Source organism: Streptomyces sp. NRRL F-5126 (genome assembly GCF_000721265.1).
Taxonomy (GTDB): Bacteria; Actinomycetota; Actinomycetes; order Streptomycetales; family Streptomycetaceae; genus Streptomyces.
Genome location: NZ_JOFZ01000016.1, coordinates 57672 through 115203, shown reverse-complemented (window position 1 = coordinate 115203; position 57532 = coordinate 57672). Strand labels below are relative to the sequence as shown.

Annotated in this window: 45 protein-coding genes, 2 pseudogenes and 1 riboswitch (1 of these 48 running past the window's edge); of the genes and pseudogenes, 18 read left to right on the top strand and 29 right to left on the bottom strand. The window is 71.9% G+C overall.

Features of this window, described 5'->3' with window-relative positions:
• Positions 1-564, bottom strand: the 5' portion of a protein-coding gene (locus IH48_RS0131030) for a GNAT family N-acetyltransferase (protein ID WP_030912220.1). It extends 201 nt beyond the left edge of the window; the window shows 564 of its 765 coding nt (coding positions 1-564); its start codon is at positions 562-564; the stop codon falls past the left edge of the window.
• Positions 565-810: 246 nt separating this feature from the next.
• On the opposite strand from IH48_RS0131030, the gene IH48_RS0131025 reads away from it, so the two are divergent.
• A complete protein-coding gene (locus tag IH48_RS0131025) occupies positions 811-1959 on the top strand; it encodes a hypothetical protein (protein ID WP_051840914.1) in 1149 nt (382 codons plus the stop codon).
• Positions 1960-2021: 62 nt separating this feature from the next.
• Positions 2022-3596 (top strand): annotated as a pseudogene (locus IH48_RS33775) (IS1182 family transposase).
• A 272-nt stretch (positions 3597-3868) separates the two neighbouring features.
• On the opposite strand, the pseudogene IH48_RS0131015 reads toward IH48_RS33775, so the two are convergent.
• Positions 3869-4906, bottom strand: a pseudogene (locus tag IH48_RS0131015) (MBL fold metallo-hydrolase); the annotation flags it as partial.
• A gap of 202 nt (positions 4907-5108) precedes the next feature.
• On the opposite strand from IH48_RS0131015, the gene IH48_RS0131010 reads away from it, so the two are divergent.
• Positions 5109-6038 (top strand): carbohydrate kinase family protein, encoded by a 930-nt coding sequence (locus IH48_RS0131010; protein ID WP_030912211.1) that lies wholly within the window; start codon positions 5109-5111, stop codon positions 6036-6038.
• A gap of 26 nt (positions 6039-6064) precedes the next feature.
• Here IH48_RS0131010 and IH48_RS0131005 read toward each other — a convergent pair whose 3' ends face one another.
• Positions 6065-6868 carry a M23 family metallopeptidase gene (locus IH48_RS0131005; RefSeq protein ID WP_030912207.1) on the bottom strand — a complete coding sequence of 268 codons (804 nt, stop codon included), beginning with the start codon at positions 6866-6868 and terminating at the stop codon, positions 6065-6067.
• A gap of 4 nt (positions 6869-6872) precedes the next feature.
• A riboswitch (cyclic di-AMP (ydaO/yuaA leader) is annotated at positions 6873-7050 on the bottom strand.
• Positions 7051-7503: 453 nt separating this feature from the next.
• Here IH48_RS0131005 and IH48_RS0131000 point away from each other — a divergent pair.
• Positions 7504-8271, top strand: coding sequence for a tyrosine-protein phosphatase (locus IH48_RS0131000; protein ID WP_030912204.1), 768 nt, complete (start codon positions 7504-7506; stop codon positions 8269-8271).
• A gap of 269 nt (positions 8272-8540) precedes the next feature.
• Here the strand turns inward: IH48_RS0131000 and IH48_RS0130995 are convergent, their stop codons facing one another.
• The 15 genes from IH48_RS0130995 to IH48_RS0130925 all read right to left on the bottom strand — a co-directional run bounded on the left by IH48_RS0130995 (position 8541) and on the right by IH48_RS0130925 (position 26990).
• Entirely contained in the window at positions 8541-9986 is a 1446-nt protein-coding gene (locus IH48_RS0130995; RefSeq protein WP_051840912.1) for an aspartate aminotransferase family protein, read from the bottom strand.
• A complete protein-coding gene (gene dxs / locus IH48_RS0130990; protein WP_030912198.1) occupies positions 9983-11860 on the bottom strand; it encodes a 1-deoxy-D-xylulose-5-phosphate synthase in 1878 nt (625 codons plus the stop codon). Before dxs ends, IH48_RS0130995 begins: the two co-directional genes overlap by 4 nt.
• A gap of 153 nt (positions 11861-12013) precedes the next feature.
• Positions 12014-13033 (bottom strand): adenosyl-hopene transferase HpnH, encoded by a 1020-nt coding sequence (gene hpnH, locus IH48_RS0130985; RefSeq protein ID WP_030912195.1) that lies wholly within the window; start codon positions 13031-13033, stop codon positions 12014-12016.
• 5 nt (positions 13034-13038) lie between these two features.
• A complete protein-coding gene (locus IH48_RS0130980) occupies positions 13039-13695 on the bottom strand; it encodes a hypothetical protein (protein ID WP_030912192.1) in 657 nt (218 codons plus the stop codon).
• A complete protein-coding gene (shc, locus tag IH48_RS0130975) occupies positions 13695-15686 on the bottom strand; it encodes a squalene--hopene cyclase (protein ID WP_030912189.1) in 1992 nt (663 codons plus the stop codon). Before shc ends, IH48_RS0130980 begins: the two co-directional genes overlap by 1 nt.
• 128 nt (positions 15687-15814) lie before the next feature.
• Positions 15815-16858 carry a polyprenyl synthetase family protein gene (locus tag IH48_RS0130970; RefSeq protein ID WP_030912186.1) on the bottom strand — a complete coding sequence of 348 codons (1044 nt, stop codon included), beginning with the start codon at positions 16856-16858 and terminating at the stop codon, positions 15815-15817.
• Between the two features lie 68 nt (positions 16859-16926).
• Complete coding sequence (gene hpnE, locus IH48_RS0130965; protein ID WP_030912183.1) at positions 16927-18312, bottom strand: hydroxysqualene dehydroxylase HpnE; 1386 nt, start codon at positions 18310-18312, stop codon at positions 16927-16929.
• A 112-nt stretch (positions 18313-18424) separates the two neighbouring features.
• Positions 18425-19342 (bottom strand): presqualene diphosphate synthase HpnD, encoded by a 918-nt coding sequence (hpnD, locus tag IH48_RS0130960; RefSeq protein ID WP_199810039.1) that lies wholly within the window; start codon positions 19340-19342, stop codon positions 18425-18427.
• A 26-nt stretch (positions 19343-19368) separates the two neighbouring features.
• Positions 19369-20286, bottom strand: a complete 918-nt coding sequence (gene hpnC / locus IH48_RS0130955; protein ID WP_030912176.1) for a squalene synthase HpnC — start codon at positions 20284-20286, stop codon at positions 19369-19371.
• 411 nt (positions 20287-20697) lie between these two features.
• Entirely contained in the window at positions 20698-21498 is an 801-nt protein-coding gene (locus IH48_RS0130950) for an ABC transporter ATP-binding protein (protein WP_078850164.1), read from the bottom strand.
• Positions 21491-22390: an ABC transporter permease gene (locus tag IH48_RS0130945; protein ID WP_030912169.1), complete on the bottom strand. Its 900-nt coding sequence runs from the start codon at positions 22388-22390 to the stop codon at positions 21491-21493. Before IH48_RS0130945 ends, IH48_RS0130950 begins: the two co-directional genes overlap by 8 nt.
• 155 nt (positions 22391-22545) lie before the next feature.
• Positions 22546-23340, bottom strand: coding sequence for a CDP-alcohol phosphatidyltransferase family protein (locus IH48_RS0130940; protein ID WP_078850163.1), 795 nt, complete (start codon positions 23338-23340; stop codon positions 22546-22548).
• On the bottom strand, positions 23318-24379 hold the full coding sequence (locus IH48_RS0130935) for an iron-containing alcohol dehydrogenase family protein (protein ID WP_030912163.1): 1062 nt from the start codon (positions 24377-24379) through the stop codon (positions 23318-23320). Before IH48_RS0130935 ends, IH48_RS0130940 begins: the two co-directional genes overlap by 23 nt.
• Positions 24367-25119, bottom strand: coding sequence for a sugar phosphate nucleotidyltransferase (locus IH48_RS0130930; RefSeq protein ID WP_030912160.1), 753 nt, complete (start codon positions 25117-25119; stop codon positions 24367-24369). Before IH48_RS0130930 ends, IH48_RS0130935 begins: the two co-directional genes overlap by 13 nt.
• Entirely contained in the window at positions 25116-26990 is a 1875-nt protein-coding gene (locus IH48_RS0130925) for a DUF5941 domain-containing protein (RefSeq protein ID WP_030912157.1), read from the bottom strand. The genes IH48_RS0130930 and IH48_RS0130925 overlap by 4 nt, the downstream gene beginning before the upstream one ends.
• 188 nt (positions 26991-27178) lie before the next feature.
• On the opposite strand from IH48_RS0130925, the gene galE reads away from it, so the two are divergent.
• From galE to idi, 3 genes are all read left to right on the top strand, one after another.
• Positions 27179-28159, top strand: coding sequence for a UDP-glucose 4-epimerase GalE (gene galE, locus IH48_RS0130920; RefSeq protein ID WP_030912154.1), 981 nt, complete (start codon positions 27179-27181; stop codon positions 28157-28159).
• A 141-nt stretch (positions 28160-28300) separates the two neighbouring features.
• Positions 28301-29236, top strand: a complete 936-nt coding sequence (locus IH48_RS0130915) for a cation diffusion facilitator family transporter (RefSeq protein ID WP_030912150.1) — start codon at positions 28301-28303, stop codon at positions 29234-29236.
• 258 nt (positions 29237-29494) lie between these two features.
• Positions 29495-30088 (top strand): isopentenyl-diphosphate Delta-isomerase, encoded by a 594-nt coding sequence (gene idi, locus IH48_RS0130910; RefSeq protein WP_030912148.1) that lies wholly within the window; start codon positions 29495-29497, stop codon positions 30086-30088.
• On the opposite strand, the gene IH48_RS0130905 is transcribed toward idi, so the two are convergent.
• The gene (locus IH48_RS0130905; protein ID WP_030912144.1) at positions 30054-30527 is read right to left on the bottom strand and encodes an ATP-binding protein; all 474 of its coding nucleotides are present in this window, start codon (positions 30525-30527) and stop codon (positions 30054-30056) included. The two genes, idi and IH48_RS0130905, sit on opposite strands and share 35 nt — an antisense overlap.
• 375 nt (positions 30528-30902) lie before the next feature.
• On the opposite strand from IH48_RS0130905, the gene IH48_RS0130900 reads away from it, so the two are divergent.
• Complete coding sequence (locus IH48_RS0130900) at positions 30903-33311, top strand: Tex family protein (protein WP_037843796.1); 2409 nt, start codon at positions 30903-30905, stop codon at positions 33309-33311.
• Between the two features lie 61 nt (positions 33312-33372).
• Here the strand turns inward: IH48_RS0130900 and IH48_RS0130895 are convergent, their stop codons facing one another.
• Positions 33373-35010: an ABC-F family ATP-binding cassette domain-containing protein gene (locus IH48_RS0130895; RefSeq protein WP_030912139.1), complete on the bottom strand. Its 1638-nt coding sequence runs from the start codon at positions 35008-35010 to the stop codon at positions 33373-33375.
• Positions 35011-35144: 134 nt separating this feature from the next.
• Between IH48_RS0130895 and IH48_RS0130890 the strand changes: the two genes are divergently transcribed.
• Complete coding sequence (locus IH48_RS0130890; RefSeq protein ID WP_051840910.1) at positions 35145-36251, top strand: LacI family DNA-binding transcriptional regulator; 1107 nt, start codon at positions 35145-35147, stop codon at positions 36249-36251.
• A 389-nt stretch (positions 36252-36640) separates the two neighbouring features.
• Here IH48_RS0130890 and IH48_RS0130885 read toward each other — a convergent pair whose 3' ends face one another.
• The 3 genes from IH48_RS0130885 to IH48_RS0130875 all read right to left on the bottom strand — a co-directional run bounded on the left by IH48_RS0130885 (position 36641) and on the right by IH48_RS0130875 (position 41214).
• A complete protein-coding gene (locus tag IH48_RS0130885; RefSeq protein WP_030912132.1) occupies positions 36641-38815 on the bottom strand; it encodes a 3-hydroxyacyl-CoA dehydrogenase NAD-binding domain-containing protein in 2175 nt (724 codons plus the stop codon).
• 84 nt (positions 38816-38899) lie between these two features.
• Positions 38900-40114: an acetyl-CoA C-acetyltransferase gene (locus IH48_RS0130880; RefSeq protein ID WP_030912129.1), complete on the bottom strand. Its 1215-nt coding sequence runs from the start codon at positions 40112-40114 to the stop codon at positions 38900-38902.
• Positions 40115-40185: 71 nt separating this feature from the next.
• Entirely contained in the window at positions 40186-41214 is a 1029-nt protein-coding gene (locus IH48_RS0130875; protein ID WP_030912126.1) for an LLM class F420-dependent oxidoreductase, read from the bottom strand.
• A gap of 354 nt (positions 41215-41568) precedes the next feature.
• Between IH48_RS0130875 and IH48_RS0130870 the strand changes: the two genes are divergently transcribed.
• From IH48_RS0130870 to IH48_RS0130860, 3 genes are all read left to right on the top strand, one after another.
• Entirely contained in the window at positions 41569-41985 is a 417-nt protein-coding gene (locus IH48_RS0130870; RefSeq protein WP_030912123.1) for an SsgA family sporulation/cell division regulator, read from the top strand.
• Between the two features lie 93 nt (positions 41986-42078).
• Complete coding sequence (ddaH, locus tag IH48_RS0130865; RefSeq protein WP_030912120.1) at positions 42079-42855, top strand: dimethylargininase; 777 nt, start codon at positions 42079-42081, stop codon at positions 42853-42855.
• A gap of 301 nt (positions 42856-43156) precedes the next feature.
• Complete coding sequence (locus IH48_RS0130860; RefSeq protein WP_030912117.1) at positions 43157-44128, top strand: acyl-ACP desaturase; 972 nt, start codon at positions 43157-43159, stop codon at positions 44126-44128.
• An 85-nt stretch (positions 44129-44213) separates the two neighbouring features.
• On the opposite strand, the gene IH48_RS0130855 is transcribed toward IH48_RS0130860, so the two are convergent.
• The 3 genes from IH48_RS0130855 to ligD all read right to left on the bottom strand — a co-directional run bounded on the left by IH48_RS0130855 (position 44214) and on the right by ligD (position 48442).
• Positions 44214-46208 (bottom strand): M4 family metallopeptidase, encoded by a 1995-nt coding sequence (locus IH48_RS0130855; RefSeq protein ID WP_234434451.1) that lies wholly within the window; start codon positions 46206-46208, stop codon positions 44214-44216.
• 754 nt (positions 46209-46962) lie between these two features.
• On the bottom strand, positions 46963-47238 hold the full coding sequence (locus tag IH48_RS0130850) for a WhiB family transcriptional regulator (RefSeq protein ID WP_030912111.1): 276 nt from the start codon (positions 47236-47238) through the stop codon (positions 46963-46965).
• A gap of 193 nt (positions 47239-47431) precedes the next feature.
• Positions 47432-48442: a non-homologous end-joining DNA ligase gene (gene ligD, locus IH48_RS0130845; RefSeq protein ID WP_030912108.1), complete on the bottom strand. Its 1011-nt coding sequence runs from the start codon at positions 48440-48442 to the stop codon at positions 47432-47434.
• A gap of 75 nt (positions 48443-48517) precedes the next feature.
• On the opposite strand from ligD, the gene IH48_RS0130840 reads away from it, so the two are divergent.
• Complete coding sequence (locus IH48_RS0130840; protein ID WP_030912105.1) at positions 48518-49579, top strand: ATP-dependent DNA ligase; 1062 nt, start codon at positions 48518-48520, stop codon at positions 49577-49579.
• 106 nt (positions 49580-49685) lie between these two features.
• Complete coding sequence (locus tag IH48_RS0130835; RefSeq protein WP_030912102.1) at positions 49686-51797, top strand: MDR family MFS transporter; 2112 nt, start codon at positions 49686-49688, stop codon at positions 51795-51797.
• Positions 51798-51848: 51 nt separating this feature from the next.
• On the opposite strand, the gene IH48_RS0130830 is transcribed toward IH48_RS0130835, so the two are convergent.
• On the bottom strand, positions 51849-52283 hold the full coding sequence (locus IH48_RS0130830) for a YchJ family protein (protein ID WP_030912098.1): 435 nt from the start codon (positions 52281-52283) through the stop codon (positions 51849-51851).
• Positions 52284-52420: 137 nt separating this feature from the next.
• On the opposite strand from IH48_RS0130830, the gene IH48_RS0130825 reads away from it, so the two are divergent.
• Positions 52421-53776 (top strand): 6-phospho-beta-glucosidase, encoded by a 1356-nt coding sequence (locus IH48_RS0130825; RefSeq protein WP_030912095.1) that lies wholly within the window; start codon positions 52421-52423, stop codon positions 53774-53776.
• A gap of 148 nt (positions 53777-53924) precedes the next feature.
• On the opposite strand, the gene IH48_RS0130820 is transcribed toward IH48_RS0130825, so the two are convergent.
• Positions 53925-54161, bottom strand: a complete 237-nt coding sequence (locus tag IH48_RS0130820) for a DUF397 domain-containing protein (protein WP_030912091.1) — start codon at positions 54159-54161, stop codon at positions 53925-53927.
• Complete coding sequence (locus IH48_RS0130815) at positions 54162-55025, bottom strand: helix-turn-helix domain-containing protein (protein ID WP_030912088.1); 864 nt, start codon at positions 55023-55025, stop codon at positions 54162-54164. It lies immediately after the preceding gene.
• Positions 55026-55236: 211 nt separating this feature from the next.
• Between IH48_RS0130815 and IH48_RS0130810 the strand changes: the two genes are divergently transcribed.
• From IH48_RS0130810 to IH48_RS0130800, 3 genes are all read left to right on the top strand, one after another.
• Entirely contained in the window at positions 55237-55698 is a 462-nt protein-coding gene (locus IH48_RS0130810; protein WP_030912085.1) for an ATP-binding protein, read from the top strand.
• Complete coding sequence (locus IH48_RS0130805; protein WP_420705559.1) at positions 55692-56153, top strand: hypothetical protein; 462 nt, start codon at positions 55692-55694, stop codon at positions 56151-56153. The genes IH48_RS0130810 and IH48_RS0130805 overlap by 7 nt, the downstream gene beginning before the upstream one ends.
• 88 nt (positions 56154-56241) lie before the next feature.
• Positions 56242-57483: an ROK family transcriptional regulator gene (locus IH48_RS0130800; RefSeq protein ID WP_030912081.1), complete on the top strand. Its 1242-nt coding sequence runs from the start codon at positions 56242-56244 to the stop codon at positions 57481-57483.
• The last annotated feature ends 49 nt before the right edge of the window (positions 57484-57532 follow it).

The following is a 57532-nucleotide window of genomic DNA, read 5'->3' as shown; positions in this document are numbered from 1 at the left end:
GGCGACTCCCGCGTGGTGGAACACCTCGGCAGAGCAGACCGGACGGTTCTCCACGTAGCCCACCAGGTACCGGGCCGGGCAGGTCGCGGCCAGCGCCTGGGAAGCAGCCCTGGCGAAGAAATCACGGACCGTTTCGGCGGGTGGGTTCCAGTTCGCGGCGAGGACCGTGGCGTAGTCGGCGAGCTGCTCGGGCGTGTTCACCGTTCGGATGTCCAGACCCGGGACAGAAGGAACCGGCAGGGTGACGTCCAGCTCGGCCCACATCGCCGTCTCACTCTCGGACACCGGCAGACCGACCGCGGTCAGGCGGGTGGTGAGGTCTGTCGGTGTCGAGGCAGGTCCCACCCACCAGGAGAAACCGCGGCCGGTACCGGCCAGCGATTTGACGATCTCGGAGATGCGGGCCGCGGCGTCGCCGGCGGTGAAGCGGGCCGCGGCGACGATGTTGAACGTGTCGTCGTTCAAGCCGCTGTCCGCGACCAGGAGGTCATCAGTCTCCGTGACGGTCGCACCGGACATGCTCCGGTGCAGATGGCAGGCGTGTTCCGCCAGATTCCGCTCCATCCTGTCCGTCAAGTCGGCTTCATCGAGAAAATGATCATTCATAGGGGTTGATCCCAGCACGACCGGGGGAAGGCTGCATGTCATTTTAGGCGGTGCCACGCCGACGACCAGCAATTTCGATACACGCCCTAGAAGATCACTGAAAATCAGCGGTGCTGGCCCTGTGCCACTCGGTGCGGAGCCAGCCTGTTGGTGCGTACCAGTGCCTGCGCACCTCCCCCTGAGAGCTTCTGCCATCATGGCGCGATGAGGAGCGCCGAATCCGTCCCCCTGTCGCTCACCGGACCCGCGAGCCACACGATCGTCCGAGAACCGGGCGTCGGCAGCCTGACGATCGGACCGGCCGACGCCGGCGGCCCGCGACCCGACCTCGTCGTCGGGGCCGACGACACGATCAACTGGTCCGCGTTCGACGGGAACACCTTCTGGCCGCGCTACCTGACCTACCGGGGGAACGACATCGGCTTCTTCGCCTGGTCGATGAAACGCCCCGTCGAGGGCGTGACATGGATACCGCAGGCCGCCGCAGAAGTGGACGCCAGCCAGGCCCGGATCAGGGAACTGAGCGTCCACCTGCACGCGGTCGGCCTGGACATCGTCCTGCCGAACGACTGCTCCAGCTTCGTGGCAGTCGGCGACCTCTCACAGCTCAAATCGAAGCCGGCCGCAGACGCGCTCTGCCCACGGCTGGTATTCCGCCCCACGACCAAGCCATCACGGCGAGCCGATCCGCTCAGCTTGCCGAACTTCCCCGCCCTGGCCGCCGCCACCTCGGTCAGTGTCACTGTCGACCCGTTGCGGCAGGCATTCGACTGCACCAGCCTGCTGCAATTTCCCCGAACACGGCATGTTTCACTGCGGGGCCGACTCACCGGCTTGGAGGCGCTGGCACGCTTCAACGATCTGGTGGGACTGGAACTGCGGTACTGCCCCGATCTGTCCACCCTGCCACCCCTGGACACCTGGCCGGACCTCACCACCTTCATCGGCTGGAACATCGACGAAGCCACCGGCAAGCGGCTGCGCACCGAGATCCGTAGCCTCACCCGGACGGCGGGGCGGCAGTGGGAGTTCGCCTCCGCGAAGCAGCTGCGATCGCCGGAGTGGTTCGCCACGGAATACGGCCTTCCGTTCTCTGGGTGGCCGGCGAAGGCTGCACGCGTCGCTGTTAAGGAATACCGTGCCGCCGAAGCCGGCATGGTCGCCTCGCCTTCCCTCCGTGGCGCCGAGGCGGCAATCCGCGCCTTCGTCCGAGCGGTCAACGTGCTGCCGGCTGTCGAGACGACAGAACGCGAGGATGCCGCTGAGGCGGTCGTACAACTCGCCGCGAGCGCACCGGTGGACATCGCGGTGGACCTCGCCCTGTCCTGGTTCGAGTCGGAGCGGGACTTCTAGAACGCTCCTGAAAATTATGGGTTCTGACCCTGCTCCGGGTGGAGTGGGGCCAGTCTTGTGTCATGCAGGGGGAATGGGGCGGGGAGAGCGTCGGCGAGGACGTGTGGGAGACCTGCCGGGAACTGATCCCGGCCGGGGGCGTGTTCGCGTTCCTGGCCGAGCACCGCGAGATGCTGTTCCCGAAGTCGATGTTCGCGGACATGTATCCCTCGACCAACGGGCGGCCCTCGATGCCGCCGCAGGTCCTGGCCGCGACGGTGGTGTGCAGAGCCTGCACGGCTTGTCGGACTTCGAGACGGTGCAGGAACTGCGGTGCGACCTGCGGTGGAAGGCGGCGTGCGGGCTCGGGCTGCACGACACCGCGTTCGACCCCTCGCTGCTGACCTACTTCCGCCGCCTGCAGCGTTCCGGCGACCCGAACCGGCTGTTCCACAAGGTCAGGGAGGTCGTGGCGGCGACCGGTGTCCTCAAGGGCCGGCAGCGGCGGGCGCTGGACTCCACCGTGCTGGACGACGCGGTCTCCACCCAGGACACCGTCACCCAACTGGTCGCCGCGATCCGCCGGGTCATCCGCGAGGTCCCCCACGCCGAGCAGACCGCCGCGACCTGGTGCACCGCCCACGACTACACCGACCCCGGCAAGCCGAAGATCGCCTGGAACGACGAGGCCGCCCGCGCCGACCTGGTCGACGCCCTGGTCACCGACGCGCTCCCCCTGCTGGGCCGGCTGCCCGAGCAGCAGGCGGGCGAGGCCGCGGCGAACGCGCTCGGGCTGCTGGCCCTGGTCGCGGGCCAGGACGTGGAACCCGCTGACGACTCCGACGGCCGCGACGGACGCTGGCGCATCGCCCAGGGCACGGTCCGCGACCGCACGGTGTCCACCGTCGACCCCGAGACGCGGCACATCCACAAGAACCGGACCCGTCACCAGGAGGGCTTCCGCGCCCACGTGGCCTTCGAACCCGAGGCCGGGGTGTTCACCGACGTCACCCTGACCACGGGCAGCGGCGCGGACAACCACGAGGCCGCCGTCGCCAAGGATCTCCTCGCCGAGGAGGACGCGCCGGTCACCGCCCTGGGCGACGCCGCCTACGGCACCGGACTTACGCGAACATCTCCAGGGGCAGGGGCACAGCCTGGTCCTGAAGCCGCCGCCGCTCAACCCGGCGATCCCCAGCGGGTTCACCGCCGACGACTTCACCATCGACACCGAGCAGGGCCAGGCGACCTGCCCCGCCGGACACACCGTCGCGCTCGGCCGGCCCTCGGCGAACGGCTCCCGCCAGGCCCAGTTCAAGAAGCTGTGCGCCACCTGCCCGCTCAAGGACCGCTGCACCCGCTCCAAGACCGGCCGCGTCTTCAGCGTCCACGCCCAGTACGACCTGCTCAAAGCCACCCGCGACCAGGCCGCCGCCGACCCCGAATGGCAGGCCGAGTACCGCCGCTGGCGACCACCGGTCGAACGCGCCATCGCCTGGCTCGTCGCCAAGGGCAACCGCCGCGTCCCCTACCGAGGCGTCATCAAGAACGACACCTGGCTCGACAACCGCGCCGCCGCCCTCAACCTCCGCCGCCCCATCAACCTCGGACTCACCCGCGCAGGCGGCACCTGGACGATCGCCACGACCACCGCATGACACGAGGGGCCACCCGGCCCTCGACCGGACGACCCCTCGGACAAGATCTTCAGGAGCGTTCCAGACGCTGCCACCGACATCGGCCGGGCGCTGACCGGCCTGCCCTCTCCTGCAAGCTCAGCGCCACACGATACGCGTTCGGACGACCAGCCGAGACGAGCCCTCCAGGGACGGCAAGGGAATGAAGCGCTGAGCCGTCGCTTCACGCTGCCGTTCGTCAGCAGGGGGACGCTCCAGCATCCGCACCATCTCCCCCATCTTGTCCCCGACCTGGCCACCGCCTGGCCGGCGTCCACGGCCGCGTCCTTCGTCCACTCCCCCGGCTCCGCCCATGCGTGCGGCGCGAGGTTGAACGTCCCCCAGTGGATCGGCATCAGCACGCCACGCGGCACGCCGCCCTGCAGGTCGAGGTGGGCGCGCAGTGCCTCGGCGGGCGTCATGTGGATGTCGGGCCAGTACTCCGAGTACGCGCCAAGCTGGATCATCGTGGCGTCGAACGGTCCGTGTGCCGCGCCGATGTCGCCGAAGCCGGTGAAGTAGCCGGTGTCGCCGCTGTGGTAGATCCGGTGCTCGGGGCCCGCGACGGCCCACGACGCCCACAGGGTGTGCTGCTTGTTGCGGATCCCCCTGCCGCAGAAATGGCGGGCGGGTGTGGCCGTCAGCCGTACGCCCGCTACCTCGGTGGACTCGTGCCAGTCGAGCTCGCGCAGCCTGGACGGTGCGACACCCCAGTGCTCCAGGTGGGCGCCCACCCCGAGGGGCACGGCGAAGACGGTGTCCGTGGCCGCGAGCGCCTTGATGGTGCCCATGTCCAGGTGGTCGTAGTGGTCGTGCGAGATCACCACCACGTCCACGGGCCCGAGCGAGGCGAGCGGCACCGGCACCGGGTGGAGCCGCTTCGGGCCCGCGAACGCGAACGGCGAACACCGCTCGCCCCACACCGGGTCGAACAGGACCCGCGCGCCGTCGATCTCGGCAAGCACGCTGGAGTGCCCCATCCAGGTCAGCCGGAGCCCGCCGGCCGGCGGTTTCGCGATGTCGGCGAGCGTCGTGGCGTGGACGGGCACGGTGCCGTTCGGCGCGCGCCTGGCCCGCGCCTCCTTCTCGAAGTAGGCCCTCGCGTACTCGAGCGGTGACCCCGAGGGCCTGGTGCGCGCCGTTCCGTCCGGGTTCTTGAACGTGCCGTCGGCGAAGTTCGGCGAGCGGCGGATGCGAGCGAGGCGCTCCCCCGTCGAATCCGCGCCGAAGGCGCCGGGGCGGTAGCCGCGCAGTCGCGCACGGAGGGAGCGGGGCGAGCCGGTGGCCGGCAGGGCACTTGCTGGGCTTACGGAGTTCTCCACAGCCGCAGAACGTCTGCGGGGCCCGTGGGATTCCCGGGCCGGACGGTACGCGCCGGAACTCCTCGGGCGGGGGTGAGTAGGGTGTCGGGATTCGCCGTTCAGACGACGTCGTCCGCGGGTTCACCGCGGCGCGTCAGCATACCGGGACGGGTACCGACGCGAAGGGGAGACTGTGGCGGACCAGCGGAGCGACGACGGACCCGGCCGGGCGGCGCACGACGTCCTTGTCGTCGGCGGCAGCGGCGTGGACACGGTGGTCCGGGTCGACTCGCTGCCCGTGCCGCTGGCCGACTCGGTCGACGTGAGCGCGATACACGAGTGGCCGGGGCACACCGGGGGCAACGTCGCCCTCGGCTGCCGGGCGCTCGGTCTCGCCGTCAAGTTCCTCGACTTCGTCGGCGACGACTGGACGGGCGAGCAGGTGCGCCTGCGGCTCGCCGAGGGGGACGTGGACTTCGAGGCGCTGATCTCCCCCGCGGGCACGCGGCGTGCGGTGAACCTGGTGGAGCGCACGGGGCGGCGCATGTCGTTCCGCGACAGCCGCGACCCGGCGGACCTGCGGATGCCGCCGTCCTTCTACCGTCCGCACCTGCGTGCGGCCCGCCACGTGCACCTGTCGGTCGTGGACTTCGCCCGCCATCTCTTCGACGACATCGAGGAGTCGGGCGTCCCCGTCTCCACCGATCTGCACGGCTGGGACGGACTGACCGAGCCGCAGCGCGAGTTCGCCCTCCGCGCCGACCTGGTGTTCCTGAGCGCCACGGGGGCGGGCGGACGGATCGCGTCGGTGATGAAGGAGATCCTGCGGGAGGGCCGCGCGGAGGCGGTCGTGGCGACGGCAGGCGCCGGCGGCTCGTACCTGATGACCCGCGAGGGCAGCCGCACGCCACGGCCCATCGCCGCGACGGTACCGCCGGGCCCCGTGGTGGACTCCAACGGCGCGGGCGACGCGTATGTCTGCGGTTTCCTCTACGGCCGGCTCGCCGGCCGGAGCCTTGAGGAGAGCGCGGCGCTCGGCGCGCGGGCCGGCGCCTACGCCTGCACGGGCCAGGGGCCTTCGGCCCTGATCGGCCGCGACGACCTGCTGGCCGGCGCGCGCTGAGCTGCCGCGCGCCGGGGCAGGCCGCGTCAGATCGTCACGCCGTGGGACTGCAGGAACGCCATCGGGTCGATGTCCGAGCCGTAGTCGGGGCCGGTGCGGATCTCGAAGTGGAGGTGCGGCCCCGTCACGTTGCCGGTGGCGCCGGACAGGCCGATCTGCTCGCCCTCGGTGACACTCTGGCCCGCGGACACGGACAGGGACGACAGGTGGCCGTACTGCGAGTAGTGGCCGTCGTCGTGCCGGATGACGACCTGGTTGCCGTACGAGCCGCCCCAGCCCGCCGTGACGACGGTACCGGCGGCGACGGCGTGCACCGGTGTGCCGCTGTCGACGAGGAAGTCCGTGCCGGTGTGGTATCCGCTCGACCACATGGAGCCCGCGGCGTGGTACGGGGTGCCGATGGGCGCCTTGCCCGCCGGGAGCATCCAGCCGGTGCCGGTCGTCGCGGAGGCCTGGTGCGCGGAGTTCCCCGTGGCGGCGGTCCCCGCCGGGGTGGCGGCGGAGCCGAGGCGGAGCTTCTCGCCCGGGCGGATCAGCGACGGGTCGGCGCCGACCACGTCCTTGTTGGCCCGGTAGAGGGCCTTCCAGCCGCCGCTGACGTGGTGGTGTACGGCGATCGAGGCCAGTGTGTCGCCCTTGGCGACGGTGTAGGTGGACGTGGCCGCCGCGGTGGTCCCGGCCTTGGCCGCGGGCGCGGTGTGTTCCGCCGCGCCGGCGCTCGCGGCTCCGAGCAGTGGCAGGACGACGGCGGCCCCGCCCGTGCCGACGGCCGTGAGGCCGCGGGTCAGTGAGCGGTTCCTGGGACGGCGGTGCTTACCCCGTGCGGGCATGGCGCTTTCCTCTCCGGCGCCTGCGAGGTGAGCTGTCGGGTTCGGGCTGGAGTTGCCCGGCCGCGCCGTGGCGCGGCTTCACCCCGAGCCGTCCGTGCGGTCGCGTGCGGACACACGTGCGCGCCGGTGGCGGCGTACTGCCTGGGTCCCCCGCTCCTGCCTGGCGTGGGTGATGTGAGGTGTGTTCGCCGGGCGGTGGCAGGACTCGGCGTCCCGCCCGGACTGCCGCGACGGTAGGGCGGGCGGCGCACACCGGACAAGGCCCGCGTGCCACTGGTCCTCCCGTGACACCACCGGCGCCCACCGCGCTCAGTGACTCTGCGTCGCAGGCTCTCCGCGTTTCCCCCGTGGCCCGCGGACAGTCGGGACGGCGCTCGGCCACGGTGTGTCACGGTTATGATCCTGCTCACGGACGGCCGCACCATCATCCGCCCACCCAGGGCACGTTGGGGCAATAGTCTCATAGCGGGCAACTCGCGCACGGCGCCGATGGCCTAGGGTGCGTGAGGAGGAGCCGTACCGGCGTCCCCACCGGTACCGACGACGAAGGAGTACCCGTGACGCAGGAGTCGCAGCACGTCCCTTCGACCGAGCCCGGGAGCGCGGCCGGGAACGCGGGCGAGCCGGAGCCCGAGCTGACCGGCGTGCGCAACTTCCGCGACGTCGGGGGTCTCCCGGCCGCGGACGGCAGGCGGGTGCGGCGGGGAGTCCTCTTCCGCAGCGGGCACCTGGCGGGCGCCACCGCGCAGGACGCGGTCTTCCTCTCGTCGCTCGGCCTGCACACCGTCTTCGACTTCCGCAACGCGGCCGACCGCAAGCTCGACGGTCCCGACATCGAGCTGCCGGGCGTGCGCAATGTGAACATCCCTCTCAACGACCCCGCGGAAGGCGCCGAGTTCTGGAAACTCGTCCGCCACGGCGACGTGGACCAGCTGCGTTCGATCCTCGCGGACGGCAAGGCCGGCGACCGCATGGCCGACTCGTACCGCAGGATCGTCGTCGAGCGGAGCGCGGAGATGGGCCGCGTGCTGCGCACCGTCGCGGACGGCAGCGTGCCGGTACTGGTGCACTGCGCCGCCGGCAAGGACAGGGCCGGTGTCACGACGGCGGTCATCCTGCTGGCGCTCGGCGTGGGGCACGAGGCGATCGAGGAGGACTACCTCAAGTCGAACGCGGCACACCGGCGCTACCGGGTGCGGCGCGACGAGAACGCGGACGGCGGCCGCTCCGCCGAGGTGCTCGAACTGCTCGGCCCGCTGTTCGGCGCACACGCCGAGTACCTGCGGACGGCCTTCACGGCGATCGAGGAGCACTGGGGCGGCACCGACCGCTACCTCTCCGAGGGCCTCGGCCTCACGCCCGGCGCGCGCGAGAGCATGCGCGCGCGGCTACTGACCGTGTGAGCCGATCGTGAAGAGCACCTGGAGGAAGGCCGCTCGGCAGGACACCCTCTTTGTGTCCCGGCTTCCGGCTGTCCAGCGGGTCGTGTGACATGGCGGCACCGGGGGGCAGCACAGCGCGCTGGGCGGCGGCCTCCGGGGTGAGCCGTCGGCTGCGGCGCATTGCTCATGCCTTCATCGGGCCAAAGCACTGCCCCTGAGGCGGACAACGTGCCTCAGGGGCAGAACACACTTCTCGAGCCGCGCCGGGGCGGGCGGCGCGGGCCCCGAGGTCAGCGGTTCGCGACCGCCTGCTTCACCAGGGTCTTGCCGAAGTCCCACATCAGCCCGCCGCCGCCGTGCGCGTCGTCCATGACGGCGGTGAAGGCGTCCACGAACCTGTCGACCTCGCGCTCGCCGATGGTCAGCGGCGGGATCAGCTTGATCACTTCGAGGAAGTCGCCGGAGACCTGCGTGAGAATCCGGTGCTTCTGCAGCAGGGGCACGACCACCATCTGCGCGAACAGGCCCTTGCGTGCCGCCTGGAGCATCGTCCAGCGGCTGCGCAGCTTGAGCGAGCTCGGCCTGCCGAACTCGATGCCGATCATCAGGCCGCGGCCGCGCACGTCGTGCAGCAGCTCGTACTTCGGGATCAGGTCCGCCAGGCGCTGCCTGAGCAGGTCGCCCGTGGTGCGGGCGTTCTCGACGATCTTGTCGTCCTCCATCACGGAGAGGACGGCGAGCCCTGCCGCCATGGCCTGCGCGTTGGACCCGAAGCTCGCCGAGTGGACCAGCACACGGTCCATCGACGAATAGACCTTCTTGAAGATCCAGTCCTTGCCGAGGGTCGCGCTCACCGGCACGTACCCGCCGGACAGCGCCTTGGCCACGCAGACGAGGTCGGGCTCGACGCCCGCCTCGTGCTGGTACGCGTAGAAGGTGCCGGTCCTGCCCATCCCGGTCTGCACCTCGTCGGCGATCAGCAGGGCCTTGTGCCGGTGCAGCAGGTCCTGGGCCGCGCGCAGGAAGCCTGGCGGTGTCTCGTGGACGCCCTTGCCCTGGATCGGCTCCACGACGAAGCCGGCGACGTCGCCCTTCTTGAGCTCCCTCTCCAGCGCGTCGAGGTCGCCGAGCGGGATGGCGGTGTCAGGCAGCAGCGGTGCGAAGCCGTCACGGAAGCTGTCCTCGCCGTTGACGGAGAGCGAGCCTGTCGTCAGGCCGTGGAAGGCGTGCGACGCGTACAGGACGCGCTTCCTGCCGGTGGCGTACCGGGCGAACTTGAGCGCGGTCTCCACCGCCTCGGTGCCGCTGTTGCCGAAGAACACGCGGTCGAGGTGGGGGCTGTGGGTCAGCAGCTTCTCGGCGAGCAGGCCCGGCAGCGGCTGGCAGTCGAAGCGGGTGAGGTCGGCGAGGGAAGCGTCGAGGACGTCGTGCAGTGCCTTGCGCACCACGGTGTGGTGGCGGCCGAGGCCCATGACTCCGAAGCCGGCCAGCATGTCCAGGTAGTCGTTGCCGTCCGCGTCCCAGAAGTAGGCGCCCTCGGCGCGCTCGTAGAACTTGTCGAAGCCGATGGTGTGCAGCATGCGGGGCAGCTGCGGATTGACGTACTTCGCGTGCAGTTCGTAGCGCTCCGCGCCCCGCTCGGCGAGCAGCCCCGCCAGGTCGAAGCCCTTGGGCTCCCTGAGCTCCTTCGGCTCGTTCAGCTCGGCGAGCCCCTCGGCGCCGGTGGGGTGGGTCATTGCGCATTCTCCTTGCGTGCCAGGGCGGCACTGATACGTCCCGCGATCTCTACCGGGGTGAGGCCGATGTCGGCGAGCAGCTCAGAGCGTTTCGCGTGGGCGAGGAACTGCTCGGGGATGCCGAAGGTGCGCACCGGCACATCGATCCCGGCGTCGCGCAGCGACTGCGCGACGGCCCAGCCGACACCGCCCGTGCGGCTGTTGTCCTCCACGACGGCGACCAGCCGGTGGCGCGAGGCGAGCGGCGCCAGGTGCTCGTCCAGCGGCTTGACCCAGCGCGGGTCCACGACGGTGCAGCGGATGCCGCGTGCTTCGAGCAGCTCCGCGGTGTGCAGGCAGACGGGTGCGAGCACCCCGGCCGACACGAGCAGCACCTCGGTGTCATCGCCACCGTGCAGGACATCCATCCCGCCGATGCGGGCGAGGGCGGGGACGGGTTCGCCCACCGATTCCTTCGGGAAGCGCACCACGGTGGGTGCGTCGTCGACGTCGACGGCCTCGCGCAGCTGTGCGCGCAGCTGGTCGGCGTCGCGTGGGGCCGCGAGCCTGAGGCCCGGCACGACCTGCAGCATCGACATGTCCCACATGCCGTTGTGCGAGGGGCCGTCGCTGCCGGTGACACCGGCGCGGTCGAGGACGAACGTGACACCGCAGCGGTGCAGTGCCACGTCCATCAGCACCTGGTCGAAGGCACGGTTCAGGAACGTCGCGTACACGGCGACGACCGGGTGCAGGCCCGCGGTGGCGAGGCCGGCCGCCGAGGTGGCGGCGTGCTGCTCGGCGATGCCGACGTCCCAGACGCGGTCGGGGAAGCGCTCGGCGAACTTCGTGAGGCCGACGGGGTGCAGCATGGCCGCGGTGATGGCGACGACGTCGGGGCGCTCCTCGCCGATGTCGACGATCTCCTCGGCGAACACCGATGTCCACGAAGGCAGGCTGGGCGCGAGCGGCTCGCAGGTGAGGGGGTCCATCGCGCCGACGGTGTGGAAGTGGTCCGCCTCGTCCTGGAGGGCCGGCGGGTAGCCGCGGCCCTTCTCGGTCAGGCAGTGCACGAGGACGGGGCCCGTGAAGCGCTTGGCGCGCTGCAGTGCGGCCTCGACGGCGGGCTCGTCGTGCCCGTCGATGGGCCCGAGGTACTTGATGCCGAGGTCTTCGAACATGCCCTGCGGCTGGAAGGCGTCCTTGAACCCCTTCTTGGCGCCGTGCAGCGATTCGTACAGCGGCCTGCCGACGACCGGTGTGCCCTGCAGGACGCCCTTGCCCCAGGCGAGGGCGCGCTCGTAGCCGTCGGTGATGCGCAGGGTGGCGAGGTGCGCGGCCATGCCGCCGATGGTGGGGCCGTAGCTGCGCTCGTTGTCGTTGACGACGATGATGAGCGGCCTGTCCTTGGCCGCGGCGATGTTGTTGAGCGCCTCCCAGGCCATGCCGCCGGTCAGCGCCCCGTCGCCGATGACGGCGACGACGTGGGCGTCGCTGCGCCGTACCCGGCCCGCCTTGGCGAGGCCGTCCGCCCAGCCGAGGACGGTGGAGGCGTGCGAGTTCTCGATGACGTCGTGTTCGGACTCGGCGCGCGACGGGTAGCCGGAGAGGCCGCCCTTGCCACGCAGTTTCGAGAAGTCCTGCCGCCCGGTGAGGAGTTTGTGCACGTAGCTCTGGTGCCCGGTGTCCCAAAGGATGCGGTCGACGGGCGAGTCGAAGACCCGGTGCAGGGCGATGGCCAGCTCGACCACGCCCAGGTTGGGTCCGAGGTGGCCGCCGGTTCTGGCCACCGCCTGGATGAGGAACTCCCTGATGTCCTCGGCGAGTTCGTCGAGCTCGTGCTCGCTCAGCGCCTTGAGATCGCGTGGTCCCCGGATGTTCTCAAGGATCGACACGCTCGGCCCCCTCTCGGATCGTTCCACCGTCGCACGGGCGACGGGTGCCCCGGAAGGCACCCGGTATTCGGCCGGGCGATGTCTCAGAAGCTGTTGTCCTGCCCCCTGCGGGGCCGGGAGCACCACGGTGTGCGGTGCCCCCGGCGGCCGGTGTCATCGGGTTCCGGCGACCGTCTCACGCGCCGCGCGGATGGTCTCCTTGAGGGAGCCCATGGTGGCGAGGACGGCGGTCGGCTCGTAGCCGCAGTGCGCCATGCAGTTGTCGCACCGCGCGTCCTTGCCGCGCCCGTACTTGCTCCAGTCGGTCTCCTCGATGAGCTGCTTGTACGTCGGCACGTAGCCGTCGCTCATCAGGTAGCACGGCCGCTGCCAGCCGAACAGGGAGTAGTTGGGGATGGCCCACGCCGTGCAGGGGAAGTCGGCCTTGCCTTCGAGGAAGTCCAGGAAGAGCGGGGAGTGGTTGAGCCTCCAGCGGGCCCGGTTGCCGCCGCCGAACGCCTTCTTGAACAGCTCGCGCGTCTGCGTCACACCGAGGAAGTGGTCCTGGTCGGGGGCCTTCTCGTAAGCGTAGGCGGGCGAGATCATCATCTCGTCGACCTTGAGGTCGTCGTTGAGGTAGTTGAGCACCTCGATGATGTTCTGCGGGGTGTCCGTGTTGAAGAACGTGGAATTGGTGGTCACCCGGAAGCCGCGCCGCTTGGCCTCCTTGATGGCCTCCACGGCCTCGTCGAACACGCCCTCCTTCGCCACCGACTCGTCGTGGCGCTCGCGCATGCCGTCGATGTGGACGGTGAAGGCGAAGTAGGGCGACGGGGTGAACTTGTCCATCTTCTTGCGCAGCAGCATGGCGTTGGTGCACAGGAAGACGTACTTGCGCCTGGCGACGAGCTGGCGCACGATCTCGTCGATCTGCGGGTGCATCAGCGGCTCGCCGCCCGCGATGGAGACCATCGGCGCGCCGGACTCCAGCACGGCGCCGACCGCCTGGGCGACCGGCATGCGCTGCTTGAGCACGCCCGCGGGGTGCTGGATCTTGCCGCAGCCCTCACATTTCAGATTGCACGCGAACAGCGGCTCCAACTCGACGATGAGCGGGAACTTCTCCCGCTTGCGGAGCTTCTGTTCGGCAAGGTACGTCCCGACCCTGATGGTCTGTCGGAGCGGCATAGCCATCTGGCTCACCTCCTGGGGAGCAGCAAAGAACGGTGCCATTCATAGAAAACCGGAAGGACGGCACGAAGGACGCGGAAGGCTGATATTCCTCCGCGTACCGTGCCGATCCGGACGAGCTCGTGCTCGGGAGCGTCCACGACCACACGTACGGCCGCAACCGGGCGCGGCCCGGTCTCCAGAGCGGTTCGGAGTGTCGTGGCGGACTCCATGTCCACCCCGACGGCCCCAGTGGTGCGCAGTTCGGCCCGTTCCTGGCCGCGTACCACATGGTCGGAACCGGTCAGCGGACCGGTGTGGACCGTGTGTCCGGGCAGTGCCCGCGACAACGCCTCGGAGAGTTCCGCGGAGCCGGTGCAGGGCGTGATGCCCTGCTGGTCCCTGGTCTCGTCGGCGACGATCAGGTCGCCCGGGCTCATGCCCGGGACGAGACCGGCGCAGAAGCCGGACGCGATGACCGCCGCGTCCCTGTGCCGGTCGTCGCCGAGCGCGTCCCTCACGGCGCGCTCGGCGTTGGCCGGGCCCATGCCCGTGCGCAGCACGGTCACGGGTCCTGCGGGCTCGCCGCGCCTGCCGCGCAGCGCGAACCGCTCGATGCCGAGCGCGCAGGCGATCAGCAGCGAGGGGTGCGTTCCACGGGGCTCGGCCCCGGCGCCGTCTGCCATCAACTGCCCTGGAGCGCTCGGCCGGCGAACGGCTCCCCGTGCACGTAGCGGCCGAGGGCCGTCAGCGGGAAGACCTGCCGGTAGAGGTGGTAGTTGATGGAGAAGTCCCACGGGAAGCCGGTGCCGGTGAAGAACGGCTCGTCCCACGATCCGTCCTCGCGCTGCGTCGCGGCGAGGAAGCCGATGCCGCGCTCGACGGCCGCACCGTCCCGCTCCCCCGCGGCGAGCAGCGCGAGCAGTGCCCACCCGGTCTGGGACGCGGTGGAGTCGCCCTGCCCGATCCACTTCTCGTCGGTGTAGGAGCGCTGGTCCTCGCCCCAGCCGCCGTCCTCGTTCTGCACGGACTCCAGCCAGGTCACCGCGCGCCGCACGGCCGGGTGCGTGGTGGGCAGCCCGGCGGCGGTCAGCGCGGGCACCACGCTCCCCGTGCCGTACAGGTAGTTGGTGCCCCAGCGGCCGAACCAGCCGCCGAACGTCTCCTGTTCGGCCAGCAGCCACTCCACTCCGCGCCGCGTGGCGGGGTGGTGCGTCCTGCCCTCGTAGGCCAGCATCTCCACGACGTGCGCGGTGACGTCGGCCGAAGGCGGGTCGATGACCTCGCCGAAGTCGCAGAACGGCAGCCTGTTGGGGAACGGGCTCATGTTGTCGGCGTCGAACGCGGCCCAGGCCCCGTTCTTCGACTGCATGCCCAGCGTCCAGCGGGCGCCGCGGGAGACGGCGTCCTCGATCCTGGCCGCGTCGGGGTGGTTGACCCGGCGCAGCGCCAGGATGACCTCGGCGGTGTCGTCGATGTCCGGGTAGTTGTCGTTGTGGAATTCGAACGCCCAGCCGCCGGGGGCAAGCGACGGCCTGCGCACGGCCCAGTCGCCCGGGCGGGCGATCTCCTCACGCACCATCCAGTCGGCCGCCTTGACGAGCGCGGGGTGGTCGGCGTCCAGGCCGGCGTCGGCGAGCGCGACGGTGGCGAGGCAGGTGTCCCACACCGGGGACTGGCACGCCTCGATCATGCGGGCGCCGTCCTCGCGCCACACGGCGAACCGGTCGAGCGAGGCGAGGCCCGCGCTCATGACGGGGTGCTCCAGGTCGTAGCCGAGCAGGTGGAGTGCCATCAGCGAGTAGACGGCGGGCGGCTGGATGCCTCCCCAGCAGCCGTCGTTCTCCTGGCGCTCGATGATCCAGCGGGACGCGGCGCGCATGGCGGCGCGGCGCAGCTTGCGCGGCGCCACCTTGCGGTAGGCGTGCAGTCCCTTGTCGAGGCGCTGGAAGAAACCGTCCCAACTGGCGGCCGCCGCAAGGGGCTTGGCTGGGTTGGGATCGGCGGCGTCGGTGTGCAGCTCGTCCAGCGGGAAGGGTGCGGGACGTACCGGGCGGAACGCGCCCACCACCGTCAGCGGCACGATGGTCTGGCGGGCCCAGCACCCGAAGTCGTAGACGTTGAGCGGCAGCCACTTGGGGAAGAAGATGACCTCGGGCGGCATCTCCGGCAGGTCCTCCCACTTCCACCAGCCGAAGAGGGCCAGCCAGATGCGGGTGAAGACGCGGCTCTCGGCGATGCCGCCGTGTTCGCGCACCCACTGCGCGGCGCGCGCCATGTGTTCCGCGTCCGGTCTGTCGCCCGCGAGCCGCAGCGCGACGTACGCCTCGATGGTGGCGGAGAGTTCACCGGGGCCGCCGTGGAACGTGGCCCAGGTGCCGTCGGCCCGCTGCTCGCCGCGGATGAAGAGCGCGGCGGCCTCGGTGGTGTGCGCGTCGCGGATGCCGAGGAACTGACGCAGCAGCAGGTCCTCGGCGTCCATCGTCACATTGGTCTCGAGGTCGCCCTTCCACCAGCCGGCCTCGTCCTGGCGGCCGAGCAGGTGCTCGATGCCGAGCCGGGTGGCGCGCTCGGCGGCCTCTCGTACATCTCCGGCCGTGGCGGTGCCGGCCGGTACGCCCGCCGAAACGGCCTGGGGCCTCATCGCCCCGGCGCTTCCGTCGGTCGTCGCTGTCATAACTTCCCCTCCGTGCAGTGGTGCATCTGCTGTGCTGGGGTCTTTGCCGCCCGTGTCCGCGCCTGTGGCGGGCACGGGCGGCGACTGCTCAGGTCAACCCCCAGAAAGGGCAGGTATGCGAATCGTGATCATCTCTCTCGTACGACGACGAAGTCGGCGAGCGCCACGAACTGCGCCCGGACTTCTTCCGGCATGTCCACTCCCGCCAGGGCCTCCACCGCGACGGCGTGCTGCCGACGAGCCTCCTGGGAGGTCCACTCCCGGCCGCCGGACTCTTCGATCAGCGCTGCGCGGGTGGCGAATTCTTCCTCGGAGAAGGTCTCGAAATCATTGCTTTTCGCGTCGGCGGCGAGGAGTTCGCCCAACCGGCGCGACGGGGCGTTGTCCGCCGCGAGTGCGGCGACGACCGGCAGGGACTTCTTGCGCTGCCTGAGGTCGCTCCAGGTCTGCTTCCCGGTGGAGCCGGGATCGCCCCAGATGCCGAGCAGGTCGTCCACGGCTTGGAAGGCCAGGCCCAGGTGATGGCCGTAGGACTCCAGCAGGTCGGCGGTGCGGTCGTCGGCGCCGCCGAGCACCGCGCCGATGGACGAGGCGCAGGCGAGCAGGGCGCCCGTCTTGTTGCCCTCCATCGTCAGGCACTCGTCGACCGTGACGCTCTCCCGGTGCTCGAAGGAGATGTCCTGCGCCTGGCCGTCGATCAGTTTGCGTGTGGCGCTGGTCAGGCGGCGCGTCGCACGGCCCGCCTCGGCCGTGCCGAGCTCCAGCAGCACCTCGTTCGCGAGCGCGAACAGCGCGTCGCCCACGAGGATCGCCTGCGCGGGTCCGTGCACCTTCCACACCGTGTCGCGGTGCCTGCGCTGCTCGTCGCCGTCCATCAGGTCGTCGTGCAGCAGCGAGAAGTTGTGCACGAGCTCCACGGCGACGGCGCCGGGCACGCCCTGCTCGGGCGCGGCGCCGGCCGCCTCGGCCGACAGGAGCGCGAGCGCGGGGCGCACGGCCTTGCCGCCGTCGCCCGCCGCGGGGTTGCCCGCCGCGTCGATCCACCCGAAGTGGTACGCCGAGACGGTGTCCATCGGCGGCGCCAGCCGGTCCACGGCCGCACGCAGCACCGGGGTCGCAAGGCTCCGCCCGCGGTCGAGCAGCGCGTTGACGTCCGCGGTGTCGACAGCCATGTCTGCCGGGGGCACAGTCGGCACGGTCTCTCCTCTAGTTCCAGTACTCGTAGGTGCAGTACCCAGGCTCATGCCGCCTCCTCCAAAAAGTTCTCGTGGGGACGGCCGAGGTCGGTCAGGGCGGCGCCCGCGGCGCTCATGCCGCTGCGCACCGCGCCCTCCATGGTCGCGGGCCAGCCCGTGGCGGTCCACGAACCGGCCAGGTAGAGTCCGGGCAGGTCGGTGCGTGCCGCTGGGCGCAGCCGCCCCACACCCGGAGCGGGGGCGAAGGTCGCCGTGCGTTCCCGGGTGACGAAGAAGTCCCTCACCCCGGCGCCGCGCGCGGCGGGCAGCAGCCGTTCGAGTTCGGGCAGGTAGCGCTCCCTCAGCCGCGCCACGGGGGTGTCGATCTCGTCCTGCGCGGCCGACTGGGACACGGCGAGGTACTGGCCGTCCGTCAGCCCCGAGGCGCTGGTCCTGTCGAACACCCACTGGACGGGTGAGCCGAGCGCGGCGAAGAACGGCCTGCGCAGCACCTTGCGGTCGTAGACCACGTGCACGTTGAGGATGGGCGCGGTGTCGATGTCGAGCAGGCGGCCGGGTTCGGCGAGGGCGCCCTCCGGCAGCAGGGAGTGCGCCTCGTGCTGCGCCACCGCGAGCACGACGGTGTCCGCCTCGACGCTCTCCTCGCCGAGGTGGACGAGCCAGCGTCCGCCCTCCGAACGCGTCAGGTCCGTGACGCGGGTGCGCACTTCGGTGCGGACGCCTGCGGCGGCGAGCGCCTTGCCGGCCAGCGTGTCGTGGAGTTCGCCGAGCGGCACGCGCGCCCAGCCGATGTCCGCGGCGCCCGGCTCGGTCAGCAGTCCGGTCTTGAACACCTTGGCGGCGAGCGCGAGCGAGCTCTGCGCGGCCCTGGCGTTGAGCGTGGCCACACCGACGAGGTCCCAGAGGGCTTCCACGGTACGGGGCGACTGGCCGTGCGCACCGAGCCAGGTGGCGAAGTCCACACCGTCCAGGGCCGGGTCGTCGGGGTCGAGCTTCTTCAGCGCGAGCGCGGCACGCCCCACGGACGCCCGTTCCGCGAGCGAGAGGTGCGGGTACGCGGCGAGGCCGGCGGCCAGGTGCAGCGGCACGGGCAGCGCGTTGCGGCGCAGCCTCCCCAGCCGCGGCGCGGCGCCGCCGACGTCGAGTACGGGCACGTCGAGCCGGTCCTGCAGCGGCGCGAGCCGCGTGCCCTCGACCCGGTCGAGGAACCAGCGGTAGGCGGTGCAGCAGCGCAGGTACACGTGCTGGCCGTTGTCGACGCTCAACCCACCCCGCCGGAAGGAGAAGGCGAGGCCGCCCAGTCGTGGGCGGCCTTCGACGAGCGTGACGCTCAGCCCCGCGTCGGCCAGCCGGAGGGCGGCGGTGATCCCCGCCAGCCCGCCGCCGACCACGACGGCTTGGCCGGACTGTGGATCGTCGGCCGTTGTCATCCTGGCTCCCCTCGTACGGTCACGCGCAGGAAGGACGCGGCCGGGTGCTCGGGGGTTGCCGTGCGGATGAGGCGCTTGGCGTTCGGGCGCGAGCCATCGGCGATGTGCCGCATCAGCCGCGCCCCCTGCTGGTCCGTCGTGAGATGTGGCGGGCGTCGAGACCGGAGAGCCCGCGCACGGCAACATACGCCTTCTCACGTCCCGGAAGTGACACCCGCCCCCTCAGTACCGCCTCCGGGTCGCGTTCGATCCGGTCGAGCAGGCGGCGGTAGATGCCCGCCATGGCGGCGACGCATGCTCCGCTGCGGCGGTCGAGCAGCGGCAGCAGCCGGTAGCCCTCGGCGAAGAGCGTGCGCGCGCGGCGCGCCTCGAAGTGCACGAGGCCCGCGAAGTCGGAGCCCGCCGGGGGCGTGGAGCTGTGGAAACCGTCCGAGCAGCCGAACTTGGCGAGGTCCTCGGCGGGCAGGTAGGTACGGCCGTTGCCGGCGTCCTCCCGTACGTCCCTGAGGATGTTCGTGAGTTGGAGTGCAAGGCCGAGCGTGTCCGCGTACTCGAAGGCGCGTTCGGAGCGCAGCGCGGCGCCGGAGTCGAACACACCGAGCGAGAGCCGCCCGATGGCGCCGGCGACGCAACGGCAGTAGACGCGCAGTTCGTCCCACGTCTCGTACGTCTCGCCGTGCACGTCCATCAGGACGCCGTCGATGAGCTCGTCGAGCGCGTCGATGGGGATGGGGAAGCGGCGTGCCGTGTCGCTGAGGGCCACGGCGACGGGGTCGGTGTCGTCCTCCTCGACAGCGTCCTTGCGCACCCGGTCGAGAAGGACGCGCGTCTCCTTCAGCCTGGCCTCTTTCGTCGCGGTGTCGAGCGTCCCGTCGCCGATGTCGTCCACCCGGCGGGAGAGCGCGTACAGCGCGGACATGGCCTGCCGTTTACCGGCGGGCAGCAGTCTGATGCCGTAGGCGAAATTCCGGGCCTGCTGTCCGGTCACGGCCTCGCAGTACCGGTAGGCCGCCTGTACCGGCGCGGACATGGGTGTCTGTCCCTCCACGTTCCGGCTCACCCCTCTCTGTGCGCACTTCGCAAGACAGCGCCCACCTCGCGCAGCAGCCGCGCCTTGGTGGGTTTGGGCGGTCCGGGGAGCACATCGTGCCCGGCGGCCGCGATCGAAGCGAGGGCGGCGCGCCCTCCGGCCACGAATCCGGCGAGCAGCAGCCGGAGTCTGCCGTGGACGCTACCCACCAGCGGGGCGCCCTGGTCCAGCAGGTCCCGCGCGCGCTCGGCCTCGAACGCGATCAGCGTACGCACCGAGGCGTTCGCCGTCGCGGCGGCGAGGTCGCGCTCGCCGACCAGGAACCGCTTCATGTCCTCGGCCGGCAGGTACACGCGGTCCCTGCCCAGGTCCTCCGTGACGTCCTGGAGGTGTTCGACGATCTGGAGCGCGGTGCACACGGCGTCGGAGCGCCGTACGCGCTCGGGTGTCGCCGTGCCGGTGATCGCCAGCACGAGGCGGCCCACCGGGTTGGCCGAGAGCTCGCAGTAGGCGAGCAGGTCGTCGTAGGTCTCGTAGCGCCGCACGAGCTGGTCCTGGCGGTTGGCGCCGATGAGGCCGAGGAACGGCTCTGGCGTCAGGGAGCAGCGCCGCACGGTCGGCACCAGGGCACGCAGCAGCGGGTGCCCGGGACCGGGTCCCGCCGGGTCGAACACCTTGCGCAGGTCGGCCTCGAAGGCGTCGAGCATGGCGACGCGGTCGCCGGCCCGGCCCGGGTCGACGCCGAGGTGGCGGGCGTCGGCACCGCCGGGCGCGAGGTCGCCGTCGCCGATGTCGTCGACGAGACGGGAGAAGCCGTAGACGGCCATGAGGTCGTCGCGCCATGCGCGCGGCAGGAAAAACGGGGCTACGGGGAAATTCTCGTCCGCGGCCTTGTCCAGCGTGTCGCGCGAGGAGGCGTCGGTTCGCCCCTGCCGGGTAGCCATCACTTCCGGGTTCCCAACCCGCAGGACCTGTATACGGGGACGGCGTAATACTCGCAGAGCCGGAGATTTTCCGTCATATCCGTCATATCTCCCGTTCTACACTGCCGACCGAATACATCCCATTTCGGACACGCCGCCCGCCCTCCCGAGCAATGACCACTGGGGCAGGTGAGGTACTCAGGGGGAATCACCCCACTTGCCGCTAATTCAGAACCCGCACAGCTTACGTTGTACAACGGGAAGGGGCGCGCGGGGGGTGTTGCGCGCATTACAACAACGCTGCGATCCGTCCAACACTTCCCCTGGGCAGCGGAATTGACCCGTCCTTGACGTTGCCCAGCGGCCGCGCGGCACGGCTCGTGCCACCGCGCGACCGGGGGCGCGGGGTCGCGCCGCCGCCCTACGGCCCGGCTACTTGCCGCTCTCCTTCTCGTAGGCGCGCAACACCTCTTCGGTGGGCCCGTCCATGAGCAGCTCCCCCTTCTCGAGCCACAGCACCCGGTCGCAGGTGTCCCTGATCGACTTGTTGCTGTGGCTGACGAGGAACACGGTGCCGGCCTCCTTGCGGAGTTCCCTGATGCGTTCCTCGGAGCGGACCCGGAACTTCTGGTCGCCGGTGGCGAGAGCCTCGTCGATCATCAGCACATCGTGGTTCTTCGCCGCCGCGATGGAGAAGCGGAGACGTGCCGCCATACCGGAGGAGTAGGTACGCATCGGAAGGGTGATGAAGTCGCCCTTCTCATTGATGCCGGAAAAGTCCACGATCTCCTGGTAGCGCTCCTTGACCTCTTCCCGGGACATGCCCATGGCCAGGCCGCCGAGGATCACATTGCGCTCGCCCGTGAGGTCGTTCATGAGGGCCGCGTTCACGCCGAGCAGCGACGGCTGGCCGTCGGTGTAGACCCTGCCCTTCTCCGCGGGCAGCAGCCCCGCGATCGCGCGCAGCAGCGTGGACTTGCCCGAGCCGTTCGAACCGATGAGTCCGATGGCCTCGCCGCGGTAGGCGGTGAATGTGACACCGCGCACGGCGTGCACCTTGCGCACCCCGCGGGACTCGCCGCCGCCGCGGCGCAGGATCCGGCTCAGCGCCGCCGTCGCGCTGCCCTTTCCCCTGCTGCCGCCGTTCACGCGGTACACGATGTGGACGTCATCGGCGATGACGGTGGGGATGCGGTCGCCCGCTTCCGGCTTGTCCAGAGAGATGTCAGCCACGACCGTACTGCTCCTCAGCCTTCCAGAAGTAAATGTAGCCCGCGACGCCCAGGAGCAGCGCCCATGCCAGGGCGAACAGCCAGACGTGCGCCGGCAGGTTCTCAGCACCGTAGCCGCGGATCAGCGCGTAGCGCATCAGGTCCATGTAGATGGCCAGCGGGTTGTGCTGCAATGCGATCTTGATCCAGTCCGGCTTGCCCCGGAGCATGACGGGGATCGAGTACATGACGCCGGACGCGTACATCCACGTCCGCATGACGAACGGCGTCAGCTGCGCCAGGTCGGGCGTCTTGCTGCCGAGCCGCGCCATCACCATCGTGATGCCGACGTTGAAGGTGAACTGCAGGGCAAGTACCGGCACCATCAGGACCCAGCGCGGCGACGGGTAGCTGCCGAACACGATCGCCGTGGCCACGAGGATGACCATCGAGTACAGCAGCTGCTGGAGCTGCTGGATCGCGATCGACACCGGAAGCGCGGCCCGCGGGAAGTGCAGCGCACGCACCAGGCCGAGGTTGCCGGAGATCGCCCGCACGCCGGCCGTCACGGAGCTCTGCGTGAACGTGAAGATGAAGATGCCCGTCACGAGGAAGGGGACGAACACGTCGTGGGGGATGCCGCGCCTCGTGCCGAGGAGGATGCCGAAGACGAGGTAGTAGACGCACGCGTTGAGCAGCGGCGTCGCCACCTGCCACACCTGGCCCAGTTTGGCCTGGCTGTACTGCGCGGTCAGCTTCGCGGTGCTGAACGCGACGATGAAGTGGCGCCTTCCCCACAGCAGGCGCGTGTACATGGCGAGCCCCGGTCTCGCTCCGCTCACCGAGAGGCCGTACCGCCCGGCGAGCTCCGCCGGGGGGAGCCCGTCGCCGAGTGACGGCGTGGCGCCCGTCATGCTCGCACCGCCGTCCGCTTCCCCGGCCCGGGGGCGGGCGCCCCCACCGCCTTGCGCACTTGCCACCGCGTTCCGTACTCCCGTCTTCGTCGGGCGCTGCCCACTTCGTCCGGCGCCTGCCCGCCGCGCCGAGTACTCACGCTCTTAAGGATGCGTTACCGCAGCCGGCTCGACGCGAGGACCGACACCAGGTGGAGCAGTGTCTGCACCACGGCGACGACCGCGAGCACCGCGATGCCGAGCCGGGTGAAGAACAGGTTGCCGCCGGCCGGTACGCACAGGTCGAGGATGGCCGTGAGCAGGATGAACAGGCTGGCCTCGATCCCGCCCACCAGCCGGTGGAACCGGAGCGCAGCGGCGGCGCGCCTGGCGAGCGCGAGCCGCTGCGAGCGGGGCGCGGACGCCTCGTCCCCGGCGGCGGCGAGCCCGCCGCGCTGCCTGGCCACGTCGACCAGATCGGTCTCGGCCTTGATCAGGATCGCCCCGAGCGCGGCCAGCGTGCCGAGGAAGGCCCACAGCCACCGCGCCGCGGGCCCCTGCTGGTGGAACACGTCGGCACCGCGCAGGCCGAACCCGACGAGCAGGGACGCCTCGCACAGGTAGTGGCCGATCCTGTCGAGGTAGACGCCGGTGACGGAGGTCTGCCCCCGCCACCTGGCGACCTCGCCGTCGACGCAGTCGAGCAGCAGGTAGACCTGGAAGAGCACCACCGCGAGCACCGCGCCGAGGATCCCGGGCACCAGCAGCACGGCGCCGCCCGCGATGCCGGCCAGCACCATGAGGTACGTGAGCTGGTTGGGCGAGACACGCGTGCCCACGAGGTACGGGTCCAGGCGGAGCGAGACCTCGCGCATGTACAGGCGACCGGCCCAGTGCTCGCCGCTGCGCCGGTCCTTCACCCCCTCGGGGTGGACGACCGGACGCAGTTCAGCCGCGGATGGTCTTGGCATGGTCGGCGTAGGCGTCCCTGATCCTGTCGGCTGGCAGGTCGAGGTGTTCGAGGATCGTGAACCGCCCAGGCCTGGTCTGCGGCGCGTACTCCACGGCCCGCACGAACTCGTCCACCGTGAAGCCGATCTCCTCGGGCAGCACCGGCAGCCCGTGGCGGCCGAGCACGCGGGCGAACGCCTGCGCCTCCTCGCGTGCGCCCCGCAGGTGCATGGCGAAGGCCGCGCCCATGCCGACCTGCTCGCCGTGGAGCGCGCGGCGCTTCGGGTAGAGCAGGTCGAAGGCGTGGCAGATCTCGTGGCAAGCACCGGAGGACGGACGGCTGTCGCCGCTGATCGACATGGAGATCCCGGTGAGGACGAGCGCCTCGGCCAGCACGGTCAGGAAGTCGTCGTCCGCCACGCCGCCGGGGTGGCGCAGCACCGCCTCGCCCGCCTGCCTGGCCATGGCGGCCGCGAGGCCGTCGACCGGCTCGCCGGTGACGGTGCGGGACAGCTCCCAGTCCGCGAGGGACGACAGGTTGGAGATCGCGTCGCCGATGCCGGAGCGCACGAAGCGGACCGGCGCCTCGCGGATCACGTCCAGGTCGATGACGACGGCTATCGGGGTGGGCACGCCGTAGGAACCGCGGCCGTTGTCGTTGTCGAGCGTGGCGACCGGAGAGCAGAGCCCGTCGTGCGACAGGTTGGTGGCGACGGCGACCATGGGCAGGCCGACACGGGCCGCCGCGTACTTGGTCACGTCGATGATCTTGCCGCCGCCGAGGCCGACCACCGCGTCGTAGCGGCGGCCCTTGATGCCGTCCGCGAGCCGCACGGCCGAGTCGATCGTGCCGTCCGCGACCTCGTACCAGTCGGCACCCGGCAGCGCCGGCTCGAGGCGGGCGCGCAGTACCTGGCCCGAGCCGCCGCTGACGGCGAACGCGAGCCGGCCCGAGGCGGAGATCCGCTGGTCGGCGAGGAGGGCGGCGAGCCCGTCGAGCGCCCCGCGGCTGATGTCGACCACCAGCGGGGAGGGGATCAGCCGCGTCAGTACCGGCACGCGATGGCCCGTCCCTTCGCGAGGTCCTCGTGATTGTCGATCTCGACCCACGGGATGTCGCCGATGGGCGCGACGTGCACGGTGGCCCCGCGGTCGACGAGCTCCTGGTAGCCGTCCTCGTAGTAGAGCTGCGGGTCACGCTCCCACGTGGCCTTCAGGGCGTCCGCGAGGTCGTCGGCCGCCTCGGGCTCGATCAGCGTGACCCCGATGTACTCGCCCGTCGCGTCCGCGGGGTCCATCAGCTTGGTGATCCTGCGGACACCGGCCGAGGGGCCGTCGCAGACGACCTTCATCTCCTCGTCCGCGAGATCCTTGACCGTGTCCAGGGCGAGGATGATGCGGCGTCCTGAGCCGCGCGCCTTGAGCAGGTCCTGCTCGACGGAGACGGGGTGGACCGTGTCGCCGTTGGCGAGGATCACACCCTGCTTGATGATGTCGCGAGCGCACCACAGGGAGTAGGCGTTGTTCCACTCCTCGGCCTTGTCGTTGTCGACGAGGGTGATGCGCAGGCCGTAGCGGGACTCGAGCTCCGCCCTGCGCGCGTACACGGCCTCCTTGCGGTAGCCGACGACGACGGCTGCCTCGGTGAGGCCGACGGCGGCGAAGTTGCCGAGCGCGATGTCGAGCACCGTGGTGGTGCCAGTGCCCTCGGGGTCCACGGGCACGAGGGCCTTCGGGAGGGTGTCCGTGTACGGGCGCAGGCGCCGTCCGGCGCCGGCTGCGAGTACGAGGCCGATCATGCCGTCTCTCCTTCGTCGTGTACGGCCGGGGCCGACGAGGACACCCAGAACCGGATGGACTCGAACAGCGCGACCAGGGCCACGGCCACCGCGAGGACCGCCAGGGCCACGGTGAGGTCCGTGTGGCGGGTCACGAGGACCGCGGCGAGCGCGGCGACCACGAGCGTCCTCGTCTCGTGGCCGCCGAGGGTCAGCACCAGCCACCGCGGGGGTGCGCCCGTGCCGCCGCGGATGCGGTAGGTCGTGTCGTAGTGATGGTAGGCGACCGCGGCCACCAGCCCGAACGCCGCGGGCAGCGCGCCGTCCACCCCGGAGCGCGCGGCGATCAGGAGCACCGTGCCGTACTCGGCGGCCCGGAAGACGGGCGCGACGAGCCAGTCGAGCGGGCCCTTCAGCGGGCGCGCGACGGCGAGGCCCGAGGCCACGACGTAGAAGAGTGCGGCCACCACGATCCAGGGGCCGTCGATCCTCGCGCGGGCGGCGGTGCCCGCGAGGACGGCGCCGCCGGCGAGTGCGACGAGGAAGGGCAGCACCGACGGCAGGGCGCGGGCGGGGCGGCGCAGCACGGCCGCCACCACGCGGGCGAGCGGTCCCGAGTCCGCCAGGTCGGCGAGAGCGCGCGCGGCGCGCTCGGTGCGCACGGACCTGCGCAGCACGGAGCGCAGCACGCGGCCGGCCGTGGTGTAGCAGGCGGCGAAGGCGCAGCCGATGAGCAGCGCGTAGAACGTGATGCGCGGGGTGGTCACCGCGGTGAGTACGGCGATCATCGCCCAGCGCTCGCCGATGGGCAGGACGATCATGCGGCGGACCCACACCGTCCAGCCGACGCTGTCGAGCCTGGTGGACAGGGCCGCTGTGGGGGTGCCGGCGACGGCCTTGCCCGCGGGTGCGCCGACCGCGCTGTCGGCGTGGGCCTCGTTGAAGGCGAAGTCCACGACGTGCCGTGACGTCTGCAGGACCATGGCGCCGAGCGCCAGGGCCCAGACGGCGTCGCCGCCGCGTGCGGCGCCGAGCGCGAGGCCCGCGTAGTACGCGTACTCCTTCGCGCGGTCGAAGGTGGCGTCGAGCCAGGCGCCGAGCGTGGAGTACTGCAGCGAGTAGCGGGCGAGCTGGCCGTCGGTGCAGTCCAGCACGAACGAGCAGTACAGCAGGGCGCCCGCCGCGATGTAGCCGCCGCGGGTGCCGGTGGCGGCGCAGGCCGCCGCGATCACCGCGGTGATCAGGGAGGCGGTGGTGACCTGGTTGGGCGTGAGGCCGCGCCGCGCGCACCACCGTGCGATGTAGCGGGAGTAGCTGGAGACGAAGAACGTGGTGAAGAAGCCGTCTCGCGCCTTCACCGCGGACCTGAGCCGCACGGCCTCGTCGTCGACGGCCGCGACGGCGCGGCTCGCCTCGTCGCGCGCGGCGCCGTCCTCGGGGACGGCGGCCACCAGGGAGCCGAGTTCGGTGCGGTGCACGTCGGCGCCTTCGGTCTCCAAAGACGCGGCGACCCGGTCGGCGAGCGCTCCGGTGCGCGGGGCCGCGGCGAGCCCCGTGCCGCCGCCGGATGCCGGACCGCTCTCCTCGTCGCTCCGCCCGGCGGCGGTGAGCGCGCGGGCGAGGGAGGTGCGGGCCTCGGGCTTCGCCGTGACGGCGCCCGTGGTGGCGGAGAGCGGGAAGCGCGGGTCCGTCAGGGCGAGGCGCAGGGCATGGCGGTGGCCGACGAAACGGGCGTCGACCAGCGCGACCCGTTCGCCCGCGGGGGCGTCGGCGAGTACCCGCCGCGCTTCGTCGGCGCCCGGGGCGGTGCGGACGTCGAAGCCCAGCGACCGGAGATCGCCTTCGAGGGGCGAGCCGGGCACCGGGGCACCTGTGAGGATGGCGGTCGACAGACGGACTCACTCCTTGGCACTGGCAGATCGGGGTGCGCGGGCCGCTGCACGTCGGCAGAGGTTATCGGATGAACCGGAGAGCGAGTTCACCGACCGTTCACCCGCCGGCCCGCGGCCTGCGGGGCCGCGCCCTGCCCGGCCCTGTTCTTGCCCCGGGCCGTCGGTGCCGGGGCCGTTAGGGTGACGCCATGACGTGGCTGATCGCAGGCGGAGCGGGGTACATCGGCGCGCACGTGGTGCGCTCCATGGCGGCGGCGGGCGAGCGCGCCGTGGTGCTTGACGACCTGTCGACGGGTGTCGCGGAGCGGCTGCCGGGAGATGTGCCGCTGGTGCGCGGTTCGGTGGCCGACAGGGCACTCGTGGACCGGGTGCTCGCGGAGCACAAGGTGACGGGTGTGGTGCACCTCGCGGCGAAGAAGCAGGTCGGCGAGTCGGTCGAGCAGCCGCTGCGGTACTACCGGGAGAACGTGGGGGGTCTGACGACGCTGCTGGAGGCTGTGGTGGCGGCGGGTGTGCGCGCCTTCCTCTTCTCCTCGTCCGCGGCGGTGTACGGCAACCCGGACACCGGGCTGATCACCGAGCGGACGCCGGCGGAGCCGATCAACCCGTACGGCGAGACGAAGCTGGCCGGCGAGTGGCTGGTGCGCGCCGCCGGCCGGGCACACGGCCTGGCCACGGCGTGCCTGCGCTACTTCAACGTGGCGGGCGCGGCGGAGCCCGCCCTGTGCGACACCGGCGTCTTCAACATCGTGCCGATGTTCTTCGACCGGATCACCCGCGGTGAGGCCCCGCGCATCTTCGGCGCGGACTACCCGACACCCGACGGGACCTGTATCCGCGACTACATCCACGTGGCCGACCTGGCCGAGGCGCACGTCGCGGTGGCGCGCGCGCTCGCGGAGCGTGGCACCGGGGACCTGACCGTCAACATCGGGCGCGGTGAGGGTGTCTCCGTGCGGGAGATGGCGGCGGTGGTCGCCGAGGTGACGGGGGACGCCACCGCGCCCGTGGTCGAGGCGCGCCGCGCCGGGGATTCGCCCAAGGCCGTCGCCTCGGTCGGGCTGATCGCCTCGGAACTCGGCTGGAGGGCGTCGCGCGGCGTGCGCGAGATGGTGGAATCCGCCTGGGAGGGCTGGCGCTCGCAGCATCCGCCGACGCCGGTCGGATGATCTTCCCGTCGCTCTGACCTGCGAACGTTTTCGCAGGTCAGATGAGATGACAACGGTGTTCAACGTCGTGTTGCCGGGTGCACGCTCCCCGTAGTTCACTGACGTGGTCGGCAGGGTGCCGCGACGTCGGGGAGGTGGCCCATGGGGGCAGGGCACGATCACGGGCACAGCCATGGTCCGCCGGGCGGCACCGTCACGGCCGGCTACCTGGGCAGGCTGCGCGTCGCGCTGGCCATCACACTGACCGTGACGGCCGTGGAGATCGCCGGCGGGGTGGTGTCCGGGTCTCTCGCCCTGATCGCCGACGCGGGTCACATGGCGACGGACGCGCTGGGCCTTGGCATGGGCCTGCTGGCGATCCACTTCGCGGCGCGGCCGGCGGGCGGGAACCGCACCTTCGGCTACGCGCGTGCGGAGATCCTCGCCGCGCTCGCCAACTGCCTGCTGCTGCTCGGGGTGGGCGCGTTCCTGCTGTACGAGGCGGTCGAGCGGTTCATCGAGCCCCCGGAGACGAAGGGCGGGCTCACCATCGCGTTCGCGGTGATCGGCCTCGTGGCCAACGCCGTCTCCCTGTCCCTGCTGATGCGAGGGCAGCGCGACAGCCTCAACGTGCGCGGCGCCTACTTGGAGGTGCTCGCGGACACGCTGGGCTCCTTCACCGTGCTGGTCTCGGCCGGGATCGTGCTGGGGACGGGGTGGCGGTACGCGGACCCGGCCGCGTCGCTGCTGATCGGCCTGATGATCGTGCCGCGCACGGTCAAGCTCCTGCGGGAGACGCTCGAGGTGCTGCTTGAAGCGGCGCCGAAGGGCGTGGACATGACCGAGGTGCGGGCCCACATACTGGCCATGCCGGGCGTGGCGGACGTGCACGACCTGCACGCGTGGACGATCACGTCGGGGATGCCGGTGCTCTCCGCGCACGTCGTGGTGGACCAGGACGCGCTGGACGCGGCGGGCAACGAGAAGATCCTGCACGATCTCCAGGCGTGCCTCGGCCACCACTTCGACGTGGAGCACTGCACGTTCCAACTGGAACCGGGCGGCCACGCCGAGCACGAGGCGGGTCTCTGCCCCTGACGCGCCCGCGCGCCCCCTGGCACAAGGGGGTGATGCCTTGCACGCGTGTGCGGATTCCACAGGGCACCACACCCGCGCGGGTGGTGTGCGCACGGCGCGCGCGCCCGCCCGCGCCTCCGCACACCGGGTTTCCCCCGCCGTGGCGGTGGTGTCCCCACCGGCAATCGTGGGAATGGATCATGCTCGCGCCCCCGAAGTGCAGACAGGGACCGCTTGTACGGCAGACTTGGGGGCCGAGGCCCGAAGCGAAGGACGGTTATGCCGACCACACCAGTCACCACGGCGAGCAGCGCGCAGGCAGACGCCCCTGAAACGATCATGCTGGAGCTGGTCGATGAGGACGGTCATACGATCGGCACCGCCGAGAAGCTCGCCGCGCACCAGGCGCCGGGGCAGTTGCACCGCGCCTTCTCCGTCTTCCTCTTCGACGAGCAGGGCCGCCTCCTGATCCAGCGCCGTGCGCTGTCCAAGTACCACTCGCCCGGTGTGTGGTCCAACACCTGCTGCGGCCACCCGTATCCGGGCGAGGCCCCGTTCGCGGCCGCCGCGCGCCGCACGTACGAGGAGCTCGGCGTCTCACCCTCGCTCATGGGCGAGGCCGGCACGGTCAGGTACAACCACCCCGATCCCGCTTCCGGCCTGGTGGAGCAGGAGTTCAACCACCTCTTCGTGGGACTGGTCCAGGCAGCGGTGCGCCCGGATCCCGAGGAGATCTCCGAGTACGTCTTCGTCTCGCCCGCGGAGCTGGAGAAGCGCTGCGCCGACGGCCCGTTCTCGGCCTGGTTCATGACCGTGCTCGACGCGGCGCGCCCGGCGATCAGGGAGTTGACGGGGGCGCAGTCGGGCTGGTGAGGGGCAGGGACGCCCAGACGACCTTGCCACCGCCGGCGGTGTGCTCGACGTCGCAGGCACCGCCGGCCTCGCGGGAGAGCTCGCGCACGAGCAGCAGGCCGCGTCCGCCCGTTCTGGCCTGGTCGCGCTCCAGCGCCTTCGGCCGGTAGGGGTGGTTGTCCTCGACGGACACCCTGAGCCAGTCCGCGCCCACGGCCACCTCGACGGCGATCTCGGGCGAGAGCACGGCGGCGTGCCGCACGGCGTTGGTGACCAGCTCCGAGACGATGACCAGCAGGCACTGCACCACGTCGCCGTCGACGGGTACCGCCTGGCGCGCCAGCAGGTCGCGCACGGCGTGCCTCGCCCGCGGTACCGAGACGTCCACGGCGGGTGCCGTGAAGCGCCACACCCCTTCGTACGGCAGTGGCCGGACCGGAACACTCCCGCGGCTCTCCATCTGCGGCACCCACCCTCGCTTCGTTCCCCGTTGTTCGTCCCGAGTGTTGGCGTGGCTCGGGGCTCCCGGGCACGCTGAACGCAAGTCAGCGGCTATCGGCGCTTACCGACCGCGCTCGCACCGCAATGGAATGTGCACGACCGCTCGTGACCACATCATGTGCGTTTCCTGTCGATGTGCGGCCCGGCGCGGCAGGCACGGTCACGGGGCATACTCCGCAGGGCGGCGCGGCGGGGCCGCCCGAGGAACCGCCGTCCGGTCCCCGGAGGAACAACCGGCGCCGTCCCGTCCTGTCGCGCCCTCGGCTGTCCGAGCCACCTGCCACAATGCAACCGCGAACGGACACACAAGCGGAGCGTGACAGTGACGACGAGCGTGACAGCGACCAAGTCCATCGAAAGCAGGATCGCCGAGGAACTCGGCGTGCGGGAGCGGCAGGTCAGGTCGGCCGTCGAGCTGCTCGACGGGGGCTCCACGGTCCCGTTCATCGCGCGCTACCGCAAGGAAGCGACCGAGACGCTCGACGACGCGCAGCTGCGGACGCTGGAGGAGCGGCTGCGTTACCTGCGGGAGCTGGAGGAACGGCGCACGGCCGTCCTGGAGTCCGTGCGCGAGCAGGGCAAGCTGGACGAGGCGCTGGAGGCGCGGATCCGCTCGGCGGAGACCAAGGCTCGTCTCGAGGACATCTACCTGCCGTTCAAGCCGAAGCGGCGCACGAAGGCGCAGATCGCACGCGAGGCGGGGCTCGCGCCCCTCGCCGAGGGCCTGCTGGCCGACCCGTCGGCGGAGCCGGCCGCCGCGGCGGCCGCGTTCGTCGACGCGGACAAGGGCGTCGCGGACGCATCGGCGGCGCTCGAAGGGGCGCGGTCCATCCTGACGGAGCGCTTCTCCGAGGACGCCGACCTGATCGGCGAGTTGCGCGAGCGCGTGTGGAGCCGTGGCAGGCTGGCCGCGAGGGTGCGGGACGGCAAGGAGGAGGCGGGGGCCAAGTTCGCCGACTACTTCGACTTCGCCGAACCGCTGACGCAACTGCCGTCGCACCGGGTACTGGCGATGTTCCGCGGCGAGAAGGAAGAGGTCCTCGACCTCACCATGGAGCCGGAGGAGCCGTCCGCCGATCCGGGTCCCTCGGCGTACGAGAACATGATCGCGCGGCGCTTCGGCGTCGCCGACAGGGGCAGGCCGGCCGACAAGTGGCTGGGCGACACGGTGCGCTGGGCCTGGCGCACCAGGATCCTCGTCCATCTCGGCATCGACCTGCGCCTGCGGCTGCGCACGGCCGCCGAGGACGAGGCGGTCCGTGTCTTCGCGTCGAACCTGCGGGACCTGCTGCTCGCCGCCCCCGCGGGTACGCGCGCGACGCTGGGCCTCGACCCGGGTTTCCGCACGGGCGTGAAGGTGGCCGTCGTCGACGCGACGGGCAAGGTGGTGGCGACGGACACCATTTACCCGCACGTGCCGGCCAACAAGTGGGACGCGGCGCTGGCCGCGCTCGCGAGGCTGGCGAAGCAGCACGCGGTCGAGCTGATCGCGATCGGCAACGGCACGGCGTCCCGCGAGACGGACAAGCTCGCCGCGGAACTGTGCGCGAAACACCCGGAACTCGGGCTCACCAAGGTCATGGTGTCGGAGGCGGGAGCGTCGGTGTACTCGGCGTCCGCGTTCGCCTCGCAGGAACTGCCCGGGATGGACGTGTCGTTGCGCGGCGCCGTCTCCATCGCGCGCAGGCTCCAGGACCCGCTGGCCGAGCTCGTGAAGATCGACCCGAAGTCGATCGGTGTCGGGCAGTACCAGCACGACCTGTCCGAGGTGAAGCTGTCGCGCTCGCTGGACGCGGTGGTGGAGGACTGCGTGAACGGCGTCGGTGTGGACGTCAACACGGCTTCCGCGCCCCTGCTCTCGCGGGTGTCGGGCATCGGCACCGGTCTTGCGGAGAACATCGTCACCCACCGCGACACGCACGGGCCCTTCAGCTCGCGCAAGGGGCTCAAGGACGTGGCGCGGCTCGGCCCGAAGGCCTACGAGCAGTGCGCCGGGTTCCTGAGGATCCGCGGCGGCGACGACCCGCTGGACGCGTCGAGCGTGCACCCTGAGTCGTATCCGGTGGTGCGCTCCATGGTGAAGTCGGCGGGCAGCGAGGTCGCCGCCCTCATCGGCAACACCTCGGTCCTCAGGTCGCTGAAGCCTGCCGACTTCGTGAACGACACGGTCGGCCTGCCGACCGTCACGGACATCCTCCGCGAGCTCGAGAAGCCGGGACGCGATCCGCGGCCCGCGTTCAGGACGGCCACGTTCAAGGAGGGCGTCGAGAAGATCGGCGATCTGGCGGGCGGCATGGTGCTCGAGGGGGTGGTCACCAACGTCGCCGCGTTCGGCGCCTTCGTCGACATCGGTGTCCACCAGGACGGCCTGGTGCACGTATCGGCGATGTCCAGGACGTTCGTCAAGGACCCGCGCGACGTCGTGAAGCCGGGCGATGTCGTCAAGGTCAAGGTGCTCGACGTGGACATCCCGCGCAAGCGGATCTCGCTGACGCTCCGGCTGGACGACGAGGCGGCCGCCGAGGCCGGCCGACCGGGCGGCGGCCGCGAGCGCGAGCGCGCCAAGGGCACGGGGGGCCGGGCGCCGCAGCAGCGCCAGGGCGGTGGCCGCGAGCGGCGTGGCGGCGGCTCGGGCGGCGGCGGTGCCGCGGGCTCCGGCCGGCGCGGCCAGGCGGCGGCCCCCGCCAACAGTGCGATGGCGGACGCGCTGCGCCGTGCGGGCCTGCTCGGCAAGGAACGCTGAGGGGCGGGGTCACCGCCGCCTCCCTGGCGGCGGTGACCCCGCGGCGGCCGCGTCGTCCGGCTCAGCGCTCCGTGACGAGGCCGTCGCGCACGTCGAGCCGGCGTGTCGTGCGCACGGCCGTGAGCATTCTGCGGTCGTGCGTGACGAGCAGCAGTGTGCCGGTGTACGAGTCGAGCGCCGACTCGAGTTGCTCGATGGCGGGCAGGTCGAGGTGGTTGCTCGGCTCGTCGAGCACCAGCAGGTTGACGCCCCTGCCCTGCAGCAGGGCGAGCGCGGCGCGGGTGCGCTCGCCCGGCGACAGGGTGGTGGCCGGCCTGGTCAGGTGGTCCGCCTTGAGGCCGAACTTGGCCAGCAGCGTGCGCAGTTCCGCCGGTTCCGCTTCCGGCACCGCCGCCCTGAAGGCGTCGAGCAGTGTGTCGTCGCCGAGGAACAGCCGCCGCGCCTGGTCGACCTCGCCGACCACCACACCGGAGCCGAGCGCCGCGTGCCCCGCGTCCAGTGGCACCCTGCCGAGCAGCGCGGCGAGCAGCGTGGTCTTGCCCGCGCCGTTGGGCCCCGTGATGGCGACGCGGTCCGTCCTGTCGACCTGGAGGGTGACGGGTCCGAGCCTGAAGCCGCCGCGCCGCACCTCGGCGCCGTTCATCGTGGCGACCACCGCCCCCGAGCGGTCAGCGGCGGCGATCTCCATCCGCAGCCGCCACTCCTTGCGCGGCTCCTCCACCACGTCGAGGCGCTCGATGAGCCGTTCCGTCTGGCGCGCCTTCGCGGCCTGCTTCTCCGTCGACTCGGCACGGAACTTGCGGCCGACCTTGTCGTTGTCGGTCGCCTTCCTGCGCGCGTTCTTGACGCCCTTCTCCATCCAGGCCCGCTGGGTGTGCGCGCGTGCCTCCAGGGCGCCGCGGCGGTCCGCGTACTCCTCGTACTCCTCGCGCGCATGCCTGCGCGCGGTCTCCCGCTCCTCCAGGTAGGCCTCGTAGCCGCCTCCGTACAGCGCGGTCCGCTGCTGCGCGAGGTCCAGTTCGAGGACCTTGGTGGCGGTGCGGGCGAGGAATTCGCGGTCGTGGCTGACGAGCACGGTGCCCGCCCGCAGCCCGCGTACGAACGCCTCCAGCCGCTCCAGGCCGTCCAGGTCGAGGTCGTTGGTCGGCTCGTCCAGCAGGAAGACGTCGTAGCGTGACAGCAGCAGGGAGGCGAGCGAGGCGCGGGCGGCCTGGCCGCCGGAGAGGGTGGTCATGGGCTGGTCGAGCCCGATGGTGAGGCCGAGCGAGGCGGCGACCTCCTCGGCGCGCTCGTCCAGGTCGGCGCCGCCGAGTGCGAGCCAGCGCTCAAGGCCCGCCGCGTACGCGTCGTCGGCGCCCGGAGCGGCCTCGACGAGCGCCGCGGTCGCCGCGTCGAGGTCGCGCTGCGCCCCGGCGACGCCGGTACGGCGCGCGAGGAAGGCGCGCACGCTCTCGCCGTGGCGCCGTTCCGGCTCCTGCGGCAGGTGGCCCACGGTCGCGGTCGGCGGGGACAGCGACATCGCGCCCTCCTCCGGCCTGTCGAGGCCGGCGAGCAGCCGCAGCAGCGTCGACTTCCCGGCGCCGTTGGCGCCGACGAGTCCGATCACGTCGCCTGGCGCGACGACGAGGTCGAGGCCGGTGAACAGGGAGCGTCCGCCGTGGCCCGCGGTGAGGGCCTTGGCTACGAGCGTGGCAGTCATCAGGGCGACGAGCTTAACGGGCTGCCGCCACAGGCGGCAGCCGGATATCGGGCGTACCCGGCCGGTACCCGGCCCGTCACGGGGAGGGAGGTCAGGGCCTAGGCTGTGGCGCATCGCGAGAGTAGGAGCGCACCGTGCCCGAGACGAGCCCGGAAACGCCGGCCGGGTCGAGACCGCCGTCAGGTCCACGCCCGACCCTGGAGGCCGTCGCCGCGCGTGCCGGCGTGTCGCGGGCCACGGTGTCCCGGGTGGTCAACGGCAGCACCGGGGTGCGCCAGTCGCTCGTCGACAAGGTGCACCGGGCGGTCGAGGAGCTGGGGTACGTCCCGAACCACGCGGCGCGCACGCTGGTCACCCGCCGCACGGGCGCCGTTGCGGTGATCATCCCCGAGCCCGAGGTGCGGATCTTCTCCGACCCGTTCTTCTTCCGCCAGATCCGCGGCATCAGCAAAGAGCTCACGGCGCACGACACACAGCTGGTGCTGATGCTGGTGGAGGCGAGCGGCGACTTCGGACGCGTGTCGCGCTACCTCGCCGGCGGCCACGTCGACGGCGCGCTGGCCTTCTCGCTGCACACCGAGGACCCGATCCCCTCGATCACCCGGCGCGCCGGGATCCCGACGGTGTACGGGGGGCGGCCGGTGTGGACCGCGTCCCGCGACCGGCAGGCCGTGCCGTACGTGGACGCGGACAACCGGGGCGGCGCGCGAGTGGCCGTGCGGCTGCTGCTGGATCTCGGGCGCACGCGCGTCGCGCACATCGCGGGGCCCCGCGATCAGACGTCGGGCACCGACCGGCTTGACGGCTACCGCGACGCGCTCGGCGCGGCGTACGACGACTCACTGGTGGCGCAGGGCGGCTTCACCCCCGAGAGCGGGGCGCGGGCCATGGCGCACCTGCTCGAGCGGCGGCCCGATCTGGACGCGGTGTTCGCTGCGAACGACCTGATGGCCTCGGGCGCCCTGCGCGTGCTCAAGGAACACGGGCGCCGGGTGCCCGGGGATGTGGCGCTGGTCGGCTTCGACGACATGGACTCGGTGGCCGAGTCGACGGATCCGCCGCTGACGACCGTGCGCCAGGACGTGGAGGGGCAGGGCCGGCTGATGGCGCGGCTGCTGCTGCACGGCCTGGACGGCGGCGGCCTGCTGGACGGCGAGGGCGCGGCGGGACCGCTGGCGACCACGCCCGACGGCGATTCGGTGATCATGCCGACGACCCTGGTGCGCAGGTCGACGGCCTGAGCGCGGCCCGGCATCCGACCGTCTCGCACCTGCCGTACCGCTGCGCGGACTTGCCGCAGCGAGGCTCGCGTGGCGTTGGCGGCGTGTCCAAGGCGCGCACGCACCCGCCTCGCGGCGCGGGACCCGCACAACGCTCCGCTCCTGACCGGAAGAACGCGGCGGCCGTCCCACCGGCAACCCGGCATCGGCCGCGCGAGGCGCTGGTTCGCGCGGCATAGAGCCCGGCTCGCAGCACGCGGGCGGGGGCCGTGCCAACGGCCGGGGGACGCCGCGTCTCCCGCGCGCCCGGGAACGCGCCCGCCGGGGCGGAGGCTTCCCCTCGTGGCACGCGGCCGACGGGCGCGGGCAGCGGCAGCGCCCGCGCCTGCACGCGCCTCCAGGGGGGAGCGTTACGCGTCCGCGTACCGCTCCCCCGTCGCCGCGCGGGACACCAGCGTGGCCGGCGGTTCGAACCTCGCGCCGTAGCGTTCGGCCAGTTCGCGTGCTCGGGCCACGAAGCCTGCCGGGCCGCCCTCGTAGCCGTTCACGTACTGCAGCACCCCGCCCGTCCACGCGGGGAAGCCGATGCCGAGCAGCGAGCCGACGTTGGCGTCCGCCACGGACGTCAGTACGCCCTCGTCCAGGCAGCGCACCGCGTCGAGCGCCTCGGCGAACAGCATCCGATCCCGCATGTCGTCGAACGGGATCCCCGCGCCCGGGCGGGTGAAGTGTTCCCGCAGGCCGGGCCAGAGCCGGGTGCGCGCGCCGTCCTCCGCGTACTCGTAGAACCCGCCGCCCGCCGCCCTGCCGCCCCGGCCGAACTCCTCGACCATGCGGTCGACGACCGCGTCGGCGGGGTGCGCGGTCCATGTGCCGCCCGCGTCCTCGGTCGCGCGCCTGGCCTCCTGGCGGATCCTGCGGGGCAGCGTGAGCGTCAGCTCGTCCATCAGGGAGAGCACCTTCGCGGGGTAGCCGGCCTGTGCCGCCGCCTGTTCGACGGACGCGGGCTCGATCCCCTCGCCGACCATCGCGACGCCCTCGTTGAGGAACTGGCCGATGACGCGTGAGGTGAAGAAGCCGCGCGAGTCGTTGACGACGATCGGCGTCTTGCGGATCTGCCTGACCAGGTCGAAGGCGCGGGCCAGCGCCTCGTCGCCCGTCTCGCGCCCCTTGATGATCTCGACGAGCGGCATCCTGTCGACGGGCGAGAAGAAGTGCAGGCCCACGAAGTCGGCGGGGCGTGCGACGCCCTCGGCGAGCGCGGTGATGGGCAGGGTCGAGGTGTTGGAGCAGAGCAGGGCGCCGGGCGCGACGACGTCCTGGACCTCCTGGAAGACCTTGTGCTTGAGCGCCGTGTCCTCGAAGACGGCCTCGATGACGGCGTCGCATCCGGCGAGGTCCGCGAGGCCGCCGGTCGCCGTGATCCGTCCCAGGAGCAGGTCGCGTTCGTTCTCCGTGGTGCGGCCCCTGGCCACGGCCTTCGCGAGCAGGTCCGCCACATGGTCCTTGCCACGGTCCGCCGCCTCGGGGCTGACGTCCTTCAGCACGACGTCGATGCCCGCGCGTGCGCAGGAGTGGGCGATGCCCGCGCCCATCATCCCGGCGCCCAGCACGGCGACGCGGCGCACCGTGTGCCTGGGAACGTCCTGCGGCCTGCTCGCCCCGGAGTTGACGGCCTGGAGGTCGAAGAAGAACCCCTGGATCATGTTCTTCGCGGTCCGGCCGGTCGCGAGCCCCGCGAAGTAGCGGGACTCGATCGCGAAGGCGGTGTCGATGTCGACCTGGCTGCCCTCGACGGCCGCGGCGAGGATGTCGCGCGGCGCCGGCAGCGGCGCGCCCGCCGTCTGCTTGCGCAGGGTGGCGGGGAAGGCGGGGAGTGTGGCGGCGAAGCGCGGGTCGGCCGGAGTCCCGCCGGGGATGCGGTAGCCCTTGGCGTCCCAGGGCTGGTGGGACTCGGGGTGCGCGTCGATGTAGGCGCGCGCCTTGGCGAGCATGTCCTGCGGCGTCTCGGCGACCTCGTGCACGAGGCCCGCTTCCAGGGCGCGGCGCGGGGTGTACCTGGTGCCCTTGAGCAGGACCTTCAGCAGGGCGTCGGCAACGCCGAGCAGCCGCACCGTGCGCACCACACCGCCGCTGCCGGGCAGCAGGCCGAGCGTGACCTCGGGCAGCCCGATGCGCGAGCCGGGCGCGTCGAGCGCGATGCGGTGGTGGCAGGCGAGGGCGATCTCGTAACCGCCGCCGAGCGCGGCGCCGTTGACGGCGGCGACGACGGGCTTGCCGAGCGTCTCGATGCGCCGCAGCGCCGCCTTCATCTCCATACCGCGCTCGAACACCTGCTCGACCTGATCGGGGCGCAGGCGGATCAGGTCCCTGAGGTCGCCGCCGGCGAAGAACGTCTTCTTGGCAGAGGTGACGATCACGCCGCGCACGGTGTCCCGCTCCGCCTCGATGCGGTCGGCGACCGTGGAGAGCGAGTGGCGGAACGCGTCGTTCATGGTGTTGGCGGACTGGCCGGGGTCGTCGAGTACGAGCGTGACGACACCCGTCTCGTCCTGCTCCCAGCGGATGGTGGTGGACTCGCTCATGCTGCGGCTCCGTTGCGGGCGTGAGGGGGTGCGGGGGTGCGGGCGTGAATGCTGCGGGGCGGGGCGTGCGGCCGGCCGGTGCGGTCAGAGGCGTTCGACGACGGTGGCGACGCCCATGCCGCCGCCGATGCACAGCGTCGCGAGCCCGTACCGCTTGTCCTGGCGCTCCAGTTCGTCGACGAGCGTGCCGAGGATCATCGCGCCGGTCGCGCCCAGCGGATGGCCCATCGCGATGGCGCCGCCGTTGACGTTGACCTTGTCGAGGCCGAGCCCCATCTCCTCGACGAAGCGCAGCACGACCGCCGCGAACGCCTCGTTGATCTCGACCAGGTCGATGTCCTCGATGGCGAGCCCCGCCTTGGCGAGCGCCTTGCGGCTCGCCGGCGCGGGGCCCGTCAGCATGATGGTGGGCTCCGAGCCGGTGACGGCGGCGGAGACGATCCGGGCGCGTGGGGTGAGTCCGTAGCGCTCGCCGATCTCGCGGGATCCGACGGCCACGAGCGCGGCGCCGTCGACGATGCCGGAGGAGTTGCCGGCGTGGTGCACATGGTCGATGGCCTCGACCCAGTGGTACTTCTGCAGCGCGACGGCGTCGAACCCGCCGGCGTCGCCGATCCCGGCGAACGACGGCTTGAGGGCGGCGAGCGACTCCACGGTGGTGCCGGGCCGCATGTGCTCGTCGCGGTCGAGGAGGGTGATGCCGGACCGGTCGCGCACGGGCACCACGGAGCGGTCGAAGCGGCCGTCCTTCCAGGCCGCGGCGGCGCGCTCCTGGGACAGCGCGGCGAACGCGTCCACGTCGCGCCGCGTGTGGCCGCCGAGTGTGGCGATCAGGTCGGCGCCGATGCCCTGGGGGGCGAAGCCGACCTGGAAGCTGGTCATGGGGTCCATGGCCCAGGCGCCGCCGTCGGAGCCCATGGGGACGCGCGACATCGACTCGACGCCGCCCGCGAGCACGAGGTCCTCCCAGCCGGAACGCACCTTCGCCGCGGCCAGGTTGACGGCTTCGAGGCCGGAGGCGCAGAAGCGGTTCTCCTGTACGCCGGCGACGGTGTCGGGCAGGCCGGCGGCGAGCGCGGCGATCCGCGCGATGTCGGATCCCTGGTCGCCGATGGGGCTGACCACTCCGAGCACGACGTCGTCGATCGCGGCGGGGTCGAGTCCGGGGAAGCGGCGGCGCAGCTCGTGGATGAGGCCGACCACGAGGTCGATGGGCTTGGTGCCGTGCAGGGCACCGTTCGCCTTGCCCCGTCCGCGCGGGGTGCGGACGGCGTCGTACACGTAGGCCTCGATGCTCACGGCGGGTGCCTTTCTGTCGGAGGGAGGTTCGAAGGCTCGGACGGGGACGCGGGCGTCCCGCGGGCGGCGGGTCAGCCGATCCAGTTCTTGACCGTCTCCACGAGCCGCACGGGGTCGGGGCCTGCCGGCACGACGTTGAGCATGCTCACGCCTGCCTCTCTGAACGCCTCGACGCGCTCGCGCACGTAGCCCGCGGGTCCGCACAGGGTCGCGAGTTCGCAGAACTCGTCGGGCACGGCGGCGGCCGCGTCCCTGAGCCTGCCTGCGAGATAGTGGTCCTGGATCTCGGCCGCCGCCTTCCCGTACCCGTAGGCGACGGCGAGGTCGTTGTAGAAGTTCTTGCCCCGCGCGCCCATTCCGCCGACGTAGAGCGCGATCTGGGGGCGCGCCTTGTCCCGGAAGCGCGCCGCGTCGTCGCCGATGGCGAGGATGCCGCCCGCGACGGTACGCAGCGGCCCGAGCGAGGGGTCCCGCTTGGCGGTGCCCCGGGCGAGCGGCTCGCCCCAGACGCGCTGCGCCTTCTCGGGCAGGAAGAGGTGGGGAAGCCAGCCGTCGGCGATCTCGGCGGTCATCGCGACGTTGGCGGGGCCGAGGGCGGCGAGGAAGACGGGGATGCGGGGGCGGACGGGGCGCGTGAGCATCTTCAGTGGCTTGCCGTGCCTGCCGCCCCTCTCGGGCGGAAGCGGCATGTCGGTGATGCCGTGGTGCTCGACGGTCTCGCGCCGCCAGACACGCCGGCAGATCTCGACGGTCTCGCGGGTGCGGCCGAGTGGCCTGTCGTAGGGCCTGCCGTGCCAGCCCTCGACGACCTGGGGTCCCGAGGCGCCGAGGCCGAGAATGGCCCGGCCGCCGGAGAGTGCGTCGAGACCGGCCGCTGTCTGGGCGATGAGCGCGGGCGTGCGCGAGTAGACGTTGACGATGGCCGAGCCGATGGCCACCCGCTCGGTGCGGGCCGCGAGGTAGCCCATGACCGTCGCCGAGTCGAACCCCCAGGCCTCGGCGACCCAGACGGCGTCGAGCCCGGCCGCCTCGAGAGCGGGCACCAGGTCGCACGCCGCACGCGGGTCGCCCCTGTGGTCGAGCTGGAGCGAGATCTCCATCGCGTGGCACCCTTCCTGCTGCCCGGTGCTCTGCGACGGGGCGGCCCGCGGCAGTTCGCCCGAGCGCGGCCGACTCTGGCACAACTGGTGTGGAGGCCCGATGTTACCGCCTGGTACGGGTCGGTGGGGAGGCCCTGACGCCCGCGTCCTCGCCAGGGGTGCAACGGGGCGCCGCACCGGTGGCTGCGGCGGGCCGGCGGACGGGTATCGACCTCGCACGTCTCGGGCGCACCTACGTACGGTGACACAACTCACGCGGCTCCCCCGGGCACGGAACGAGTGCTTCCGACGTCATAAGAGGCAACCGGGCCACCAACGTGCCGCAGCGCTCGGCGCCGCCAAAGGGGAGCAGCCATGTCACCTGTGATCGAACAGGCCGTGCAGGCGCGCGTCGTCGCATCGTCCCCCGACCTGGAGACCGTCCCGGCGACGCTGGTCTACGACAGGACCGATCCGTTCACCGTGCGGATGGCCTTCCCGCCGCTCGCCACCCTGGAGGGCACCGAGGTCACCTGGGAGTTCTCCCGCGAGCTGCTCGCCGCGGGCATGTCCGCGCCCGCCGGTCTCGGGGACGTTCGCGTCAGGCCGTTCGGGTACGGGCGCACGGTCCTCGAGTTCCACGCGCCCGAGGGCACCGCGATGGTGCACCTGCGCACGTCGGAGCTGCGGCGGTTCCTCGACCGCTCGCGGTTCCTGGTCCCCGAGGGCCACGAGCACCTGTACCTCGACCTCGACCAGGCCCTCACCGAACTGCTGCGCGACGCCTACTGATCGGGCGCTTCGGGAACCACCCGTTCCGCCGCGACGGGCCCGCACGCCATGATGGGCGCGACCGGAAGCCGTTCAGGATCGGGAGACCAGCACGTGCCAAGCAGGAAAGCCCTCGTCCGCCAGCCGAGCTCGCGCCTCGACGAGGGGCTCGTCACGCATCTGGAACGCAGTCCCGTCGACGCGGTGCTCGCGCTGCGCCAGTGGGAGGGCTACACGACGGCGCTGGAGCAGCACGGCTGGCAGACGATCGAGGTGGCACCGGCGGACGAGTGCCCCGACGGCGTCTTCGTCGAGGACACCGTGGTGATGTTCCGCAACGTCGCGCTGATCTCCCGGCCGGGCGCCGCCTCGCGCAGGCCGGAGACGGCGGCCGTCGAGGAGGAGCTGGCGCGGCTCGGCTGCTCGGTCAACTGGGTCTGGGAGCCGGGCACGCTGGACGGCGGTGACGTGCTCAAGGTCGGCGACACCGTGTACGTGGGCCAGGGCGGCAGGACGAACGCGGCCGGGGTGGCGCAGCTGCGAGCCGCGTTCGAGCCGCTCGGCGCGCGGGTCGTCGCCGTGCCGGTGAGCAGCGTGCTGCACCTGAAGTCGGCCGTGACGGCGCTGCCGGACGGGACGGTGATCGGCTACCAGCCGCTCGTGGACGTGCCGACGGTCTTCCCGCGCTTCCTGCCGGTGCCCGAGCCGTCGGGCGCGCACGTCGTGCTGCTCGGCGGCGCCAGGCTGCTGATGGCGGCGAGCGCGCCGAAGACCGCGGAGCTGCTCGCGGGGTGCGGGTACGAGCCGGTGTCCGTGGAGATCGGCGAGTTCGAGAAGCTTGAGGGGTGTGTGACCTGTCTCTCCGTGCGGCTGCGTGACCTGTACGTGTGATTCCGCGCGCCCCGGCGCCGCCCCGCGCGGGCGTTCGCTCCGCCTCGCCGGCGCCCTTCGGTCGCGGTCCGGATGCCGGCTCCGGCCACCGCTGTGACCTGCGGCGACCTGCCTCCACGATACGGACCGCGGACGACCGGTTGTGAAGGACGGGCGCGCATGGGCAGCGGCGCGCCGGGTACGCGCACTGCATGAACGGTCGCGGAAGTACCGCGGTTCCTCCCACAGTCTTACCCGCTCTTTAACCTACGGTTTCGTAACCTACGAGTCCGTAGGTAGTTTCCCGTCCCCAGGAGCACCCGTGACCATCACCTCTCCCCACCTCGGCAGTTCGGACGCCTGGACAGACGCCCGGCTGCTGTACGCGCTGGAGGAAGTGGTGGAGAAGGAGCTCAACCGGCACCTGAAGGTCGCGAAGGACTGGATGCCGCACGAGTACGTGCCGTGGAGCGACGCCCGCAACTTCCCCGGCCTGTTCGAGGACGGCGAGCCCTGGGAGCGCGCGCAGTCGAAGGTCACCGACGTCGGCAGGACCGCGCTCGTCGTGAACCTGCTGACCGAGGACAACCTCCCGAGCTACCACCACGAGATCGCCACGCTCTTCGGCAGGGACGGCGCCTGGGGCACCTGGGTCCACCGCTGGACCGCGGAGGAGGGCAGGCACGGCATCGTGATGCGGGACTACCTCCTCGCGTCCCGCGCCGTCGACCCCGAAGAGCTTGAGCAGTTCAGGATGGCGCACATGTCGGAGGGGTACGAGTCCGACAACCGCCACTCGATGCTGCACTCCGTCGCGTACGTCGCCTTCCAGGAGCTGGCCACGCGCGTCTCGCACCGCAACACGGGCCACCAGTCGGGCGACCCGGTGTGCGACCGCATGCTGGCGCGGATCGCCACCGACGAGAACCTGCACATGGTCTTCTACCGCAATCTGCTCGGCGCCGCCTTCGGGATCGCGCCGGACGAGACGATGGCCGCCGTTCGCGACGTCGTCGTGGACTTCCGGATGCCGGGACACGGCATGCCCGGGTTCGAGCGCGCCGCCGTGGCGATGGCGGTGGGCGAGGTCTACAACCTGCGCATCCACCACGACGACGTGATCTCGCCCGTGCTGCGGTACCTGAAGGTGCTGGACATCGACGGCCTCGGCCCCGAGGGCCTGCGCGCGCAGGAGGAGCTCGGCCTGTTCATGCAGGGTCTTGACGGAGAGGCCGCCAAGTTCGACGAGAAGCTGGCGGCCCGCAAGGCGCGGATGGCGGCGCGCGGGAAGTAACAGCGCGCGGTCCGGTGCGTACGGCGGCGCCGTACCGGGTGGCCGGCCACCCGGGACGGCGCCGTCTCGACGTACGCCCCCGTGTTTACGGGAAGGTGATCTTGAAGTCGTCGATGTAGCCGGTGTCGCCGGTGTAGACGTCCTGCACCCGGAGCTTCCAGGTGCCGGCCGCCGCCACCGAGGACGCGTCGACGGTCCACGTGCCGCTCACATTGGCGGCCGAGTCGTACGGGCTGTAGTCCTTCAGGCGGGCGTAGGCGCCGTTCGGGGCCACCAGGTCCACGATCAGGTCACCGCGGTAGCTGTGCTTGATGTCCACGGACACCTGGAGGTTGCTCGGAGCCGCACCGCTGATGCCGGTCACGTCGACGCTCGAGCTCGCCGAGCCGTAACCGTCCGGGATGTTGATGTTGTTGCTGTTCTCGAACGTCCCGTTCCCGGTCGGCGGAGGGTTGCCGCCGCCGTCACGCGAGCCGACGTTCACCCCGGCCCAGGCGTTCTCGACCGCCTTGTACTCGGGCGAGCTCGCGCCGTACAGCGCGGAGGCGGCCGCGAGGGTGCCGGTGCGGGCCGACGCGTAGTCGGTGGTCGACGTGAACTGCTCGGTCAGCGCCTTGTACCAGATCTGCAGCGCCTTGTCGCGGCCGATGCCGGTGACGGGGAGGCCGTCCGAGGTGGGCGAGTTGTAGTTGACGCCGTTGATGGTCTTCGCACCGCTGCCTTCGGAGAGCAGGTAGAAGAAGTGGTTGGCCACGCCCGAGGAGTAGTGGACGTCCTCGTTGCCGACGCCTGACGACCAGTAGTCGGCGGAGCCGCCGTCCTTGCTGGGCTGGTCCATGTAGCGCAGCGGGGTGCCGTTCCCGTTGATGTCGATCTTCTCGCCGATGAGGTAGTCGCCCTTGTCGCTCGCGTTGTTGGCGTACCACTCCACACCGGTGCCCATGATGTCCGAGGTGGCCTCGTTGAGGCCGCCGGACTCACCGCTGTAGTTGAGGCCGGCCGTGGCGGCGGTGACGCCGTGCGACATCTCGTGCCCGGCCACGTCGAGCGCGGTCAGCGGGTCCTGGTTGTTCTGCCCGTCGCCGTAGGTCATGCAGAAGCAGCTGTCGTCCCAGAAGGCGTTGACGTAGCTGTTGCCGTAGTGGACGCGGGAGTATGCGGCGGCGCCGTCGCCGCGTATGCCCGTGCGCCCGAAGGTGTCCTTGTAGAAGTCCCACGTCTCGGCGGCGCCGTAGTGCGCGTCCGCGGCCGCGGTCTGCGCGTTGTTCGGGGTGCCGTCGCCCCACGTGTCGTCGGGGTCCGTGAACAGGCTGCCCGTGCCGGACGTGCCGTGGTTCAGGTTGTACGTCTTGTGGCCGCCGCGCGTCGTGTCGTTGAGGGTGTACGACGAGCCCGAGGTCGAGGTCGAGAGCGACACGGTGCCGCTGTACTCGGTGTTGCCGGTGCCCGTGCTGGTCTCGATGCCCTGCCACTGGAAGATCTTCTTGCCCGTGGCGGCGTCGGTGATGACGTGCAACTGGTTCGGGGTGCCGTCGTCCTGAAGCCCGCCGATGACGGTCTCGTAGGCCAGTGTCGGCTTGCCGCCGGCGATCCAGATGACCTTGCGGGGCGCCTTGTCCGCGCTCGTCTTCGCCGATCCGGCGTCCTTGGCGAGTGCGAGCGCCTTCTTCTCGGCCGCGGCCGGCTTCACCGCGGCCGTGGTGGAGACCTTGCCGAGCTTGGCGGTGGCCGCCCGGGTGACCTTCTCGGTCTTGCCGGACTTCGCCGTCTGGACCACCAGGTCACCGCCGAGCACCGGCAGGCCGGCGTAGGTGCGCTCGTAGCGGGTGTGCACCGTGCCGTCGCGGTCCTTGACGACATCCTTGACGGTCAGCTTCTGCTGCGCGCCGAGGCCCAGGCTCTTGGCGGTGTCCGCCTTGGTCGCGTTGGCCCCGCGTATCAGCTCGGCGCGCGCGGACGGGGTGAGCTTGGCGGGCAGGGCACCCGTGTCGAGCTTCCCGGTGAGCGTGAGCGGCTTCTTGGCGGCCGACGCGTGCGTGTCCGCCGAGGCGGCGCCCGCCTGGGTGCCCACCGCGAGCATCGCGGCGACGGCGACCAAGGCACCGGTGGCGGTCGCACGTCGGCGACCGCCACCGGGGAAGGCGTGGGGGGTACGTCTGTGGGAGATGCTTCTCAACACTGACTCCTTCTGCGTGGCCCCGGGTCTCGTGGCCATGGCGGACACCGGGCGGCGGGGTGGCCGTCCGGGCAGAGCGGGGCGGAACCATGTGTGCGCCGCACCCGGTCGGGCGACCGGGCGGGTCCGTGCTCTGGCCGTGCGGACGCGCTGGTCCCGGGAGTGCGGACGGGGCCGGCGCGGGCCACGGACGAACATCCGTGCCCGGACTGTTCTGGTGGCCGTGGGAAGAGTGGCAGCCCGAGGACAGAGTTGTCAGGAGCGCGTCATTGGATTGGCCGGAAACGGTTCGTTCGTCGGATGGTCACGTCCGGTAAACGAACCCTTCATCCCGCCGGGGCCGCGGTCCAGGCGTGAGCGGCGCGGCCGCACTGGGGCGCGGAGCGGCCCCTCGGCGGAGCCGATCGAGGGCCGGAGCTGGGGATGAACACCCCTGGCGATAACGGCCGTTCACATGGATGGCATCGTTCCGCCGACTCCCCCGCACCGGCGGCCGGACGTCCGGAATGTGACATCGTGCATGCCGCCGTAAGAGCCTGGCAGCGTGCGGGCTCGCGGTCCGGCCGGCCGGCGGCGGAGCGCCGGGCAGGCCGCTTCAGCACGGCGACTTTCGGCCAAGACCGGGTAAAGGCATGGTTGAGCTGGGGTTTCGGTTCGGTCAGCGGCGGGTCCGGCGCAGCCGAAGGCGCTCACGCTCGGAGAGGCCGCCCCAGACGCCGAACCGCTCGTCGTGTTCGAGCGCGTAGGCGAGGCAGGCCGCGCGCTCCGGGCAGGCCCCGCAGAGCTGCTTGGCCTCCCGGGTGGAGGAGCCTGGGGCGGGAAAGAAGAACTCGGGCCCTGTTTGCGCGCACAGCGCGCTGTCCTGCCAGGCCGGCGACGTGTCTGTGACGGACCGGGAACCCGCGTTCGTACCGGGGGTTGGGTTGATCGGCATGCGTGTCAGGCTTCCGCATGTCGATAAACGTCCGATTGATGGTTGATCAATCATCAATCGGCGAGGACGGGCGCCACGAGCCGAACGCGCGTGGCCCACGCCGTGACGTTCGTAGCGTCCCAGCGGCAGGCCGCGTTGTACAGCTGCCCGCCCGGCGCGGCGCGTCGCCGCCTCGGGCACGGACCCCGCGCGCTCAGGGCTTGCGGCGGGCGCGGCTCGGCTGGACGCGGGTGGGCTCGCCCGGTGCCTTCGGGTGGTCAGGCGGGTAGGGCAGGTCGCCGAGCCCGTGCTCGCGCTCGTCCCTCGCCGCGAGGTCGAGCAGGGACTCGAGGCCGAACGCGTGCCGGTCCATGCCGGCGTGCACATCGCCGAGTTCCGCGTACCGCGCGGGCATGGTCGCGATGTCGAAGTCCCGCGGGGACACGTCGTCGATCTCGTCCCAGCGCAGCGGCGCGGAGACCGGGGCGTGCGGCCTCGGGCGCACGGAGTACGCGGAGGCGATGGTGCGGTCGCGTGCTGTCTGGTTGTAGTCGACGAAGATCTTCTGCCCCCGCTCCTCCTTCCACCACGCGGTCGTCACGCGCTCCGGCATCCGCCGCTCGAGCTCCCGGCCGACGGCGATGGCGCACCTGCGGACCTGCGTGAACGTCCATCGGGGCTCGATCGGCACGAACACGTGCAGCCCGCGGCCGCCGGACGTCTTGGGCCAGCCGCGCAGCCCCTGCTCGTCGAGGACAGCCCGCAGTTCGTGGGCGGCGGTGACGGCCTCGGCGAAGCCGGTGCCCGGCTGCGGGTCGAGATCGATGCGCAGCTCGTCGGGGTGGTCCGTGTCGTGCCGGCGCACGGGCCAGGGGTGGAAGGTGAGACACCCGAGGTTCGCGGCCCACACGACGGCGGCGACCTCGGTGGGGCAGATCTCGTCCGCGAACCGGCCGCTGGGGAAGGCGATCCTCGCCGTGGGGATCCAGTCGGGCGTGTTCTTGGGGGCGCGCTTCTGGAAGAACGACTCGCCGGTGACGCCGTCCGGGAAGCGCTCCATGGTGGTCGGCCGCTCGCCGAGCGCGCGGCCGATCCCGTCGCCCACGGCGAGGTAGTAGCGGGCGACGTCCATCTTGGTGAAGCCGCGCTCGGGGAAGTACACCTTGTCGGGGTTCGACAGCCGTACGGTCCTGCCGCCCGCGTCCAGCTCCACCGCTGCGCCCATGTGCGTCACGCTAGGCCCGGCACGTGCGGCGCGCACATCGGGCGGAGTGCGGCGCCCGCGGTGACAATCGGACGCATGGACCTGCCGGTGATGCCCCCGATCCTGCCGATGCTCGCGAAATCCGTCGCCCGCATACCGCCCGGCATGAGTTACGAGGCGAAGTGGGACGGGTTCCGCGCGATCGTGCACCGGGACGGGGACGAGGTCGTCATCGGCAGCCGCAACGGCAAGCCGCTGACACGGTACTTCCCGGAACTCGTGGACGCGGTGCGCGCCGAACTGCCGGACCGCTGCGTGGTGGACGGCGAGATCGTCGTCGTGCACAACGGGCGTCTCGACTTCGACCGGCTCACCGAGCGCATCCACCCGGCGGCCTCGCGCGTGGCCACGCTCGCGGAGCGCACACCGGCGAGCTTCGTCGCGTTCGACCTGCTGGCGAAGGGCGACGCCTCCCTGCTCTCCATCGCCCAGTCGCTGCGGCGCGAGGCGCTGGAGGCGGCGCTGACCGGGGTGCGGGCGCCGGTGCACATCGCGCCGGCGACGACGGACATCGCCGTGGCGGGCGACTGGTTCGAGCGGTACGAGGGAGCGGGCCTCGACGGCGTCGTCGCCAAACCGCTCGACCTGCCCTACCGCCCGGACGTGCGTGCCATGTACAAGGTCAAGCATGAGCGGACCGCGGACGTCGTCGTGGCGGGCTACCGCCCCCACAAGAGCGGTCCGGTGGTGGGGTCGCTGCTGCTCGGCCTGTACGACGACGCGGGCGTGCTCCAGCACGTCGGCGTGTGCGCCGCGTTCCCGATGAAGCGGCGGGCGCAGCTGATGGAGGAGCTTGAGCCGCTGCGCATGGATCCGGCGGACCATCCCTGGGCCTCGTGGGGCGAGGCGTCGGCGCACGAGAGCGCGCGGCTGCCGGGCGCGCCCTCGCGCTGGAGCGGCAAGAAGGACCTGTCCTGGGTGGCGCTGCGGCCGGAGCGCGTGTGCGAGGTCGCGTACGACCACATGGAGGGGACGCGGTTGCGCCATACGGCGCAGTGGCGCAGGTGGCGCCCCGACAAGGCGCCAGGAGACTGCACGTACGCGCAGCTCGCGGAGGTCGTCGGCTACGACCTGGCCCAGGTGTTCGGCGGGGCGTGAGGGGCCGGGTGGGGCGAATCGGCCAGGCGGTGCCGGGAGGCGCCGGGGCGCGCCCGTCCGGACCTCTCCGCATGCGGGCGTGGGCCGGTGGTGTGAGCGTGCAAGGATGAGCACCGTCAGCGAGCAACGTCCCGAGCCGGCGCCCTCGCAGGCCGCGCCCGTCGCGCTGACCGGGCGGCGCAGGAACATCGTGTTCACGACGATCGTGCTCGGCATCCTGCTGGCGGCGCTCGACCAGACCATCGTCGGCACGGCGCTGCCCACCATCGTCGCCGACCTCGGCGGCGCCGAGCACATGTCGTGGGTGGTCACCTCGTACCTGCTCGCGGAGACCATCTCGACGGCGCTCGTCGGCAAGTTCGGCGACCTGTTCGGGCGCAAGCTGATCTTTCAGCTCTCGGCAGTCGTCTTCATCACGGGCTCGTTCCTGTGCGGTCTCGCGAACGGCATGACGCTGCTGATCGCGTGGCGCGCCCTCCAGGGCATCGGTGCGGGCGGGCTGATGGTGACGGCGATGGCGCTGATCGCCGACGTCATCCCGCTGCGCGAACGCGGCAAGTACCAGGGCGCCATCGGGGCGGTGTTCGGCGTCGCGACCGTCATCGGGCCGCTGCTCGGCGGCGTGTTCACCGACCATCTGACGTGGCGGTGGGCGTTCTACGTGAACGTGCCGATCGCGATCGTCGTGGTGGTCGCGGCGGCGCGCACCATCCCGTCCGTGAGGTCCGCGGCGAAACCGGTCATCGACTACCGCGGCATCGCCCTGGTCGCCCTGGGCGCGGGCGCGCTCATCCTCGGCACCAGCTGGGGCGGCAACCAGTACGCGTGGGGCTCGCCCGTCATCCTCGGCCTGTTCGCCGGCGGTGTCGTGGCGCTCGCCCTGTTCTGCGTCGCCGAGACGCGGGCCGTGCAGCCCATGCTGCCGGTACGGCTGTTCCGCAACCCGGTCTTCTCGGTCTGCTCGATCCTCAGCTTCATCGTGGGTTTCGCGATGCTGGGCGCGATGACGTACCTGCCGACCTACCTCCAGTACGTGGACGGCGACTCGGCGACCATCTCCGGGGTGCGGACCCTGCCGATGGTCATCGGGCTGCTGATCGCCTCGGTCTTCAGCGGGAACGTCGTCAGCAAGACCGGCAGGTACCGCGTCTTCCCCATCGCGGGAACGCTGGTGATGGCTCTGGGCCTGTTCCTGCTGTCGCGGGTCGGGCCGGGCTCCGGCGTGTGGAAGGAGTCCGGCGCGATGTTCGTGCTGGGCCTCGGCATCGGCCTTGCCATGCAGGTCCTGACGATCGCGGTGCAGAACACCGTGGACTACGCGGACCTCGGCACGGCCACCTCCGGTGTCACGTTCTTCCGCACGCTCGGCAGCTCGTTCGGCACCGCCGTCTTCGGCACGATCTACGTCAACGCGCTGAAGCCCAACCTGCGTGACGGGATCGCCGAGGCGGTCCGTGCGGGCGGGGCGTCGCCGTCCGCGGTGGCCAAGGCGGCGGGCAGCCCCGAGGGTGTGCACCGGCTGCCGCCCGCGCAGTCGGCGCCCGTGGTGCAGGCCTACGCGGACACCCTGCACACCGTCTTCCTGTGGACCGTGCCGGTGGCCCTGGCCGGCTTCGTGGTGGCGCTCTTCCTCAGGCAGGTCAAGCTGCGCGACTCGGCGCGCGCCACCTCCACGGACATGGGCGAGGGGTTCGCGACGCCGCGCTCCGGCGACTCGGGACGGGTGCTCGAAGTGTCGGTCGCCAGAATCCTCAAGGGGGTGCGGCCCGATGTGGCGCGCTCCGTGGTACGGGGTTCCGACACGCGGCTCGACATCGCCGGTGCCTGGGCCGTGATGCAGGTGGAGCTGCTGACCCGGATGGTGGGGCACGCGAGCCTCGGCCTGATCGCGGCCCGGCGCGACCTGCCGCCCGAGGTCCTGGTCCCGGTCTTCGACCGCATGGTCGACGAGGGGTTCCTGACCAGGGCGGGCACCTTCTTCTCGCACACGGCGGCGGGCAGCAGGGAGGCCGACGCGATCAACGCGGCGTGGGGGCAGTGGCTCAACGAGCGGCTGACCGCGGACCGTGGCCGGCCGAGCGGGCAGGAGCTGCGCAGGGCCGTGGACGCGATCGCGAAGCGGCTGCTCGCGGAGGACCTGTCGCACACGCTGATGCCCGGTTCGGCGGTGCGGCTGCCGGTCGGCGCGACAGCCTCGGGGCAGGGCCGGGGGTCGTGACGGTCCTGGCCCCGAGCGCCTGCCCTCAGCTCTGGACGCCGGCGTCGAACGTCAGCCCTGAACGTCTCCGTCCACGTAGACCCAGCGGCCCTGCTCGCGCGCGAAGGTGCTGCGCTCGCGCAGGGTTCCGGGCCCGCCGCGGTCCGTGTAGTGCGCGGCGAAGGTGACGGTGCCCGTGGTGTGGAAGGCGGTGCCGTCCGTGCCGGCCAGGACGTCGAGCCCCGTCCAGCGCACCGCGGGGTCGAGGCCGAGGGCGGTGGGCCTGGTGGCGGCCGCCCAGGTGCGCAGCAGGTACGGCTCGTCGCGCACGGCGAAGGCGCTGTAGCGGGAGCGCATGAGCGACTCGGCGGTGGCGGGGGCCGCGCTGCCCGTGTGGAAGCGCGCGCAGCAGGCACCGTAGGTGGCGGGCAGCCCGCAGGGACACGGCGAGGACGCCGGGACCCCGGGCTTGACGGGGGCGGAAGGACGGCGGGTGCGCTTGGCCATGCGCCCATTGTCCCGTGCCGATGGCCTGCCTCGTCACGGACGTTCTCCTGCCGCTCCCGCGGTCCGGTTGTGTCGAGGGGCCGGCGGGTCGGCGATGATCGGTCCGTGTACGGATGCGAGAGGGAGGCGGTCCTGGCATGAGGCTGACGATTCTGGGCGGCGGCGGGTTCCGTGTGCCGCTGGTGTACGGGGCGCTGCTGCGCGACCGCGGCGAGGGCCGGATCACCTCGGTCACGCTGTACGACGTGGACGCGGGCAGGCTGTCGGCCGTGGGCCGGGTCCTCGCCGACCAGGCGGCGGGCGTGGCGGACGCGCCGGCCGTCACCGCCACCACGGACCTCGACCAGGCGCTGCGCGGCGCGGACTTCGTCTTCTCCGCGATCCGGGTGGGCGGCCTGGCCGGCAGGGCCGCCGACGAGCGGGTGGCGCTGGCCGAGGGCGTGCTCGGCCAGGAGACGGTGGGCGCCGGCGGCATCGCGTACGGGCTGCGCACGGTGCCCGTCGCGACGGCGATCGCCCGGCGGGTCGCGGCGCTCGCGCCGGACGCGTGGGTCATCAACTTCACCAATCCCGCCGGTCTCGTGACCGAGGCGATGGGGCGCGTGCTCGGCGACCGGGTGATCGGCATCTGCGACTCCCCCGTGGGTCTCGCGCGGCGGGTGGCGCGGACGCTGGGCGCCGATCCCGCCACCGCACGCGTGGATTACGCGGGTCTCAACCACCTGGGCTGGCTGACCGGCCTGTACGTGGCGGGCCGTGACCGGCTGCCGCGGCTGCTCGGCGATCCCGGGCTGCTCGGCTCCTTCGAGGAGGGCCGGCTCTTCGGGGCCGAGTGGCTGGCCTCACTGGGCGTGATCCCCAACGAGTACCTGCACTACTACTACTTCAACCGCGAGACGGTGGACGCCTACCGGAGCGCGCGGCACACACGCGGCGCCTTCCTGCGCGACCAGCAGGCCGGCTTCTACGCGGAGGTCGGCGGCGCCGGCGAACCCGGCCCGGGCGCGGCGTCGGCGGCCTGGCACCGCACGCTCGCGGAGCGGGAGGCGACGTACATGGCGGCGAACCGGGACGCGGCCGGGCTGGGCGAGCGCGACGACGCGGATGTGGAGTCCGGCGGGTACGAGAAGGTGGCGCTCGCCTTGATGCGGGCGATCGCGCACGACGAGAAGGCGACGCTGATCCTCAACGTACGCAACAGGTCCACGCTGCCGGTGCTGGACGGGGACGCAGTGGTGGAGGTGGTGTGCACGGTGGACGCGAACGGTGCGCGGCCGCTGGCTGCCGGGGCGCTGCCCGGCCACGCGTTGGGTCTGGTCACGGCGGTGAAGGCGGTGGAACGTGCGGTGCTCGCCGCGGCGGAGAGCGGCGCACGGGCGGACGCGGTGAAGGCGTTCGCCCTGCATCCCCTGGTGGATTCCGTCGCCGTGGCGCGGCGGCTGGTGGACGGCTACGCGGCCGCCCATCGGGGTCTGGCCCACCTGCGGGGCTGACGGGCCGGGTGGCGACGCACCTGCCGCCGATCACCGCGTGCGGCGCCGCAGCGCACCTGAAAAGTGCTGCGACGCCGCACACGTGCCCCTCCCCGCCATGGCAGTCTTGCCAGCCGTCAGGTCAGTCGGCCGGGAGAGCGTCGGCCGGTCAGGTCAGCAGGAAATCGGCCTGGCCCGACTTGGCGCCCTGGATGAAGGCGGCGATCTCGGCCGGTGTGTAGATGAGTGCGGGGCCGTCAGGGTCGGACGACTGGCGCACCGCGATCCTGCCGTCGGCCAGCTTCATGGCCTCGATGCAGTTTCCGCCGTTGCCGCCGCTCCACGGCTTGTGCCAGCCCTCGGCGCCGAGCTCGCGGGAGGGCATGCCGTTGTATATGGGGTCCATTCACAGCTCCTTGCGGACATCCCTGAGGATCTCCTTCGTGCTTTGCGCAGTTGCGGCCTGCGCCGCCATCCGGTCCATGACCTCAAGGTGAGTGGCCACTTCCGGTCGCGCGTCGAGGTACACGGCACCGGTCAGGTACTCGCTGAAGACCATGTCCGGCAGCTCTGGTTCCGCGAAGCGGAAGATCACGAACGGCCCGTACGTACCGGGGTGGTGTCCGTTCGCGAACTCCGCGATCTGAAGGGTCACATTGGGCAGGTCGGCCGCGTCGAGCAGCCGGTCGATCTGCGCCCGCATCACCTCCGGGCTGTCACCGACGGGCCGGCGAACCACCGTCTCGTCCATGACTACCCAGAATCGGGGTGCGTTCTCGCTGGTGAGCAGCGACTGGCGGGCCATGCGGAGCGCCACGTGCCGCTCGGTCTCCTCGGGTGAGGACCGCCCCACGGCGCCCGCGTGCAGCACCGCGCGCGCGTAGTCCTCGGTCTGCAGCAGCCCCGGCACGAAGTGCGGTTCGTACCCGCGCAGGAGCGAGGCCGCCCCTTCCAGGCTGACGTAGACGCTGAACCAGTCCGGCAGGATGTCGTGGAACCGCTGCCACCAGCCGGGTTTGTTGGCCTCCTCGACGAGTCCCGTGAAGACGCCTGCCTCCTCGGGGCCCACGCCGTAGGCCGTGAGCAGCACCTGGACGTAGGGGATCTTGAGCGCGACCTCGGCCGTCTCCATCCTGCGGATCGTGGCAGGAGCCACGCGCAGGAGCTTGGCGGCCTCTTCGCGTTTCAGGCCGCAGCGCTCGCGCAGGTCCTGTAGACGCCTGCCGAGCACGACCTGTCCCACGGTCGGGGCCGACCGCGGTTCACTCACTTCTGGGACCTCCCCGTCGCACGATGTGGAAGCAGTCTGCCATGACTCTGCCAGTTAGAACACGGCACTCTGGAAATTCCAGAGTGCCACTTGCCAAGTGTCTCGGACAGGTGGAGAGTGGAGTGAGTGAACCAGTTCACGCGGCTGTCGCGCTGCGCCACGGGAGAGGCGCGGGGCAAAACAGCCTTTTCCCCACCGTTAGGAATCGGTCGTGGCACCTGGTAACGCGCTCACCCCCCAGCTTGCGCCTGTGTGCCCTGGCAACGTTGTCCGCCGTTACGGCTTCGAACTGCCGGCGCGCGCGGAGTCCGTGGGCCGGGCGAGGAAGCTCACCCACGACCGGCTGCTCCGCTGGGACGTGCTCCAGGGGACGTCGGAGACGGCGGTGCTCGTGGTGTCCGAACTGGTGACGAACGCCGTCGTCCACGCCGCGGGCGACCATGTGATCTGCGAGCTCAGGCTCGACGGCGACCGGCTGCGGATAGCGGTCGAGGACCAGGGGTTCGGGCCGACCGGTCCGCAATTGCACCGCGGCGCCGAGGACGAGGGCGGCCGCGGGCTGTTCCTGGTCGACTCGGTGTGCACCTGCTGGGGGGCGCAGGACACCTCGGGCTACGGGCCGGGCCGGGTCGTGTGGGCGGAGCTGCGCGTAGGGGCGGAGCAGGCGTGTTGAGGAGCGCGAGGACGGCGCTGCTGCGGCTCGGCAGGGCCGTGCGCACGCCGGACGGCGCCGGCGCTGCGGCCCGGGGCGGCGGCACGGTGCGCCTGCCGTTGCCGGAGACGCTGCCCGCCTCGCTGGGGTGCGACGCGGTGGGCGTGCCCGCGAGGCACGGCTTCCGGCTGATGGCGCGGATGCCGCGCACGGGGTGCGTCTTCGCGGACCGCGACTGGTGGTGGTGGATCGTCCCCGCCGGGTCCGACCTGGAGCTTTCCTGGCCGTCGCCCGCGCTGTACGTGCGGGGCACCAGCGTCCCCGCCGTACGGCCCCGGCTGATCCACTGGCCGGACGACAGGACGCCTTACACCCCGCCGATCCCCTTCTACCTCATGGTCTGCCAGCTGGCGGGCACGGCTCCCGCATGGACGGAAGGGCCGCTGCCCGCCCCGCCCGGCGGAGCGCGCGCGTAGGGCCCGCCCCTCTTCCCGCGGCGCCCTCGGGCGCAGGGGCGACGCGCCCGAGGGCGGCCGGGGTTGATCGCATAGGGTCGCCCCAGACATGGACACCAACCACACGCCGCCGGTCTCCCTCGGCACGAAGGCCGGCAAGGAGACGGTGCGCCGGCACAACCTGAGCCTGGTGCTGCGCGCCGTGCGGGACGAGGGAGAGGCGACCCGCGCCGGGATCGCCGCGCGGGTGGGGCTGACCCGGGCCGCGGTGTCCTCGCTCGTCGAGCAGCTGATCGGGAGCGGGTTCCTCAGCGAATCGGGCAAGACGTTCAGCGGCCAGGCCGGCCGGCCCGGGACCGTGCTCAAGGTGGCGCGCACGGGGCCCGCCGGCATCGGCGTCGAGATCAACATCGACTACGTGTCGGTGTGCGTGGTCGACCTGTCAGGCACCGACCGCGTGCGGCTGACCGAGCACATCGACAACCGGGGCGCGCCGCCCGCCGAGGTGCTCGCGCGCGGCGCGCGCATCGCCGCGCGCACGCTGGAGTCGGCCGCCGAGCAGGACCTCGCGCCGGTCGGGGCGGAGCTCGCCCTGCCCGGCCTGGTGTCCGCGGGCACGGTGCGCCAGGCGCCGAACCTGGGGTGGAACCGGGTGCCGGCCGAGGAGTACTTCGCCCGCGCCCTGGCCGGGCTGCGGCCCGGCGCGAAACCGCTGCCGGTGAGCTCGGAGAACGAGGCGAACCTGGCGGCGCTCGCGGAGCTGTGGTTCGGCGGTCTCGGCACGCTGCGCACCTTCCTCTACCTGACGGGCGAGATCGGGGTGGGCGGCGCGTTCGTCATCGACGGCGAACTGCTGCGCGGCGCGCACGGGTTCGCCGGGGAGATCGGCCATGTGGTCGTCGACTCGCAGGGCCCGCTGTGCCGGTGCGGCGCGCGCGGCTGCCTGGAGCAGTACGCGGGCCAGTCGGCGCTCCTGCGGGCCGCGGGCATGGACCCGGACGCGGGCGTGCCGGGCGTCACCGAGCTGGCGCGCAGGGCACGCGGCGGGGACGCCGCCGCCCTGGCGGCCGTCGGACGTGCGGGGACGATGCTCGGGCGAGTGGTGTCGGGTGCGGTGAACCTCTTCGACCCGGACGCGGTGGTGCTGGGGGGGATCTACCGGACGCTCATGCCGTGGCTCTCGCCCTCGGTGGACGGCGAGTTGACCGCCCGCGTCGTGTCCGGTCTCTGGCCGGCGGGCAGCGGGCGGCTGCGGGCCTCGTCGTCGGCGGGTGACGCCGCGCGCGGGGCGGCCGCGCTGGTCGTGCGCGCGGTGCTCGCGGACCCGTCGGCGTATGTGAGCCGGACATAGCGGCGCACGCGGCCGCCCTCCCCGCCGCGCGGCGGGGAGGGCGGCCGAC

What these genes read in the sequence shown, in the direction of transcription:
- IH48_RS0131025 (WP_051840914.1), top strand. Translation starts at nt 811, where the DNA reads ATGAGGAGCGCCGAATCCGTCCCCCTGTCGCTCACCGGACCCGCGAGC.
- IH48_RS0131005 (WP_030912207.1), bottom strand. Translation starts at nt 6,868, where the DNA reads ATGCCCGCACGGGGTAAGCACCGCCGTCCCAGGAACCGCTCACTGACC.
- IH48_RS0130995 (WP_051840912.1), bottom strand. Translation starts at nt 9,986, where the DNA reads ATGACCCACCCCACCGGCGCCGAGGGGCTCGCCGAGCTGAACGAGCCG.
- hpnH (WP_030912195.1), bottom strand. Translation starts at nt 13,033, where the DNA reads ATGGCTATGCCGCTCCGACAGACCATCAGGGTCGGGACGTACCTTGCC.
- IH48_RS0130980 (WP_030912192.1), bottom strand. Translation starts at nt 13,695, where the DNA reads ATGGCAGACGGCGCCGGGGCCGAGCCCCGTGGAACGCACCCCTCGCTG.
- shc (WP_030912189.1), bottom strand. Translation starts at nt 15,686, where the DNA reads ATGACAGCGACGACCGACGGAAGCGCCGGGGCGATGAGGCCCCAGGCC.
- IH48_RS0130970 (WP_030912186.1), bottom strand. Translation starts at nt 16,858, where the DNA reads ATGGCTGTCGACACCGCGGACGTCAACGCGCTGCTCGACCGCGGGCGG.
- hpnE (WP_030912183.1), bottom strand. Translation starts at nt 18,312, where the DNA reads ATGACAACGGCCGACGATCCACAGTCCGGCCAAGCCGTCGTGGTCGGC.
- hpnD (WP_199810039.1), bottom strand. Translation starts at nt 19,342, where the DNA reads ATGTCCGCGCCGGTACAGGCGGCCTACCGGTACTGCGAGGCCGTGACC.
- hpnC (WP_030912176.1), bottom strand. Translation starts at nt 20,286, where the DNA reads ATGGCTACCCGGCAGGGGCGAACCGACGCCTCCTCGCGCGACACGCTG.
- IH48_RS0130945 (WP_030912169.1), bottom strand. Translation starts at nt 22,390, where the DNA reads ATGACGGGCGCCACGCCGTCACTCGGCGACGGGCTCCCCCCGGCGGAG.
- IH48_RS0130940 (WP_078850163.1), bottom strand. Translation starts at nt 23,340, where the DNA reads ATGCCAAGACCATCCGCGGCTGAACTGCGTCCGGTCGTCCACCCCGAG.
- IH48_RS0130930 (WP_030912160.1), bottom strand. Translation starts at nt 25,119, where the DNA reads ATGATCGGCCTCGTACTCGCAGCCGGCGCCGGACGGCGCCTGCGCCCG.
- galE (WP_030912154.1), top strand. Translation starts at nt 27,179, where the DNA reads ATGACGTGGCTGATCGCAGGCGGAGCGGGGTACATCGGCGCGCACGTG.
- IH48_RS0130915 (WP_030912150.1), top strand. Translation starts at nt 28,301, where the DNA reads ATGGGGGCAGGGCACGATCACGGGCACAGCCATGGTCCGCCGGGCGGC.
- idi (WP_030912148.1), top strand. Translation starts at nt 29,495, where the DNA reads ATGCCGACCACACCAGTCACCACGGCGAGCAGCGCGCAGGCAGACGCC.
- IH48_RS0130905 (WP_030912144.1), bottom strand. Translation starts at nt 30,527, where the DNA reads ATGGAGAGCCGCGGGAGTGTTCCGGTCCGGCCACTGCCGTACGAAGGG.
- IH48_RS0130895 (WP_030912139.1), bottom strand. Translation starts at nt 35,010, where the DNA reads ATGACTGCCACGCTCGTAGCCAAGGCCCTCACCGCGGGCCACGGCGGA.
- IH48_RS0130885 (WP_030912132.1), bottom strand. Translation starts at nt 38,815, where the DNA reads ATGAGCGAGTCCACCACCATCCGCTGGGAGCAGGACGAGACGGGTGTC.
- IH48_RS0130875 (WP_030912126.1), bottom strand. Translation starts at nt 41,214, where the DNA reads ATGGAGATCTCGCTCCAGCTCGACCACAGGGGCGACCCGCGTGCGGCG.
- IH48_RS0130870 (WP_030912123.1), top strand. Translation starts at nt 41,569, where the DNA reads ATGTCACCTGTGATCGAACAGGCCGTGCAGGCGCGCGTCGTCGCATCG.
- IH48_RS0130855 (WP_234434451.1), bottom strand. Translation starts at nt 46,208, where the DNA reads ATGCTCGCGGTGGGCACCCAGGCGGGCGCCGCCTCGGCGGACACGCAC.
- IH48_RS0130850 (WP_030912111.1), bottom strand. Translation starts at nt 47,238, where the DNA reads ATGCCGATCAACCCAACCCCCGGTACGAACGCGGGTTCCCGGTCCGTC.
- ligD (WP_030912108.1), bottom strand. Translation starts at nt 48,442, where the DNA reads ATGGGCGCAGCGGTGGAGCTGGACGCGGGCGGCAGGACCGTACGGCTG.
- IH48_RS0130840 (WP_030912105.1), top strand. Translation starts at nt 48,518, where the DNA reads ATGGACCTGCCGGTGATGCCCCCGATCCTGCCGATGCTCGCGAAATCC.
- IH48_RS0130835 (WP_030912102.1), top strand. Translation starts at nt 49,686, where the DNA reads ATGAGCACCGTCAGCGAGCAACGTCCCGAGCCGGCGCCCTCGCAGGCC.
- IH48_RS0130830 (WP_030912098.1), bottom strand. Translation starts at nt 52,283, where the DNA reads ATGGCCAAGCGCACCCGCCGTCCTTCCGCCCCCGTCAAGCCCGGGGTC.
- IH48_RS0130825 (WP_030912095.1), top strand. Translation starts at nt 52,421, where the DNA reads ATGAGGCTGACGATTCTGGGCGGCGGCGGGTTCCGTGTGCCGCTGGTG.
- IH48_RS0130820 (WP_030912091.1), bottom strand. Translation starts at nt 54,161, where the DNA reads ATGGACCCCATATACAACGGCATGCCCTCCCGCGAGCTCGGCGCCGAG.
- IH48_RS0130800 (WP_030912081.1), top strand. Translation starts at nt 56,242, where the DNA reads ATGGACACCAACCACACGCCGCCGGTCTCCCTCGGCACGAAGGCCGGC.